Origin of the sequence: Nocardia wallacei, assembly GCF_029868745.1 — a bacterium.
GTDB lineage: Bacteria > Actinomycetota > Actinomycetes > Mycobacteriales > Mycobacteriaceae > Nocardia > Nocardia wallacei_B.
In genome coordinates this window covers 1-56,619 of the sequence record NZ_JARWOP010000390.1, presented here as the reverse complement: position 1 = coordinate 56,619, position 56,619 = coordinate 1, and the positions used below count along the sequence as shown (strand labels likewise).

Here is a 56,619-nt window from a genome sequence, read left to right as displayed (position 1 = left end):
CATCGCGTTGAAATTCGCGCATCCGCTCGGCAATATCTTCGACCTGCTGGACACCGCGCCGATGCTGGACCGGGAGACCATCGGGCAGCTCGCTACCGGCGACGCCTTCGTCGGCACCGGGCCGTTCCGGTTCGTCGATCGAATCCCCAACAGCCGGTTGGTGTTCGAGCGTAACGAGCATTACTGGGTGCCGGAGCGGCCATATCTGGACCGGGTGCAATTGTCGATCATCCCGGACAGTCAGGCGCAGCTCAACGCGCTGCGATCGGGCCAGGTCGGGCTCGCGCACGGGCTGAATCCGCGCGACATCGAAAACCTCGCCGCGCGACCGGGTTTCAAGTCGATCACCTACGATGGCGCCGAGCTGCAGATGTATGTCGGTGTGAACGTGCGTAATCCGGCGCTGGCCGACGTCCGGCTGCGGCAGGCTATCGCCTACGCCCTCGACCGCGAGCGCATCATCGAGGAGGTGTTCCGCGGTGCCGGATATCCGCTGAACGTGCCGTGGCCGCGGAACTCGCCCGCCTACGACGAGGCGCGCAACACCAGATACGCCCGCGACCTGGGCAAGGCCCGCGAACTCGTCGCGCAGGTGGGCAAGCCGCCGCAGATCCCGCTGTCCTACAACACCAGTACGCCGTCGCACGGGGCGACCGCGCAGATCGTGCAGGCGAATCTCGCGGACGCGGGGATCGACGTGACCCTCGACCCCAACGACGACGGCACCGCGGTGAAGAAGCTGATCGGCGGCCAGTATCCGGGCCTGTGGGTCACCGATCACTCGTGGGCCCAGTTCGTGCCGTCGACACTCACGGTCAGCGCCTACCCGTTCAACGCCCACAAGAACGCCTCCCACTACGAATCCGCCGCCTACGTCGCGGCCGCCGACGCGGCGTGGCGGCGCAGCGGCGGCACGGACGGCGCGGCGGTCTCGGCATATCGGGCCGTCAGCGACCAACTGCTGGATGGCCTGTTCCTCATCGAGATCGGGGTGCGGTTCAACCAGGCGGCGGCGTCCAAGCGGCTGCACGGGGTGTCGTGGACCAAACGCCGCGAGACCGTTCTGACGGAGGCGTTCCTGTCGTGACCCGATATCTGTTGCGGCGCTTGCCTTCCGCACTACTAGTGCTGTTTCTGTCCTCGGTGCTCATCTTCATGCTGATGCGCCTGGTTCCGGGTGATCCCGCCAGCACCTTGGCCGGACCGGACGCGACCCCGCAGAGCGTGGACGCGATCCGGCACCAGCTGGGGCTGGACCGATCCATTCCGGCGCAGTATCTGAGCTGGCTCGGCGGCCTGGTCACCCTCGACCTCGGCCGGTCCTATGTCCTCGGCGGGCAGATCTCCGAACTGGTCGGCCAGGGCCTGACCAACACGCTGGTGCTGACCGCGGCCGCGTTGCTGCTCGCGGTCGTGGTGAGCCTCGCGCTGGGGGTGGCGTCGGTGGTCCGGCCGAACCGGTGGCTGCACGCGGTGATCGCGGCGGCGAATACGGTGGCCGTCGCGTTGCCCACCTTCGTGACCGGCGTGCTGCTGACCCTGCTGTTCGCGGTCGCGCTTCCGGTGTTGCCCGCGGGCGGCGTGCCGCCCGACGGGTTCATCGCGCGACCGGACATCGCCGTGCAGTATCTGCTGCTGCCGGCGGTATGTCTGGCATTGCCGGTCGGTGCGGCGCTGACCCGGTTCCTCACCGAATCGCTGCGCACCGAACTCGGCAGGCCCTATGTGCTGACCGCGCGGTCGCAGGGAATCTCGCAGTGGCAGATAGTGACTCGCGGCGCGCTGCGCAACGCGCTGCCCGCGATGCTGACCGCGCTGGGCATCCAGACCGGCCATCTGCTCGGCGGTGCGGTGCTGGTGGAGGCGATCTTCGCCTGGCCGGGGATCGGGCAGCTCATCGAACAGGGCATCAACCGGCGCGACTACCCGGTGGTGCAGGTGCTGTTGCTGCTGTCGGTGACCGTTTTCGTGGCGTTGCAGCTGGTCACCGATGTCGTGCACGCGTGGCTGGATCCGCGGATCCGAATCGGGGGGCGGTCATGACCGAGGTCGTGACGGCCGCGGAAACAGATTCGGCGGCAACGGAATCCGAGCGGTTCGCGCTGCGGCGCGGTCAGGGACTGGCCGGGCTGATCCTGGTCGGGATGATCGTGCTGGCGGGGCTGTTCGCGGGGGCGCTGAGCCGCCAGGATCCCGTCACACAGATCACGGGGGCGAATCTGCTGGGACCCACCGCGGAGCACTGGCTGGGCACCGACGAACTCAATCGGGACGTGCTCGCGCGGGTATTGCACGGCCTGCGGATCGATCTGCTGATCGTGTTCGTCGCGGTGCCGCTGGCGGCGGTGCTGGGGTCGGCGATCGGGCTGCTCGCGGGTCTGCATCCGGTCGTGGACACCGTGGCGCAGCGCGTCTTCGACGTGGTCCTCGCCTTCCCGGCGCTGATTCTCGCCATCGCGCTGGCGGCCATCACCGGGCCGGGCGCGCACGCGGTGATCATCGTGATCGTCGCCGCCGAGGTGCCGATTTTCGGCCGTCAGATCCGCACCGCGATCCTGCGGGTGCGCGAGCAGGCGTTCGTCGAGGCCGCCGAGGTGATCGGCGCGGGGACCTGGTGGACGCTGCGCAAGCATGTGCTGCCCCATGTCCTCGAACCGCTGGGAGTCCAACTCGCGCTGTCGATGTCGATCGCCGTGGCGGTGGACGGGGCGATGAGTTTCATCGGGCTGGGCGTGCGGCCGCCGCAACCGTCACTGGGATCGGTGGTGGCCGAATCGGTCTCGAATATGGACGCGAATCCGGCGATGGCCGTGGGTCCCCTGGTAGTGGTCGCGGGGCTCACGCTCGGGTTCCTGCTGATCGCCCAGGGGCTGGGCCGGGCGAGGAGGATCGGATGAGTGACGAAGTGGTGCTGGGCATCTCGGACCTGGCGGTGCGGTTCGGGGCACGGACCGTCGTGGACCGGGTCGGCTTCGACGTGCGGCGCGGCGAGGTGGTCGCGCTGGTCGGGGAGTCCGGTTCCGGGAAGTCGCTGACCGCCCGCTCGGTGCTCGGCCTGCTGCCCGAAGGAGCCTCGGTGACCGGCTCGATCCTGTTGAGCGGCACCGAGATCGTCGGGGCGAGCGAAGCCGGGCTGCGTGGGGTGCGGGGCACGCGGGCCGCGATGGTGTTCCAGGAGCCGCAGACCGCGCTGAATCCGGTACAGAAGATCGGCACCCAGATCGCACAGGCGCTGCGCGCGCACGGGCCGATCTCGCGGAGCGACGCGCGCGCCCGGGCGGTGGAACTGCTGGGGCTGGTGGACATCCCGGAACCGGAGCGGCGCGTCGACTGGTACCCGCATCAGCTTTCGGGCGGCCAGAAACAGCGTGTGGTCATCGCGCTCGCACTCTCCGGCGAACCGGATCTGCTCATCGCCGACGAACCCACCACGGCCCTGGACGTGACGGTGCAGGCCGAGATCCTGGACCTTCTCCGAGACCTGCAGCGGCGCAAGGGAACCGCGGTCCTGTTCATCACCCACAATCTCGGGGTGGTCGCGGAGATCGCGGATCGGGTGGTGGTCATGCGCGGCGGGCGAGTGGTGGAGCAGCAACCGGTGCGGGAACTGTTCGCCGCGCCGCGCGAGAACTACACTCGCGCACTGCTCGCGGCCGTGCCGAAGCTGCCGGACACAGCCGCAGAGGCGGATCTGGGGCTGGCGGTGCCCGCGGAGCCGGAGCGTCCCGCGCCGGTGGTGACACTGAGTGATCTCACCGTTGTCTACCGGTCTCGCGGCAAGCGGTTCCGGGCGCTGGACGGCGTGTCGCTGTCGGTCGCGCCGCGCGAGGTCGTCGGCTTGGTCGGTGAATCCGGTTCGGGGAAGAGCACTCTCGGTCGGGTCGCCTTGGGCTTGGCGCCTGTCGATTCGGGTGAGGTTGTGCTGCAAGGGGTGTCGTTGCGCGGACTGAGCGCCCGGGAGCTGCGCGGACTGCGCAAGCATGTGGCGCTGGTGCATCAGGACGTCACCGCCTCGCTGGATCCGCGGCGCACGATCGAGGATTCGATCGGTGAGCCGCTGCGGGTACACCGGGTGGCGAGCGGGTCGCTGCTGCGGGAGAAGGTGGGTCGGCTGCTCGAATCCGTGCGGCTGCCGGGCGATTACGCCGCCCGCCGCCCCGGCGAACTCTCCGGCGGGCAGCGGCAGCGAGTGGCGCTCGCCCGTGCCCTCGCATTGGCGCCGCGGCTGGTCGTGGCCGACGAGCCCACCAGCGCCCTGGATGTCTCGGTGCAGGCGCAGGTGCTCGACCTGTTCGCCGACCTCCGTGACGAGTACGGGTTCGCCTGCCTGTTCATCAGTCACGACCTGGCCGTGGTGCATCGGGTCGCCGACCGGGTGGTGGTGTTGCGGGCCGGAACGGTCGTCGAGACCGGCACGCCCGATGAGGTTTTCGGTCGTCCGCGCGCGGAGTACACGCGGCGGCTGCTGTCCGCGGTGCCCGTCCCGGATCCGGCGCGCAGGTATCGCGAGCCGTTGGCGCTCGGCGCGTGAGGGTCAGCGCCGGAAGACCACCCAGCGCATGGCGCAGTACATGTAGACCGCCTCGCACGCTCCGGCGGTGATCCGGGCGACGTGGTATTCGACTCCCAGCGCGCTCAGCACGCTGGACACGCCGAGGATGAACGCCAGGTAGTTGATCACCACGACCACCACGTACACCGTGAACTGCGGTCCCACCGCGGCGTGCGAACGGAAATTCAGCGTCCGATTCGCCAGGTAGCTCAATCCGAACGCGCAGACGTAGGCCACGGTCACGGCGATCGGCAGGCCGACACCCCACCAACTGTGCAGGACCGTGAGCAGAACCAGATCGATTGCGAACGTACACCCGTTGATCAAGGCGAAGCCCAGGAACGTCGCGGGAACGACAGCGGCCAGCCCCCACGGCAGCCGGCCCACCGCCACCTCACACCAGCGATGGAACCACTCGGCCCGTCCCGCCTCCTCCGCACTCGTATCGACCCGCACGCCGCCACCGTGCCATCACCAGGTGTCGGGAAGGTGATCAGCAGGTGAGCGGGATTACGCCCGATGTCCGGTGGGTCAGGTGGGCAGGGGAAGGAACTCGACCAGGGCGCCGTCCGGGGCGTTCGGGGGCACGATCACGAGGCCGTCGCGGTCCAGCAGCCCGGCGAGGTGGGCGGTGCGGATGTGGGAGTCGCCGAGCCAGCCGCCTTCGGGGGCGTTGCGGGCGGGCACAATGCGCGGGGCGGGGCCGGAGATCTCCGCGGCGTTGAGTAGCGGGCCGGTGATCTTGCGGGCGGAGGTGCGGCCGAGGCGGCCCTCCACCACGGACGGGGCCAGGGCCAGCAGGGTGGCGACCGCCGCGAACGGATTGCCGGGCAGGCCCAGAATCGTGGTGCCGCTGTCGGTTTCGGCAACCACCGTGGAGCCGCCGGGCCGCATTCGTAAGCGGTGCACCAGGATTCGGGCGCGGAGACGGTCGAGGGCGTCGCGCAGCTGATCGGCGGCGCCGCCGCCGGTGGCGCCGACCACCACCAGCAGCTCGCAGTCCGTGGCGGCCGCCAGGACCTCGTCGAAGCCGTTCGCCGTGTCGCGCAGGTGGACTCGGTCCAGGGCACGAATCCCGCACCACGCCAACAGGTCCGGGAGCACCGGGCCGATGGAGTCGCGCGTCTGGCCGGTGTGCAGCGGGCCCTCGCTGCGAATCTCGTCACCGGTCATCACGACGCGGGCGCGCACCGGGCCCCGGACCGCGGCGGCGCCGACCTCGGCGGAGGAGGCGACCGACAGGAGCGCGGCGGATACCGGGGTGCCCGCGGGCGCCACGATGTCGCCGGGCTGCCAGTCCTCGCCGCGCCGGCGCACATCGTCGCGGATCGGGGTGTCGGGCAGCCGCCGCAGCAGGCCGTCCGGTCCGGTGTGCACGAATTCGTCCCGCACCACCGTCGTGGTGCCCTCCGGGACGTGCGCGCCGGTGGCGATGCGCACGGCCTCCCCGGTCAGCAGGCCGACCGGGCGCTCCCCGCCCGCGAAACCGACATCGTGGCGCAACTGCCACGGACCGTCGCCGGACACCGCGTACCCGTCCATCGCCGACACGTCGAACCGGGGCAGCGCCTCGGCGGCGGCCAGCGGTTCCGCGAGCGCCGCACCGGGCACCGAACGCAGCGTCGCCTGACGGGTCGGCAAGCGGGAAAGCTTGCCGCGCAATACGCTTCGCGCCTCATCGAGCGACAGGGGCGTCGCGTGCGCCCGCGCCCGGCGCACGTCATCGGCCGTGTCGCAATCGGCCACGCCCGGCAGCGGCACCATCACCGTGTCGACCGGAACCAGGGCCTTCATGGGCTGGTTCATCAGCGAATCCAGCCGTGCCAATCCGGTCAGCAGCGCCGTGCGCCGCCATACCCCGACCAGATACTGCGGGCGCCCGGACTCGTCGGCCGCGAACACCGCGTCCGTGCCGGACTCGTCGGCGTGCCGACGCAGGTCGTCGACCGCGGCGGCGGTGAGGAACGGCATATCCGCGGCGAGGACAACCACCAGCTCGGCCGGGAAATCGCACTCGTCCAGCGACCTGAGCCCCGCGGCGATCGCGGCGACCGGACCCGACCCGGCAGGCACCTCCTGCGCCTGCCGCACCTCCGGCCCCAGCTCCGGCCGATGCGGCCCGACGACAACCGTCCGCGCACAACCGACAACCGCACCCAGCGCGGCATCCAGCATCGAACGCCCGCCGACGACGATCGCGGGCTTGTCCACCCCACCCATCCGGCTGGCCCGCCCCCCGGCCAGCACGATCGCATCGGCGTCGGTCACGAGCCCACCCCCGCTACCTTCGTCATGCGCCGATCGTAGTTCGTCTCCCCGCCCGGCCGCCCGAACGGGCACGGCCGCCGCGAGCGAGCGCTATAGGACAGGCTGGTGCAGGCGGAATTCGGTGGTTTCCGGGTCGGCCAGCATTGTCGGCGGATCCTGGCGAGAAGCGCTGGGGCGCAGGTGGAGTGCGCCCGCGGCAGTGAGGCGGGCTACCTCCGCGGCGGGATCGTCGCCGGGAAAGGTGATGACGTCCAGGTGTAGTCGGCCGGGTTCGCGTGCGGCGTCGGGGGAGTGGAGGAATTCCAGCCAGGGGCCCTGCTGTGTCGCCGAGCGGAGACCGGCGAAATGGGTTTCGCTGTGGGTCAGCGGCCAGCCCGCGGCGGTCGACCAGAACCGCGCCGACCGGGCCGGGTCCTGGGTGTCGACCACGATGGCGGCTACCGCGCCGGTGTCGACGTACTGCGCTCGCGGTTCCAGGACACAGAATTCGTTGCCCTCCGGATCGGCCAGTACCGACCACGGCACCGCACCCTGGCCGATGTCGATGGGGCGGGCGCCCAGTGTGAGCGCCCGATCCACTTGGGCGCGTTGGTGTTCCAGGGACCGGGCGGACAGGTCGAGATGAATGCGATTCTTGCCGGACTTCGGCTCGCGGGTGGGCAGGAAGGTCAGGGCCACGTCGGGAGCGTCGGGGTCGGGCGCGGCGACCTCGGCCCGGTCGGGGCGGTCGACGGTCACTTCCCAGCCGAGCAACTCGGCCCAGAACCGGGCGACCGCGCGCGGCTGTTCCGCGTCGAACGCCACGCACGCCAGACGGGTGGGCATGCCCCCACGGTAACCGCCGAACCGGTCCGTGGGGAGCAGTCGGTCAGATTGTGCCGCCGGAGGATTCGAATCGGTGCCGGGCCGCCGCGAGGTCGACCCGGTCGCCGCGGATCGGGCAGCCCTCGGCGGCCAGTTGTCGCAGTTGCCGATGGGCCAGGTGCGGCGCGGGGGTGCCGTTCGCGCGCAGCACCCGGTGCCAGGGCAGATCCGCGGCGTCGGTGCGCATGATCCAGCCGACCGTGCGTGGCGTCGACAGGCCCGCCGCCGCGGCGATATCGCCGTACGTCGCGACCCGCCCCGGCGGAATCGCCGCGACGAGTTCGCGGACCCGTTCGATCTCGGCGTCGGTGGTGGCCATCTCAGAGCGCCGCGCGCACCACGGCGGCGGTCTCGGCGGGCCGCGCCTGGGCCACCATGTGGTCGCAGTCGAATTCGTGCACGGTGAGGTCGCCGCCCAGGCGTTCGGCCAGCGCCGCCCGCAACCGCGGCGTGACGAACGGCGACTTCAGCGCGTGCACCAGCACCGTCGGCAGTCCGGCGGGCGGCAGCACCTGTTCGCGGGCGAGCTGACCCCAATACGACACCACCGCAGGCAGATTCATCCGCCATGCCACCCGGCCGGTCGGCGTGGGCACCAGATGTTCGGCGAGTTCGGCCGCGAGCAACGCCGGCGCGACATCGGCCCACGCGGTCTCCAATTTGTCCAGGCGGGCGGCCTCGACATCGGGATAGTCCGGCGCCGACAGCGTGCTCTCGGCGATCTCCAGCAGCAGGGCCGGGTCGAGTGCGATCGCGGGATCCAGCAGCACCAGCCGGCGCACCAGCTCGGGGCGCCGGTGCGCCAGGTGCAGCGCGGCGGCGCCACCGAACGAATGGCCCACCACCACGGCCGGTGTGTCGTCCAGCAGCGGGATCACATCGTCGACGACCGCCTCGAAGGTCCAGGGTGGCAGTGCGGGCGAGCGGCCGTGCCCGCGCAGATCGGGCGCGACGAGGCGAACCTCGGGCAGGTCGGTGGCCAGCGCCTCCCACCGTCTGCCGTGGCCGGTCAACCCGTGCAGGGCGAGCACCAAGGGGCCGTCGGCGGGGCCGTAGCGATGGACGTGCAGATCGGACACGCGACCATTGTGCCGGTCGGCTACGACGGCCGCGCCTCGGGAGCGGCCGGAAGACTTCGGATGAGCCGGGCGATTTCCGCGGCGTGCGTGAACACCAGCCCGTGATCGGCCTCCAGCCAGGTCACGGCGATGTGCGGCCGCTCGCGACGCAACCGCTCGATTCCTGCTCGCCAGTTCCGATTACGCGGCGGCGCAAGCCCTTCGGCGCTGTCACCGGCCATCGAGGTCGACATGATCATGCTGATCGGCAGTTCGATCCGGCGGTACCGGTCGAGGATCTCGGCGCGCACCGCGTCCACCTCGATGTTCAGGTCGAGAATCTCCCGCCCGGTGAGCAGCACCTGGCGCGCGGTGCCCCGGTTCGCCTCTTGCTCGGCGGCCAGGTCCTCCCACATCGCGCGGAATTCCGGCAGGTCCGACTCGGTGAGGAACGGTTCCGGCACCGGGTTCGCGCCATCGATGAGCACGAGTTCGGCGACGCTACCGGGATGCTCGGCGGCATAGTGCACGACCAGATCCGCGCCCAGCGAGTAGCCCGCGAGCACGGGCGGCGCGGGCAGATCGAGGCGTTCCACCTCCGTCATCACGGCGGTGAGGTCGCCGAGAAAGGCGTCGAAGGTGTAGCGGTCGGCGGCCGAGGCGAGGCCGTGGCCCCGCAGGTCGAAGGTGATCACGTCGTGGTCGCGCCGCAGCAGGCCGATCAACTCGTGCAGGTCCGCCTGTGTCGAACTCAGTCCTGGGCACAGCACCAGCGGCCGTCCGCGCCCACCGCGCGACACCGCGAGGGTGACTCCGTCGTGCTGAACGATGAACTCCCGCATAGCTTTCCACGTTCCTTTCACCGGGTGGTCCTCGATGCGGGCCGGTCTTGTCCGGTCCGGCGGCGCTCGGCGCGGCGGGCGAGGGCGTGCAGGACGCGCTGCCAGGCCGGGCTCTCCTCGGCGATGCGGGAGAAGGTCAGCTCCGTGCTGCCCGGGCGCTCGGCTCCTTCGTGCGCGATCTCCCAGGCGTCCAGATCGTCGATGAGCCGGTCCAGGCGCGGGTCGTCCGCGTCCCAATCGGCCGCCCGGTCGCAGGCCAGGTACAGGCGCGCCGTCTCGGGATCGTCGAGGGCGGCGTTCTTCTCCCGGACCCGCTGCGGCACGGCGCGTGGATCCACGGCCCGCATCAGGATCCACGCGTCGCGTTCGAGCCGCACCCGGCGTTCGCTGACGCCGAGACCGCGCATCCGGTCGAGGAGGGCGACCACCTCGGGCGGCAGGACGAGCCGCTCGCCGCTGTCCAGGTCGCCGATCCGGCGGCGGTAGTCGGCGAGTTGGTCTATCCGGCGCCGCAATTCGGCGTCGATATCGGCGATGGCCGCGGCGAACTCGGTCGGCTGCGCGTGCAGCAGCGCGTCGATGCGCGACAGTGGCACCCCGGCGTCGGCGAGGGTTCTGATCCGGATGAGGTCCACCGCCGCCTGCGCGCGGTAGCGGCGATAACCGGAGGCGTCGCGCTCGGGCTCGGGCAGCAGGCCGATGTGGTGGTAGTGCCGGACGGTGCGCACGGTCACGCCGGCGGTCGCCGCGAGCTGGCCGATCGTGAGCACCGTCCTCCTTCGTCTGTGCCGAGTCTAAGGGCGAGCCGAACGGTCGACGACGTCGCGGATCGCCCGGACCACCGCGTCGGGGCGGTCGAAGCAGAGCCGGTGGTGGAAGGTGTCGGTGAGGATGCGCTGCTCGCCCCGCGAAACCGCGCTCACCAAGGCGGCATCCAGTGTCCGCTTGCCGTCGTGCACCTGCCGCGATGCCTGCTCGGGCATCGCTGCGGACTCGTCGCCGAGCACGGTGAGCGCGACCACCGGCACGTCGGGTAGGCCCGGGCCGGTGCGCAACTCGGCGGCGAGCGGGGTCAGCGTGGCTCGCTCGGCGAGGCCCGCGCGAATCCAATCGTCGCTCGCCTTGGCATCGATCAGGGACCGCCGTATCCGCTCCGGATAGGCGGCCAGCAGTTCGGTATTCATCTCGTGCAGGGCCGGGCGCAGTGCGTCCAGCCGGTCCGGGTCGGGCGCGGTTCGCTCCATCGCGGCCAGCCCGGCGTCGGGCGGCATGTGCTCGTCCCAGTCGCGGTGCAGCGCGTCCAGCCAGACCAGGCCCGCCACGTCCCGCGGATACAACTGCGCGAACCGGAAGGCGTAGAAGCCGCCCAGCGAATGCGGCGCGAGGACGTACGGGGCGGCGATGTCCTGGGCCCGCAGCAGGTCGCGCAGTTCCGTGGCGACCGCGGCGGCGGTGCGCGGCAGCGGCAGGGGATCGCTGTACCCCGTGCCGCCGCGGTCGTACACGACGGCGGTGGTGAATCGCGAAACCTCTTGCTGCACACCGAAATAATCCAAACCGACCGCGCCCGCGCCCGCCAGGAACACGACGGCCGGTCCGTCGCTGCCGCAACGGTGCACGTAGATCCGGCGCCCATCGATCTCCTCGAACCCGCCGACCGGCGGCGCGAGCCGTGTCGGGGGAATGCTGTCGTTCGTCATGCGACCAGCCTCCGACCCTGACGCTGCGTCAAGGTCAACCGGCGGTCCGGGGGAGCAACGAACTCAGGCGTAGGGATCGGTGATCTCGCGCAGGCTGGTCAGTGCCTCGCGCAGGTCCCGCATCCGGCGCGCGCCCAGGTGCGCGGCCCATTCGGCCTGCACGGTCGCGGCGATCTTGTCGGCGTGGTCGGCCATCGTGTGGCCGCGCGGCGACAGGCGCACGAGGCGGGCGCGGCCATCGGACGGGTCCGGAGCCCGATCGACATAACCGGCGCGTTCGAGTTGATCGACCAGGAAACCGGCGGTCTGCTTGGTGACCTGCGCCTGCTCGGCCAACTCGGTGATGCGCGAGCCCTCCGGCGCCAGCCGCCCCGCCAACCGGCCCTGCGCCACGGTGATATCGCCGTAGCCGGCGTCGGCGAGGCCGGCGAAGATTCGTTCCTCCATGGACCGGTACGCGATGAACATCAGCAGACCGACATTTAACTCGTCGTCAGACATCCCACTCCTTGACTCGGTAAGCGACACTGACCATAATAGTCAGTGAATCTTACTAACCCTGACGTGAGGGGCTGCTATGGATCGCGAAACTTCCTGGCAGCACATCGAACAGCAGCGTCGCGCGATAGCCGATCTGCTCGCCGACCTCACGCCCGAGGAGTGGGAGGCCGAGTCGCTGTGCGCGGGCTGGCGCATCCGAGAGGTGGCCGCCCACATCGCACTGACTCCGGAGCCGCCCTCCCCGCTGGTGCTGCTGCGCACCGGCCTGCATGTACGAGGCGACTACAACCGGCTCATCGACGAACTCACCCGAGCGTATGCCGTCCGTCCCCCATGGGAACTGGTGACCAGGCTCCGGGTGAACGCGGCCTCGCGTCGCTTGCCGAAGCTGACCAACCACTCCAACATCCTGTTCGACACCATCGTTCACGGGCAGGACATCGCCCTGCCGCTCGGCCGCGCCCTCGCCGTCCCGCCCGCGGCGGCGGCCGCGGGAGCCACGCGCGCCGCGAAGGTCGGCCGGCCGGTCTGGAACCGGCACCGCCTCGCCGGAATCCGGTTGTGCGCCATAGACATCGATTGGGCCTACGGCACGGGCCGCGAGATCTACGGGCCGATCCTGGCGCTGCTGCTGCTCATCACCGGCCGCACCGCTCTGCTGGATCAGGTCACCGGGCCCGGGGTCGTTCGGCTCACGCGCCAACTGGCCTGACCATCCCTGCGGCCCGCTCCCGGTTCCGGTGTGTCGGCAAACCTTCAGCGTCCGTGCCCTGGATACTGTGCGCATGACGTCGGGTCGGCTGTCGCGTAGATCGCTGCTCGCCTTGGCGGCGGTGCTTCCGTGGAGCGGGATGGCAGCGGGATACGCGGGGGCTAGGGTGTCGTCGATGCGATACACGATGACGGCGTTCACCAATCGCAGCCAGACCGACATGTGGGTCTTCGAATCCACCGATGCGACGAACTTCTCGCTGGTCGCCGCGGCCGCCTACCGACCGCCCCAGGCCGATCCCGCCGCCACGCCCGCGGCGGCGGTCACCGATATGAAGGGTTTGTGCCGCGACCCCAACATCTTCCGGCACGTCGACGGCGCCTACTACCTGACCTACACCACGGCCTGGGACGGCGATGCCATCGGTTTCGCCCGCAGCGTCGATCGCGTCGACTGGACGTTCCTGTACGAGTACACGTTTCCCGGGGCCGAGCACGCCTGGGCGCCGGAATGGTTCGTCGACGCCGAGGGCGCGGTGCACGTGGTGGTCAGCATTCACGACGGCGCCGTGTTCCGGCCCCACCTGCTGACCGCGACCGACCCGTCGCTGAGCGAGCGGCAGTGGACCGCGCCGACGCCGCTGCTGGGTTTCACCCCGGAAGCCGACACCCTCGGCTATATCGACACCACGATCGTCTTCGCGCGGGGCCGCTACCACGCCTTCGTCAAGAACGAGTCGACCAAGAACATCGAGGTCGCGGTGTCCGACGACCCGGTGGGCCCGTACCGGTTCGAGCGGACCGGCAACTGGGCGCAATGGGGCGGGACGGGTGCGGGCGAGCCGCGCGAAGGACAATGCGTGGTCCCCCTGCCCGACGGCCGGTGGCGAATCTATCTGGACGCCTACAACCTCGACGACCCCGAGCACGGCCGCTATCTCTACAGCGACACCGTCACCGACGACCTGCTCGGCGAATGGACGACACCGCGAGACCTCCCCGGCCTGTCGGGACTCGTCCGCCATCTCACCGTGCTGCCCGAACCCGCGCCGCTGTAACCCTTCCCGGCATTCAGCGCTTGAATCGGCCGGCGAAACCGCGCAACGGCAGATCGGCGCTGGTGATGATGCCCGGCCGGGCCGCCACAACGGATTTGATCGCGTTGAGGGCGGGCAGTCCCGTGACGGTCATGCCGATGGAGGCGAAGTTCTCCGGGTTGGACAGGTCGAACCCCTTGCGGGGGAAAATCATGTGTTTGCTGTAGATATTCGGGTCGCCGGTGATCTGAGTGATGTAGCAGCCCTTGATATTCCATGCGGGATCGGTGTGCGGCGTCATCTGCCATTCGAGATGGGATTCCACGCGCGGCACGCCGTCGACCAGACCCTGATATTTGATGTAGCTGGCGCCCAGCGAATCCTTGGGGAGCTGGTACCAGCCGAGGTCGACATCCTTGGTGCAGGCGCCGAGTTCATAGCTGAAACGCACCTCGTCCAACGCCAAGTCGAACGCGTCGGCCATCAGATGCACCGAGTCGGCGAATACGGCGGTGTACTTGTACAGCGAGTCCGGGATGGTCGGGTCGTCGATCGGGCGGCCGTAGCCGACGGCTTTCCAGGTGTCGACGGAATGGTGGCAGGAGACGTCCACCGATTCGGTGACGGTGACATTCTCGATCTCGGAAACGTCCGCGCTGTGGACGATCCCGAGGATCTGGCACAGGCCGGGGTTCATGCCGGTGCCGTAGAACGTCGAATTCCCGCGCTCGCACGCGGCCTGGATGATCTCGCTGACCTTGCGGCCGGAGGGGTGCGGGTGATTGGTGTCGCGGTGATATCCGGTGATCCAGTCCGCCGTGGTCACCACGTCGATACCCGCCTCGAGAACCCGCGCGTAGAGGTCTTCGTCGGGAAACACCCCGTGGAAGGTGAGTACATCGGGCGCGGCGGCGAGGATCGCCTCGACCGTCCCCGTCGCGGTGACACCGATCGGGCCGAGGCCGACGATCTCGCCCGCGTCGCGGCCGATCTTGTCGGGGGTGTAGCAGTGCAGCCCGACGAGTTCGAGATCGGGATGGTTGCGGATGCGCCCGATCATCTCGGTACCGAGATTTCCGGTGGCGACCTGGAATACCCGGATGGTGGCAGGGGTGGTCATCGCGTGGCCCTTTCTGGCTGTGATTCGGCGGGATAGAACTGCTGGGCCCAGTGCCGCAGCGCCTTGAAACCCGCGAATTCCTTGTGCGACAGGGCAGGCGGGTCCGAGTAGCGCTGATGCGACCAGATATGGACGTCTGCCTCGAACTGCTCGATGACGAAATCGGCCATCGTCTTGCCGTAGCGGGTCAGCTCCGGGGCGTCGTCGCCGGGCTTGCGGCCGATCCACACGGTGAAGCGGACGTCGCAGGTGTGGTCGTCGACCGGTGTCACCGCGGGCATGGTGCGGTTGTCGATCATGCCCCAGCTCTTGGTGATCGAACAGCCCAGTCCGGCGTTGATCGATTCCACGCCGCTGTCGATCTGGTCCGCGGCCGCGTCCGCGTCGAAGGCGACGGTGAAATCGACGTAGGAGACCGGTCCGGAGAAGTCGTGCCGGGTGAATTCCGGGATGAACGGTGTCTTGTGCACGAACTTGAAATGGGCGAAATCGACGCCGTTCTCCATGACGTACTGCGGGTGCAGCTCCAGCCCCGTGCGGAACAGGGTCGCGCCGGGCACGGGCGGGTAGTAGTCGGCGGCGGTCTTGCCGTCACCGAAGGCCGCGAACATGTCGGGCACCTCGAAATACGGTGCGCGGCCGCGGATGTCGTACCAGATCCACACCGCTTCGTTGCGTTCGACCACGGGGTAGCTGCGGATGCGGCGGCCCTTGTTCGGATGCGTCTCGTAGGGGATGCAGACGTTGCGGCCCTCGCGATTCCACTCCCAGCCGTGGAACGGGCACACCAGATTCTCGCCGTCGACGTGGCCGCCGTAGCCGAGATGCGCGCCGAGATGCTCGCAGTACGCGTCGAACACCGCGATCTCCCCGGCCGTGGACCGCCACGCGACCATCTCCCGCCCGAAGTACTTCATCCGGTGCACCGCGCCGACGGGGATCTCGGTACTCCAGGCGACCTGGAACCAGCCCGTCGGCTCCATCGACAGGGGTGGTCTGGCCATCTGGAACCTCCACGCTCGCGCACCAGGGAACGACCTTGATCGTAGAACCCTCTGCGAAACAATACAAGAGGTCTCTGTGAAACTGGTTGCGCCTGGTCAGCGCTGCTAAACTCGGCGGCGTGACGGAAACGGAGATCGGTGAGCGGCGCGCGAACAAGCGCGGGATCCGGTCCAGGGAGTCCATGTTGGAGGCGGCGATCGCGTCACTGGCGACCGGCGATCCCGCCGCGGTGTCCGGCAATCGGATCGCCCGCGATATCGGCGCGACCTGGGGCGTGATCAAGTACCAGTTCGGCGATATCGACGGTCTGTGGGCGGCGGTCCTGCGCTACACCGCCGACAAACGCGGCGACCTGCCCGCCGGAATCATCTCCGACGGCACCCTGAGCGAACGGGTGCGCGCGATGATCACGGCCATGGCGACCGGATTGCGCCGGCCCGAATCGCTCGCCATCGAGACGCTGCGCGCCGCACTGCCCCGCGACCACGCCGAACTCGAGCGCGACTACCCGCTCACCGCCGCCGAACTGGCGTCGTGGAAACCCCACTGGGACAGGGCTTGTCAGAAAGCCTTCGCGGATCTGGATCTCGACCCGGACCGGGTGCGGCAGGTCGCCGCCCTCATTCCCGCCGCCATGCGCGGCATCACCTCCGAACGCACCCTGGGCACCTACGGCGACCTCGACGACGCCATGCAGGCATTGATCGGCGGAATCGTCGCCTACCTCGAGCGCTGAGCCGAGGCGAGCCGGACGCGGTCCGCCCCGATGGCGACGCCGACGATCGTGCACGGCTCGGCGCCGTGGTTGCGCCAGGCGTGCCGGGTGCCGTTCTGGACGACGATATCGCCCGCCCGCAACGCTTTTCGCTCGCCGCCGTCGAGTTCCAGCGTGACCTCGCCCGAGACCACCAGGACGTAATCGATGCTGTCGGTGGTGTGCATTCCCGGGGCGTCGGACTCCTGGACGGCCATCGCGCCCGGCATCCGCCGCTCCAGTTCGGCCAGGGCAGCCGCCGTATCGAGGTCGGGGTGCGGGGTCGGCTCGCCCGGCGGGATCACGTTGATCATGAAACGCGAGCCGTCCCGGGGCGGATACCACGTCTCGGCGTGGGGCGGCGAGCCGTCGTCCGGGAACGTCGGCCGCTCGTCCAGGCCCCACAGCCGGTAGGCGGCGAAGCCCGGCAGCAGTTCGGTGGTGATGGGTTCGATGTCGCGGTCGTCGGCCACTCGGCTCCTGCCCTGGGCATCGTGCCCGGTGACCAGTCGCCGAATCTTCCTGTGCGCCATGCGATCGCCGACGGCGGGCTGGCCGCCGTCGCGGTGGAACCGCTGGCGCGGACCTTGGGCGTGACCAAGGGCAGCTTCTACGCGCACTACCGCAACCGGGACGAGCTGATCGAGGCGGCACTCGCGGAGTGGGTGCGAAGTCACGGCGAAGCGGCGCTCACGGACTTCGCGGCGATCACCGATCCGGAACGGCGACTGCGCGAACTGCTCACCGCTGTCGTGCGGTCCGTCCAGCCGCTGGCGCCGTCGGTGCACCTGAGTCTGCTCGGCGACCGCAACGACCCGCGTGTCAAGAAGGCGGTCGGGCGCGTCGACCGAGCCCGGCTGGAATTGCTGACCGACACCTACCGCGAACTCGGCCTGTCGCCGGGACGTGCGGCGCATCGGGCGCGGATCGCCTACGCGGCCATTCTCGGCCTGCTGCATCTGGCGCAGACCGACGCGGATTTCCCGCACTCCGCGGCGCTGTCCGACGAGGCCACCGCCATCTTTCTGCCGTCATGACCGGTCTCGGCCGAGCAAACCCTCGATGATCAGGTCGGCGAGTCGGCGGGCGGTGTGTTCCTGGCTTTCCCGGGTGACCGGCGCCGGGCGGCCGAGCCGGTGTGCGAGGGGGAGTTGTACCAGGGCGGCCACCGGGCTGATCACGGCGAAGAAGAGGACGTCCACCGGCACGGTGGGTATGCGTTGCGCCGCCATGAGCCGTTCGAGCGAGGGGAGCAGTGGGTTCAGCGTCGGCGCCACGTAGTTCTCGTACAGGTAGTCCAGGCGCTCGGACTCGTGGGCGAACTCGTCGGCGAGTAGGCGGCCGAACAGCGGCGTTTTCACGGCGGCCCGGTAGAAGTGGGTGATCACGGCCCGCACTCGCTCGACATCGTCCAGATCGGCCTCGAGAATTCGCCGGCGTTCGTGCTGATCGTCCTCCAGCGCCGAATCCACCACGGCCCGCCAGAAATTGGCCTTGGACCCGTAGCGGTCGTTGATGAAGTTGTGGCTGACGCCGAGCCGGCGCGCGAGTTCCCGCGCGGAGGTGCGGTCGTAGCCGAGTTCGGCGAAGGCCTCCATGCCGCGCCGGAGGATTTCGGCCTCGGCCGGTACCGGGCGCGTGGCCGTTCCGGGCCGTCCCGCTCCGCGCATCGCGCCGGTTCTCGACTTCTCCACCGCCATGCGTTCATTCTCCCGAGTGACCCTCGCCGCCTTGCTTGACAGCTGTCAGAATACGCCTAATCTGACAGGTGTCAGCCCGGCTATCGAATCGGAGACCCTCGCATGGCACGCACCACACCCGACATTTCCGTTCCCGATCTCGCGGGCAAGCTCGCGGTGGTCACCGGCGCGAGCGACGGCGTCGGACTGGGGCTGGCGACCCGGCTCGCCGCGGCGGGTGCGGAGGTCGTCATGCCGGTCCGCAATCCGGCGAAGGGCGAGGCCGCGATCGCGAAGATCCGGGAGCGGTACCCGAATGCGGCACTCTCCCTGCGTGATCTGGACCTGTCCTCGCTGACCTCCGTCGCCGCCCTGACCGACCGGCTCGCCGAGGAGGGGCGGCCGATCCACCTCCTCGTGAACAACGCCGGCGTGATGACGCCGCCCGAGCGGCAGACCACGAAGGACGGTTTCGAGTTGCAGTTCGGCACCAACCACCTCGGGCATTTCGCCCTGGTGGCGCGGCTGCTGCCGCTGCTGCGCGCGGGCCAGGCGCGGGTCACCTCGCAGATCAGCATCGCCGCCGACCAGCGCGGCATCAACTGGGACGACTTGCAGTGGGAGCGGAAGTACAACGGCAACGGGGCCTACAGTCAGTCGAAAATCGCGTTCGGGCTGTTCGGTCTCGAACTCGATCGGCGCAGCCGCGCCGGAGGTTGGGGCATCACGAGCAATCTCTCCCATCCCGGGGTGACGCCCACGAATCTGCTCGCCGCGCGCCCGGAGGTCGGCCGCGAGCGGGACACGCCGCTGGTGCGGCTGATCCGCGCATTGTCCAAGCGCGGCATCCTGTTCGGCAAGGTCGAGTCGGCACTGCTGCCCGCGCTCTACGCGGCGACATCGCCCGCCGCCGAAGGCGGGCATCTCTACGGCCCCAACGGTTTCCGCCACCTGTCCGGCCCACCCGCCGAGCAGAAGCTGTACTCCCGCCTGCGTAGCGCGGACGACGCCCGCCGAATCTGGGCGATCTCCGAGGAACTGGTCGGCTACCGGTTCCCGGCGGTGGACATCCGAGCATCGGCCTGAGGGAGAACGTTCAGAATTTCTCGGTGGCGGTGTCGAGAACGCACGGGTGGCTCCGTCCCAGGGGTACGAGAGCCGAACGGGCTCGACGACTCCGACGAAGGGGAACATCATGAACGACACCGATCAGCGAGACACCCGGCCCGCTCGCGGGACAGTCCAGCGGCTGGACAATATCGCCATCGTCGTCGACGATCTCGCGGCCGCCAAGGCGTTCTTCGCCGCGCTCGGGCTGGAGCTGGAGGGCGAGGCGACGGTCGAGGGCAGCGCGGTGGACCGCCTTATCGGGCTCGAGGGAGTCCGCTCGGACATCGCGATGATGCGCACCCCCGACGGCCACAGCCGACTGGAGCTGACCAAGTACCAGTCGCCGCAGGTCCGAGACGTCGACCCGCACGCCCCGGCGAACACACTGGGCATGCACCGCATCATGTTCGCGGTCGAGAACATCGACGACATCCTCGACCGCCTGCGTCCCCACGGCGCCGAACTCCTCGGCGAGCCGGTGCAATACGAGAACAGCTACCGCCTCTGCTACCTCCGCGGCCCCGCGGGAATCCTCATCGCGCTGGCCGAGCAACTTCGGTGACGGACAGGTTCGTCTGAAACACGGTGACATCCCTCTCGTCTTGACTGGCAGCCAAGAAGCTTTTAGCGTTGCGTCACGCTTTCTTGATTGATGATCAAGAAGAGGACGATGGGAGGATCACCGATGGGTGCAGCCGAACCGGCTCCGGCCACGGGAACCGCGCGTGCGGGAGTTGTCCGACGTGACGTGCGTTTCGTCTCCGGCGGGCAGGAGTGCGCGGCATGGCTGTACACCCCGGACGCGGCGGGTTCGCGGCCGTTGGTGGTGATGGGCCACGGGCTTGGTGCCGTCCGGCACATGCGCCTGGATGCCTACGCCCAGCGGTTCGCCGCGGCGGGCTGGTCGGTGCTGGTGTTCGATTACCGGTATCTCGGCGCCAGCGGCGGTCGGCCGCGCCAGCTGATCGACATCGGCCACCAGCTCGCCGATTGGCACGCGGCATTGGCATTCGCCCGCACGCTACCCGAGGTAGATACCGATCGAATCGCGTTGTGGGGCAGCTCCTTCGGTGGTGGGCACGTGCTGCAGGTCGCCGCCGACGACGGGCGCGTGGCCGCCGTGGTGGCGCAATGCCCGTTCACCGACGGTCCGGCATCGATACTGGCTCGGACGCGCACCGGAACGTTGAGCATGGTCGTCCTGGGCGCCGCCGCGTTGCTCGACGTCGCCGGGTCCTGGTTCGGGGCGCGACCGGTGCTCATGCCGATGGCCGGCCCCTGGTGGCTGCCGGCCTTCCTGGTTTCGGCCGACACCGTGTCCACCGCCTCGAAGCTCGTCCCGCCCGGCACGCGCCTGTCGGCGCGCACCAGTGCCGCGCTGGGACGGCTGCCGCGCCTGCGGGCGCAGCTGTCGCGGCACCTCGAGCTGACCGGCGACAGCGCACCGGCGCCGGCGGGGATCGGCCGCGACACTATCTGGGGTGTACTCACCGGCCCCGGCGAAAGCTTCACCGCCGCGAACGCGCTGTCGGCGCGGCTGGCGTTGCGACTGCCGTTCTACCGGCCCGGTCGTGCCATGGCCCGCATCAACGCGCCGACTCTGGTCTGCGTGTGTGAGCACGACGCGGTCGCCCCGGCCGCCGCGACCATCGCACACGCCGCCGGCCTGTCCAACGTCCGCGTCCGGACCTACCCGTGCGCGCATTTCGACATCTATGCCGGTGCCGACTTCGAGCACGCCGTGCGCGACCAAATCGATTTCCTGGCAACCCATTTCGACGACACCGCCGCCGAGCCGCACTGACCCACCATGGCCCTCGGGTCAGGCGGTGCCCACGGCAAGGCCGCGGATGCTGCGGACCAGCGCCGACACCACCGCGCGCTGCTCGGTGCGGGCGGCCGAGTGCATCAGCAGGCCTTCGATGACGAACACTCCCATGCTGATCACCGCGTCCAAGTCCGCCTCGGCGAGGCCGAGTTCGGTCAGCTCGAGCCGGAACAGGCCCTCCGTCAGTGCGTGGAAACGGTCGTGCCAGTCCCGCACCACCGCCGATTCCTCGGCGCGGGCATGGACCGTGGTGACCAATCCGCTCAGCTGCGCGAGTTCATCCACCACCCACACCAGCCGTTCGGCCAGATCCGCCCCCGCGATCGCCTCGAACCGCTGCATCGACTCGGCCAGCACCACGTCCAGCACCGAGATCAGCACCGCGTCCTTGTCCGGGAAGTACCAGTAGACCGTATTGGACACCACCCCGGCCGCCCGCGCGATGCTCGCCACCGACACCGCGTCGTACCCCCGCTCGGTGAACAGCGTCCGCGCCGCGGCGACGATCTCGGCGCGCTTCTCCTCACGATCCTGCGGACGTCTGTTACGAGGCATCACCAATCCCGATCACTCACCGGACAACCGAACCTCCGATGCTATCTTGGCCTTCGGCCAAGAATCGTCCGCGTTCGCGCGCCGGACGGGTGTCAACCGGCGAATCGATTCGAATATACGTTCGAATTCTGTTCGGGTGTGAAAATCGAGGGGGCTATAACGGTGCGGCCCGATGTCTATCACAGGGCGGATACGTCGCGTGGTTTGCTGCGGTGGCCGCATTTCTGTCGGACGGGTCTGTTGAAATAGCGGTCGTGATGCGATCGGATAGCTCGGTGCGATTGGTGCGTCGCGGCGAGACGGCCCCCCGGGTGCGGGAATGGGGGGCCGAGGTCCGTGCGCTGTTCGACGGTGCTGTCGCGGAGGCGGGCTGGCGGCCTTGGCAGGTGCTCGGCGGCCCGGGTTCGGGGAAGACCGCGCTGCTCACCGATATCGCGTCCGACCGGATCGCCGGTGGCGCGGACCCGGATTCGATTCTGGTGCTGACGCATTCCAAGCATGCGGCGCTGCGGGTGCGCAACGCGGTTACCCGGCAACTGGCCGCCGCGTTCGGCGGGGTGCCCGGCGCGACCCGGGAGCCGCTGGTGCGCACGGTGCACTCCTACGCCTTCGCGATCGTGCGCCGCCACGCCGCCGCGCACGGCAATCCGCCGCCGCGGCTGCTCACCGGCGCCGAACAGGATGTGGTGCTGCGCGAGATGCTGCGCGGCGAGTTGGCGGATATCCAGGAGGGTTACGGCGGCGACACCGACCGCTGGCCGCAACGGTTGCAACCGGCGCTGGGCACGATCGGATTCGCCGAGCAATTGCGGGATCTGATGCTTCGCACCACCGAGCGCGGGCTCGGGCCGGAGGATCTGGTCGAATTGGGCAGCCGGTACGACCGCCCGGAATGGGAGGCGGCGGGCCGGTTCGCCGAACGCTACGAGCAGGCCATGCTGCTGCGCTGGTCGGTCGGCGTCGAGGCGCCGGAGGCGAGCGCGCCCGCGCTGGATGCCGCGGAACTCGTCGGCGCCGCTTTGGATGTGCTTGCGCTCGATCCGGATCTGCTGGCGTCCGAACGGGAGCGGGTTCGCTGTCTGCTCGTCGACGACGCCCAGCATCTGGATCCGCTTGCGGCGCAACTGATTCGCTCTGTCGGTTCGGGGGCGGCGACGACGGTGGTGGCCGGTGACCCTGACCAGTCCGTGTTCACCTTCCGTGGCGCGGACGCCCGTTTCGTCGCCGATCTGGATGTTCCCGCGGAACGGCGAATCATCTTGCGCGACAACCATCGTTGCGCCCGTGCCGTGCACGAGGCCGTGGTCAGGGTGTCGGCGCGGCTGCCGGGCAGCGCGCCGCAGCGGTTCGGTGGGCGCGAGAACGGTATGGCCGCAAGGGAATCGGCGATGGGCGACGGTGAGGTCCAGGTGCGGGTGCTGACGACCCCGGCGAAGGAAGCCGCCCTGATCGCCGACCACCTGCGCCGCGCACACCTGACCGACGGCGTGCCCTGGTCGCGCATGGCGGTGATCGTCCGCTCGGTGCCGCTGTCCCTCGCGCCGCTGCGCCGCGCCCTGCTGGCGGCCGGAGTCCCTGTCCTGCAACCGAAGCCGGACGTCCCCCTGGCCCGCCGCCGCGGCGCGGCCTGGATGCTGCTGGCCCTGCGCGCCCTACTCTTCGGCGACCGCGCCCGCCCCGACCTGTTCACCGCAGACGACACCCTCGACCTCTTGTCCGGCCCCCTGGGCGGCGCCGACCAAATCGCCCTCCGCCGCCTCCGCCGAGGCATCCGCCGCACCCTCCTGGAGCGCGCAAACACCCGCGCCGCAGACGATCCGTGGGATACCGGACACGAGAGCACCGACGTCCCTCATGCTCCCGGGGAACCTGAGAGTGCCGGGGAAGCGGCGGGCGCGCCCAACGCCGCGGAGGAGGCGAGGGGTAGGGGCAGGGGTGGCGCTGTGGATGACGACTTTGCTTGGGAGGCGGTGGATTCCGCGTATTCTCCGGACTTGGATCGGTCGTCGGCGGAGGTGTTGCGGGAGCTGATCGCGGGGGTGGGCGATTTCACGGTTGTGGATCGGCTTACCGAGGTGGAGGCGGCGCCGCTGCGGCGGGTGTTGAAGGCGGTCGGGCGGGCGCGGAAGGCGGCGCAGCGCGGTGCGGGGCCCGAGGATGTGCTGTGGGCGTTGTGGACGGCGTCCAATCTGGAGCGGCGCTGGGTCGGGCAGTCCGAGCGCGGCGGTGCGGTCGGCATGCAGGCCGACCGCGATCTGGATGCGGCGGTGGGGCTGTTCGACGCCGCGGCCGCCTTCGTCGATCGGCTGCCGCGCGCCACCATCGAGGGCTTCGTCGAATACCTGGAGCTACAGGAGATCCCGCAGGACTCCGCGCCGCTCACCGATCCGGGCGATGCGGTCGCCATCGTCAGCGCGCACGCCGCCGCGGGCCGGGAATGGGATGTCGTCGCGATAGCCGGTGTGCAGGAGGGGATTTGGCCCAATCTGCGTCCGCGCGGGACGCTGCTGGGCATCGAGGATCTGGTGGATCTCGTTGCGGGCGTGGTCGATTCCGGCGACCGGGTGAGCCGCGCGGCGCCGATTCTCGCCGAGGAGCGGCGCCTGCTGCTGCTGGCGTGCAGCCGCGCGCGGCACTCGCTGCTGGTCACTGCGGTCGAATCGGTCAGCGGCGACCGGGATCTGGTGCCCTCCCGGTTCCTCGGCGAACTCGACGAGACGGCCGATCCCAGAGAACCGGGCCGCATCCCCGCACCGGTCGACCCCGGCCGCGCCCTGGTGATGCAGGCGCTGATCGCCGAATTGCGAGGCACCGCATGCGATCCGGAGGAGAATCCGCGACGCCGGCAGCGCGCGGCGCGGGAACTGGCCCGGCTGGCTCGCGCGGGCGTGCGCGGCGCGCACCCCGACGACTGGTACGGCACCGCCGAACTCAGTTCGCAGCTGCCGCTGTGGGGGGACGACCAGGGCCCGGTCGCGCTGTCCCCGTCCACGGTCGAGCTGCTGCAGACCTGCCCGCTGCGCTGGGCGCTGGAACGGCACGGCGGCAGCGACGGCGACAATCCGTACGCGGTCAAGGGCAACCTGGTGCACACGCTGGTGCAGGCGCTGGCCGGACAGGTGTCGGAGGCGCAGGTCAAGGCCGCGCTGGTGCGAGCCTGGAAGGCCGTCGACCCCGCCGCGTCCGACGACGGCCCGCACAGTTGGCATTCCCGGCAGGAGCTGCGCCGCACCGAATCCATGCTGGACACCTTCCTGGTCTGGCTGCACAACACCCGCACCGAACTCACTCAGATGGGGGTGGAGGTGCCGGTCGACTGCGTGCTCCCGGCCCGCGCGCCGGGGGAATACGCCGTGCGGATCCGCGGCCGCGTCGACCGGGTCGAACGAGATGCGTTCGGGCGCTTCGTGATCGTGGACGTCAAGACCGGCAAGACGCCGATCTCCAAGCAGGCCGCGCAGGACCACGCGCAGCTGGCGACCTACCAGGTCGCCGCCGCCGCGGGCGCCCTCGACGACGGCTCGCCCGATGCCGAGCCCGGCGGCGCCCGGCTGGTCTACGTCGCCAAGCCGAGCACCAAGGAGGGCGCGGCCCAGCGGTTGCAGACCGCGCTGGACGCGGACGGCGTCGAACAGTGGCGCGACGCCATCCATCAGGCCGCCGCCGCCACCCGCGGCCCCAGCTATCTCGCGATGCGCAACGACGGCTGCCGGCACTGCTCGGTCTCGGGCAGCTGCCCCGTGCAGGACACCGGGCGGCAGGTGACGGATACGTGAGCGGGCAGGGCGGCAGGATCACACCCGAGCGGCTGGCCGAAGCGCTCGGTATGCCGCCGCCCACCGCCGAGCAGGCCGCGGTGATCGCGGCCCCGCCCGGCCCGACACTGGTGGTGGCGGGAGCGGGCGCCGGCAAGACCGAGACCATGGCCGCGCGCGTGGTGTGGATGGTCGCCAACGGTCTGGTCGCGCCCGACGCGGTGCTGGGCCTGACCTTCACCCGAAAAGCCGCGCAGCAGTTGACGACTCGCATCCGCACCCGGCTGGCGCGGCTGGCCGGGTCACCGCTGCTGCGCGAGATCGATCCGAGTGGCCGGCTGCGTGCGCGGGTGTCCGGCTCCGAACCGGAGATCAGCACCTACCATTCCTATGCCGGTCGGCTGCTCGGCGAACACGGGCTGCTGCTACCGGTGGAGCCGAACGCCACTCTGCTCACCGAGACCCAGCTGTGGCAGCTGGCCCACCGGGTGGTCACCGGCTGGGACGGTGACCTGGACACCGATCGCACCCCGGTGTCGGTCACCGAGGCCGTGCTGGCGCTGTCCGGTCAACTGGCCGAGCACCTGGTCGAACCCGAGCAACTGGCCGAGGCGCACACCGAACTCGAGAAACTGATCCTGACCCTCCCGCGGGGCCCGCGCCAGCGCGGCGGCCCCAGCCAGGAACTGCTGGGAATCCTCAACGTCCAGCACGAACGAGTGGCCCTACTGCCCTTGGTGCAACGCTTGGGCGAGGAGTTACGCCGCCGCGGCGCACTGGATTTCGGCTCCCAGATGTCACTGGCCGCCCGCCTGGCCGCCGAACACCCGGAGGTGGGCGCCGCCGAACGAGCCCGCTTCCGCCTCGTCCTCCTGGACGAGTACCAGGACACCGGCCACGCCCAACGCATCCTCCTCGCCGCCCTGTTCGGCAACTTGGACAACGCCCAGGGCGTCGACGCCGGTCGCGGACGGGTGCATTCACCGGCGCAGGACCATTCACCGAGTGATACGCCGCGGCCCCCTGAACCGACGTCTCAGTCACAACCGGCGAAACATGCTGAGCGCCAATCACCTTCCGGCGATACCGCGCCCACTCTCGACGAGTTCGACGTTCCATCGGTGGGGGAGGCCGGGGTGGATGACGAGACGTGGGTGGTGGGGGAGCGCGCGGCGGGTTCGGCTGGTGCCGAAGATGTTTCGGGGGTCGGGGAGGGGGGGACGGCCGATGTTGCCGGGCAGCGGCTGGCGGTGACGGCTGTGGGTGACCCAATGCAGTCCATTTACGGCTGGCGTGGGGCGTCGGCGGCGAATCTGCCGCGGTTCGCTACCGATTTCCCTGTGGCGCCGGGGGTTCCGGCGCCGATCCTGCCGTTGCTGACCAGCTGGCGTAATCCGCCGGAGGCGCTGGAGCTGGCGAACTCGATCGCCGAACCGCTGCGGCAGGCTCCAGGCGGAGTCGCCGTCGACGCGTTGCGGCCCCGGCCGGACGCCGCTTCCGGGACGGTGGCGCTGGCGCTCGCCGAAACCGTTGCGCACGAACGGGAATGGGTGGCCGAGCGGATCGCGGCGGAATGGGAGGCGCATGCCGACGCCGGTGCGCCGCCGCCGACCTCCGCGGTGCTGGTGCGCCGCAACGCCGATGCCGCGCCGCTGGCGGAGGCGCTGCGCGAACGCGGATTGCCGGTGGAGATCGTCGGACTCGGCGGCCTGCTGGCTACCCCGGAGGTGTCCGATGTGGTCGCCACGCTGCGCCTGATCGCCGACCCCGGCGCGGGCAGCGCGGCGGTGCGCATCCTCACCGGCGCCCGCTGGCGTCTCGGCGTGACCGATCTGGCCGCGCTGGCCCGCCGGGCGCGCGATCTGTCCATCACCCGGCCGCCGGACCAGGCGCCCGCGATCACCGACCCGGCCGCGCTGGCCCAAGCCTTGCGCTCGGTGGCCCCGGAACCGGCGGAACAGGCCGGGCTCGCCGACGCCATCGCCGATCCCGGTCCGGCGGAACAGTATTCGGAATCCGGCTACCAGCGCATCGTCGGTCTGGGCCGGGAGTTGGCGGCCCTGCGGGAACGCAGCGGTCAGTCGCTGCCGGAGCTGGTCGCCGACGTGGAGCGCACCATCGGCGTGGGCGTCGAGACCCAGGCGCGGCGCGCCTCGGCGGGCGGCGGCGCGGGCCGTGAGCATCTCGACGCCTTCGCCGAGGTGGTCTCCGACTATGCGAGCGACCACCGCGCGTCGCTGCCGGGGCTCCTGACCTTCCTGGCCGCGGCCGAGGAGGTCGAAAACGGTTTGGAGCCAGGCGAAATCGAGGTGGCCCGCGACCGTGTCCAGGTCTTGACCGTGCACGCCGCCAAGGGCTTGGAATGGGAGGTGGTGGCGGTACCGCACGTGTCGCGCGGAGTGTTCCCCTCCGGGGCCGCCTCGGGCAGCTGGCTGGGCGCCCTCGCCGAACTCCCCACCTCGTTACGGGGCGATCGCCAGCGCGATATGGACGGTCGCGCTGCGGCGAGCAATGTGGCTGGGGCCGCGGGCGTTACCGAGGACGCTGGTGGGCGGTTTGCGGGCCGGGATATGGCCGCAGGCGATGGTGTGCCCGTGCTGGATCTCTCGGACCTGTACGACCGTAGTGATCTGGACCGCGCCATCAAGCAGCACAAGGACGCCCTGAATCGGCGGCGGCTCGACGAGGAGCGCCGCCTGTTCTACGTGGCGCTGACCAGAACCGAACGCGCACTGTTCGTTTCGGCGCACCACTGGGCCGAGACGGGGTCGACGCCCAAGGGCCCGTCGGACTTCCTGCTGGACCTGAAGCGCGTCGTCGAAGACCCGGACGCCACCCCCGCCGCGACGGTACGCGTCGACGTCTGGGCCGATCCCCCCGCCACCGACGCCGCCAACCCCTTCACCGACGACCCCGCCTCCGCCGAATGGCCCCGCGACCCACTGGGCAAGCGCCGCACCGCAATACAGGAAGGCGCCGCCCTCGTCCGCGCGGCCCTCACCACCCTCCCACCCGAACAGGACCTCCGCCGCCCACCCCGCCCCGGCGAGACCCCCCCGACGACGCCCGCCTCCCATACGTCGCCACCGACTCACACATCGCACGCGACGAGCACGCCTTCCGCGGCGAAAACGCCGCCCGCCCCGGACGTGCCGCCTGCCTCGGACGTGCCGCCTGCTCCGGACGTGCCGCCTGCTCCGGACGTGCCGCCTGCTCCGGACGTGCCGCCTGCTCCGGACGTGCCGCCTGCCTCGGACGTGCCGCCCGCTCCGGACGTGCCTTCCGGCCCGGCCGGTCAGTTGTCCCTGTTCGATGACCCGGACGAATCCCCCGGCGGCTCATCCGGTCTCGAAAGCACCGGCGACCCGTCCACCTCGCTCGGCGCGGAAGACCCCGGCCTCGACCCCGACGACCCCGAGGGCTGGGCGGCGGATGTCGATGCGCTGCTCGCGGAATTCTTCGCCGCGGAGGAGGGGACGCGGGAGGTGGAGTTGCCGGGGCAGTTGCCCGCTACCGCGCTGGTGGAGTTGCGGGCCGATCCGGCGAAGCTGGCGGCGCGGCTGCGGCGGCCGCTGCCGTATCCGCCGAGCCCGTTCGCGCGGCGCGGCACGGCTTTTCACGCCTGGTTGCAGCAGTGGTTCGGCGCGACGCGGCTACTCGACCTGGACGAACTGCCGGGAGCGGCCGACAGCGGCGGCGCCGACGCCGACCTGATCCGGTTGCAGGAGGCGTTCCTGTCCTCGCCGTGGGCCGATCGCAACCCGGTGGAGGTCGAGGTGGCGTTCGAAACGTCGTTGGCGGGCACGCTGTTTCGCGGTCGCATGGACGCGGTCTTCGCCGAGCCGGGCGGGCGCTGGCTGGTGGTGGACTGGAAGACCGGCGCCGAACCCACCCGCGCCGAGGAACCGGCGGTGGCGATGCAGCTGGCCGTCTATCGCCTGGCCTGGGCCCGCCTGCTGGCCACCCGCACGGGCGCCGATGAGCATGAGATGCTCGAAAAGATCGGGGCCGCATTCCATTACGTGCGCACCGGTCGCACCATCGCCCCGCCCGACCTGCCCGGCCCGGAGGAGCTGGCGGAGTTCCTCACGACCACCGTGCCCGCCTGGTCGGCGCCCCCCGACGAGGACACCGAGTGAGCCGTCAGGCCGCTTCCCGGCGCACCTTCCACGCCTGCCGCACCATGGGCACCTGCAGCGGCAGCCTCAGCAGCGAGATCGCCTTGAGTGCCAAGGGCGCCTTGGGATTACGGACGCTGTCCACCGCCATCTGCACATTCGCCGGGTACACGGCGATGAACAGCAGCATCGCCAGCAGCCCGCCGAGCCGCCGGGTCCGCGGCACGGCCAGCGCCGTCGCCACCCCGATCTCCGCCACGCCGGACCAGTAGGTGTAGGTGCGCGCCTTGCCGGGCAGCGCGGGCGGCACGATCGAGTCGAACGGCCGCGGAACGACGAAATGCAGGGTGCCCATGCCGAACAACGCGGCGGCCATCAATTGCGCGCGCCGCGGCCGCGCGGGAGAGTCGGTGGTCATGCCTGAACGATGCCATCCGCGTGCCGCGGTGTCGAGCTGTTCCCGGCCCGGTACGCTGCGGTTCCGTGGTGCAGGACAGAATCGGTGATACCCCGTGATCGATGAGCCGTCGCGCGGCCTCCGCCGCCTGACCGACCGCCCCGACTACGCCCTGGTCGGAATTCTGCGAATTCCCGAAATACAAACCAGCCCATGGGTTTCACTGGCCCGTCGCGTGGTGTTCGCGGTCGCTTTGCTGGTGGGCGCGACGCTGGTGGTGTATTTCGGGCGTCACGGATATCACGACAATCAAGGCGACGAACTGTCGCTGCTGGACGCGGCGTACTACTCGACGGTGTCACTGTCGACGACCGGCTACGGCGACATCACGCCCAGCACCCCGCAGGCCCGGTTGATCAATATCATCGTCATCACACCGCTGCGGGTGCTTTTCCTGATCGTCCTGGTCGGCACCACCTTGCAGGTCCTGACCGAACGGTCCCGGCAGGTGTTCAAGATTCAGCGATGGAGGCACAAGGTGCGTAATCACACCGTGGTGGTCGGCTACGGGACGAAGGGCCGCACCGCCGTCGACGCGATGCTGGGCGACGGTGTGCAGCCGGGGGACATCGTCGTGGTGGACACCGACCCGGTGGCCCTGGAACGTGCCGCCACCGCGGGCCTGGTGACCGTGCACGGTTCGGCCGCGCAATCGGATGTGCTGCGGCTGGCCGGGTTGCAGCACGCGTCGTCGGTGGTGGTGGCCGCCAACCGCGACGACACCGCGGTGCTGGTCACTCTCACCGCCCGCGAGCTGAATTCGAAGGCCAAGATCGTCGCCTCGATCCGGGAGGCGGAGAACGTGCACCTGCTGCGGCAGTCCGGCGCGGATTCGGTGGTGGTCTCCTCGGAGACGGCGGGGCGGCTGCTCGGCATCGCTACCACCACGCCGAAGGTCGTCGACATGGTCGAGGACCTGCTCACCCCGGAAGCGGGCTTCGCGATCGCCGAACGCGACGTGGAACCGGACGAGGTGGGCGGCTCGCCGCGGCACCTGCGCAACATCGTGCTCGGCGTCGTCCGCGGCGGCGCGCTGATCCGCGTCGACGAGCCCGAGGTGGACGCGCTCGAATCCGGCGACCGGCTGCTCTACATTCGCCGCGTGCAGAAGTAGTGCCCGGCGAGCACCCACCACCGCCGCCACCCGTGTCGCCGCCGCGGGATACGCTCGGAGCGTGCCTGGTTTTCAGCTGAAAGACGTTCCCCTGCTGTCGCGTTCCGTGCTCGACCGCGCCGAGGAGCTGCGCTCGGACGAGCAGGCGTTGAAGGAGGGCTGGCCCGGCGCTCGGTTGCTGCGAATGAACCGGCGCGGCCAGGTTCGTGTCGACGGCGAATCGATCCTGCTGGAACCGGCGACGACGCTGGCCGCCGAACCTGTCCCCGAGGCGGTCTTCCTCGGCATCGACCGCGGCAGCCACCTGTGGGCGGTGCGCGACGAGGAGATCGACGGCAAGCTGATGGACCTGCGGGTCGTCAGCACCCTGCTGCACCTCGACGATGTCACCCTCGGCATCCTGGCGGCCGCGCTGGCGCTGCTGAACTGGCACGATCGCGCGCGGTTCAGCGCCGTCGACGGCACGCCCACCGCGCCCGCCAACGCGGGCTGGACGCGGGTCAGCGAGGCCGGGCACGAGGAGTTCCCGCGCATCGACCCGGCGGTCATCTGCCTCGTGCACGACGGCGCCGACCGGGTGCTGCTGGCACGTCAGCAGGTCTGGCCCGAGAAGATGTTCTCGCTGCTGGCCGGATTCGTGGAGGCGGGCGAGTCGCTCGAGCGGTGCGTGGAACGCGAGATCCTCGAAGAGGTCGGCGTAGCCGTGCGGGAGGTGCGTTACCTGGGCAGCCAGCCGTGGCCGCTGCCGCGGTCGCTCATGCTCGGCTTCGCCGCCGTCGCGGACCCGGAGCAGCCGCTGACCTTCACCGACGGCGAGATCGTCGAGGCGCACTGGTTCACCCGCGACGAGGTACGTCAAGCGTTGGAGGCCGGCGCGTGGGGCGCGCCGATCGGCGACTCCGACGCCGTCGCCGAGCAGCGTCTGTTCCTGCCGGGATCGATCTCGATCGCCCGCAGCATCATCGAATCCTGGGCGGCCGAGGACTGATTCGCCGCTCGGGCCACCGTCAGGCGATGGCGGCCAGAGCCTGTTTCACCTGCACCAGAGAGGGATTGGTCGCGGTGGAGCCGTCGGCGTAGCGCACGGTCGGCACCACGTGGTTGCCGCCGTTGACACTGCCGACGAATTCGGCGGCCGCGGGATCCTGCTCGATATCGACCTCGGTGTAGGTGATGCCGGACTCGTCGAGCTGCTTCTTGAGCCGCCGGCAGTAGCCGCACCAGGTCGTCGAATACATGGTCAGGTCGGTAGCTGTCACGCCAGCATTCAACATCGGCCGCGCCGAACCTGTTCCCGTGGGTTGCCGAAGCAACGATGAGCGCGGCGATCTCGCGGGCTATGGTCGGCGCGTGAGGCATCGACTGCGCTCCGGATTCCAGCACGCCGACGAGAGCCCCGGGCTGCTGCTGTGGCAGGTGACCAACCGCTGGCAGGCCGCCCAGCGCGCAGCACTCGCGCCGTTCGGCCTCACACATGTGCAGTTCGTCCTGCTGGCCGCGCTGGTCTGGCTCGCCGACGCGAACGGTGAGCCGGTGATGCAGCGCGACATCGCCGCCCACGCCGCCACCGACCCGATGATGACTTCCCAGGTATTGCGGGCCCTCGAACAGAAGGGCCTGGTGGAACGCCGCGACCACCCGCACGACCGTCGCGCCAGATCCCTGATCCCGACGGAATCCGGTGTCGCGCTCGCGGACCGGGCGACCATCGCGGTGGAGGCCTGCGACAGCGAGTTCTTCGGTCCCCTGGGCGATCGGGTCCCGAATTTCGCCGGTGCGCTGCGCCGTTTGCGCGACCGCTGAGCCCTGGCGCGCGGTCGATCCGCACCGGTCCGTCGATATCTGTCGGACCGCACTGACATGATGGAGGCCGTGCCCGCCCCGACCACCCCGCCCGCGCTGCGGCTCGACGGACTCGATCCCGAGCAGGCCGCCGCCGTCACGGCGCCCCGCGGGCCGGTGTGTGTGCTGGCGGGCGCGGGCACGGGGAAGACCCGCACCATCACGCACCGCATCGCGTATCTGGTGTCGGCGGGGCATGTGCGGGCCGACCAGGTCCTGGCGGTCACCTTCACCGCCCGCGCCGCGGGCGAGCTGCGCAGTCGCCTGCGGGGTCTGGGGCTCGGCGGCGAGGCGAAAACGGTGCAGGCGCGCACTTTTCACGCGGCGGCGCTGCGGCAGCTGCGCTATTTCTGGCCGCAGATCATCGGCGACGTGCCGTGGAAACTGATCGACAGCAAGTTCCCGATCGTCGCGCAGGCCGCGCAGCGGGTCGGCTTGTCGACGGCCACCGAGAGCGTGCGCGATCTGGCCGGCGAGATCGAGTGGGCCAAGGCGTCGCTGATCGCCCCGGAGGACTACGCCACCGCCACCGCCCGCCTGCGGCGCGAGATCCCTTACGAGGCAGGCAAGGTCGCCGCCGTCTACTCGGGGTACGAGCAGCTGAAGAACACCGCGGACGGCCTGCTGCTCGACTTCGACGACCTTTTGCTGCACACCGCGGCCGCGCTGGAGGACTACGCCTCGGTCGCCGAGGAGTTCCGCGGTCGCTACCGCTGCTTCGTCGTCGACGAATACCAGGACGTCACCCCGCTGCAGCAGCGCGTGCTCGACGCCTGGCTCGGCGACCGCGACGATCTGACCGTCGTCGGCGACGCCAACCAGACCATCTACTCGTTCACCGGCGCCAGCCCGAGCCACCTGCTCGATTTCTCCCGCCGCTTCCCCGACGCGACGGTGGTCCGGCTGGAACGCGACTACCGCTCCACCCCGCAGGTGGTGTCGCTGGCCAACCGGGTGATCGGCGCCGCCCGCGGCCGTATCGCGGGCACCCGGCTGCAATTGATCGGTCAGCGGTCCGAGGGCCCGGAGCCGTCGTTCGCCGAATACGACGACGAGCCCGCCGAGGCGCTGTCGGTCGCCAAGGCGATCGCCCGTCTCATCGGCAAGGGCGTGCCCGCCGCCGAGATCGCCGTGCTGTACCGGATCAACGCGCAGTCCGAGGCCTACGAGCAGGCGCTCACCGAGGCCGGCATCCCGTACCAGGTGCGCGGTGGCGAGGGTTTCTTCCAACGTCCCGAGGTGCGCCAGGCGGTGCAGGCGTTGCGGCAGACGGCCGCCCGCGACGATCTCCCGGATGCGCGCGGCCCCGACCTCGTCAGTCTGGTCCGGGCGGCGCTGGGCCGGTTGGGTCTCACGGCCGCCGAGCCCAGCGGCGCCCAGGCCCGGGAGCGGTGGACGTCGCTGGTCGCCCTGGTGCAACTCGCCGAGGAACTGTCCGAACACGATCCGGAGCTGGATCTCGGCGGCCTGCTGCGCGAATTCGCCACCCGCGCCCAGGCCCGGCACCCACCGACCGTCCAGGGCGTGACGCTGGCCTCGCTACACGCGGCCAAGGGTCTGGAGTGGGACGCTGTATTCCTGGTCGGGCTGGCCGATGGCACCCTGCCCATCGCGCACGTGCTCGGCGACGGCGGTGTCGTGGCCGACGAGGCCGCGCTCGAGGAGGAGCGGCGGCTGCTCTACGTCGGTGTCACGCGCGCACGTGAGCATCTGCGGCTGTCGTGGGCGCTGTCGCGCAGCGCGGGCGGTCGTAAGACGCGGCGGCGCAGCCGTTTTCTCACCGGATTGGTGCCCGAGGATTCGCCGGCTTCCCGCATCGCCGCGCCCCTCGCCGACACGCGGAAGCGTAAGCATCCGGCCTGCCGCGTCTGCGGTCGTCCGCTGCTGGGCACGAAGTCCACCATGCTGGGCCGCTGCTCGCGCTGTCCGGGCGAGATCGACCCCGTGCTGCTGGAGGCGCTGCAGGAGTGGCGGCGGGAGAAGGCCGACGAGTTGTCGGTGCCGAATTTCGTGGTGTTCAGCGACACCACCTTGACCGCGATCGCCGAACAGCTGCCCGCGGACGACCGCGCGCTGGTCGCGATCCCGGGTATCGGGGCCAAGAAACTCGGGCAGTTCGGCGCCGACGTACTAGCGATAGTGCGGTCGCGCGCTCGTGCGCAAGACCATAAAACTGCAGGTGAAAAATAGGTTGTGCGGTTGTGTAGGGCCGCCGTAGTGTGAGGAACACGCACCGGGAGGTCATTCCGGCGCGCACAGTAGCCATTCGGACAACGAGAACGAAGGGAGGCAGACCAGTGAACGAAATCGTGTACATCGCTTCGACCGCCGTTGCGGCGACGGCGATTCCGTCGGTGCCCGCCTCCCGTGGGGTCCTCACCTTGCAGGGGACCGGTCTGTCCGGCGTCGGCATTCTCGGGGTAAGCGCCAAAGCCCCGAAGCATGCCATCGATACGGACAAGCCCGAGCGGGGCTGGCACCTGGCTTTTGCCGGCGCATTCGCCAATGCCTACGCAGCCGACCACCAGACGGACGGTATGCCGGCAGCCCGCCTCCGCCGCATCCACCCAGCGACCGTGATCAGGTCTCGACATCGAAGTCGACTCAGATAGGGAATTACTCCCCTGAGCCTCCTGGCCACGGATCGCCCGAAGCGAGACCGTGGCCATAGTTTTATCGGCCCCAGCCACCGGCACCGGTTTCGCGGAAGACAACGAAACGACCGCTGCACGAGCTGAAGGAGACCGACGTGTCCACCGCGACCGTTTCTCGCGTGACATGCTGCACGACCGTGGCCCCGACCTCCCGCACCCGGGGAGTCACCCTCAACCTGCCCTGCCGGGTCGGCGACCCCGACCTGTGGTTCGCCGAGAGCCCCGCGCAGTTGGAGGAGGCGAAGGCCCTGTGCGCCACCTGCCCGATCCGCAAGGGCTGCCTCGCCGCCGCCCTGGACCGTGCTGAGCCCTGGGGTGTGTGGGGCGGTGAGATCTTCGACCAGGGTGTCGTGATCGCCCGCAAGCGCCCCCGTGGCCGGCCGCGCAAGGTTGCCGTGGCGTGATGGTTACGCACGACTCGAATACCGACCGAGCCCCGCATCTCTGTCCGAGATGCGGGGCTCGCCCTTTGTATCGGGTCGCGCGCGAGAATTCAGCCGGCGTCGCGGTATTCGGCGTAGCTGGGCACCCAGTCGTGCATCAGTTTCATGAACGGCACCTCGGCGTCGAGCTGCGCGTAGATGCCGATCGAGCCCATCAGCACCCGGAAGATCATCACGTCTTCGGGCGGAAGTTGCAGGGACATACCGGTTTTCATCTCGGGGCGGCTCACGTCGGTGGCCTTGCCCGCGACCCGCTGCATCCACTTGCGGGTGAAGTGGAACGACTCGGTGCGGATGGGATCGGTGAACGGGCGCAGGTAATCGGCGATCTCGCGGTGGCTGACGGTGCGGCCGGGGATGACGAAACCGTTGGTGTACATCAGCTCGGTCAGCTCGTCGAAGCGATCCTCGACCGCCAGCGCCACCATCTGCCCGAGGATGGGCGGGAAGCCGTTGGGCAGCGGGGCGCAGGCTCCGTAGTCGATGACGGCCAGGCGGTCGTCGGCCAGCACCATGAAGTTGCCGGGATGCGGATCGGCGTGCAGTTTGCCGACGATCGCGGGGGAGGAGAAGTGGAACTCACCCATCAGCTCGGCGACGCGATTGCGTAGCGCGACCGTGCCTGCCGGGTCCTCGTTGCCGCGCTTGATGATCGCGGAAACCGGTGTGCCGTCCAGCCATTCGGTGACGATCACCTTCGGGGCGCTGGCGACCACCTTCGGCACCACGAAGCGTGGATGCCCGTCGAAGCCCTTGGCGAACGCGCGCTGATTGGCGGCCTCGGTGCGGTAGTCGAGTTCCTCCTCGGTGCGCTCGGTGATCTCGGCGAGGATCGGTTTCACGTCGGCGCCGGGGACGACGGCGCCGATCATGCCGGCCATCCGGTTCAGCGTCTTCAGGTCGGCGCGCAGGGCCTCGTCGGCGCCCGGGTACTGCACCTTCACCGCGACGGTGCGCCCGTCGGACCACTGCGCCTTGTGTACCTGACCGATGCTGGCCGAGGCGGCCGGCTCGTCGTCGAAGTCGGCGAAACGCTGCCGCCAGGCCGTACCCAGCTGCTGGTCCAGCACTCGGTGCACGGCGGGGGCGGGCAGCGGCGGCGCCGCGGCCTGCAGTTTGGTCAGCGCCTCGCGGTAGGGCTCGCCGAATTCCTCCGGAACGGCCGCCTCCAGCACCGACAGCGCCTGCCCGAACTTCATCGCGCCGCCCTTGAGCTCGCCGAGCACGGCGAACAGCTGCTCGGCGGTCCGCTGGTTCAGCTCGGCGTTGATCTCGGTCCGATCGCCCCCCGCCAGCCTGCGGCCGAATCCCATCGCCGCCCGTCCAGCGATCCCCAGCGGAATCTTGGCCAGCTTGGCATTGCGGGACGAAGGTCGACGCACAATCTCAGACACCTCACCATCATGGCGGACGTACCGCGCGCTGTGCCATGTGAATCGAGTGAACTTATCCCTCTCTCACGATGGTGTCTTCGGTCACAATCGCCACTTCCAGGCCATGATTTCCGAAGCGCACCGGGTCCCCACGGCCCGGCCGCCGCGGCCAGTGTCCGACGCGCCGGGGACTGCCCGATGCGTCAGGTGATACATCTCACCGCCGGGTCGGATCGCTCTGTCCGTTCAGCCGCTGACTCTCGATCAGCTGGACTTCTCGGCGGGCAGCGTGGGTGCGGCACTGTGTCGGGTGGGCGCGCTCAGCGCGGCGGGGCGGTGACAATGGCGCGGCAGCCGCAGGCGGGATGGGGTGGCCAGGTGCGGTGATGGATGTGGTGGGTGTCCGGGTCGAGTTCCAGTGTGGTGTCGAGGGTTCGGGGCGGGGTTTCGGCGACGCCGCCGAGGATGATCTCCAGATCGCGCAGGGCCAGGGCGGCGGTGGCGGCGATCATGGCGGGCGAGCCGTAACCGATGCGGTCGAGGAGCTGGGCGGCCAGGTGCGGCCATTCCGCGTCCATGTCCCGGCGGGTGAGGTCGGCGCAGCGCAGGCAGCTGGTGCCGCCGGGCAGTACCAGCGGGCCGACCACCCCGCGGCCGTCGCGGATGCGCACCTGCAGGTGCGGAACCCGCCGCAGCACAAGGTCGTTGACCAGGTGCGGCTCGGGCACCAGCGCATCGGCGAGCACCACCACGTCGGCGTCGCGGCCCACACCCGCGCCCGGGGCCAGATCGCGGGACCGGCTGGGCCGCAACCCCAATCGGCGCACGCCCGCGGCGACGGCCTCCGACAGCGGGCCGCGCCCGTGCACGTGTACCGCCCGCACCGCGCTCGCCGGCGTCCGCGGGCGCAGCAGCAATCCGGCGCGGTCGATCTCGCCGAGCAGCCGCAGCGCGTCGCTCGACGCGATCCCGAAACGACTTGCCTGCCAGATGATCTGCGGATGGCTGCGCAGACCGTCCAGTAGCTTCAGGAATTCGGCGATCAGCTCGGCGCCGACCCCCGGTAGCCGCACCACCACGGCCCGCTCCGGATCCCACCCCAGCTGCACCGCCCCGGAAGGGCGCCGCAACACCGCCACTCGCGGATGCAACATCGGCCCGCGCGCCCGAAACATGGTCATGCCGACAGTATTCGCGCGCACCGCATCGGGCGAACGCCCGAAAGCCCTGGTTATCCACAGAATTCGGCTGTCATCCACAGGATATTCGGCCAGGACACCCACGTGTCCGCGCCCCGCTCGGCGGTCGCTTTCCCGCCGTTGTCCACCGAAACCATCCCCAGCTCGCCGTAATTCCGGCGAACCCGTCGATCCGGCTTGTGGAAACCACTTCGGTCGGAATGGCCGGAGCATCAACGTTTTCCGTCGTTCGCGACAATCCGGACGGTACGACCGCGGGCGTGGGGTTCACAATCCGATCGCCCGAACACGGTGATATCTCCAGACCATGGCCCCTCCCGGGTGAAATCCGGCCGGTCCGGGAAAACAATGGTTGTCCCCTCGGGGACGCACCAGCCGGTCGCCCGGCTCGGATTCGCTGCAAAGGAGCACCATGGGAAGCGCATCCGTCGACGTCCCGCATGTGGCATCGGACGAACGACTCCGGTCCCGCAACACCTTCACCGTGACGGCCGAACACATCCGCGACTACGCGCGCGCGGTCGGAAACTCGGACCGCATCCATCTGGACGCGGACGCGGCAGTCGCCCGCGGCTTCGGCGCGCTGGTCGCACCGCCGACGTTCGCCACCATGGTGTGGATGCGGGCGGAGGAGGAGACCCTGGCCGCGATGGTGCCCGGCTTCCACATCGGCCGCATCCTGCACGCCGATCGCGCCCTCGACATCGTGCGCCCGCTGCTGGCCGGGGATCGGGTGAGCTGCGATGTGCACTTCGAATCGTTCCGGCACTACCGCGATTACGACATCGTCTCCATGGCGACCACCCTGCGCGATCACCTCGGGCAGGTCACCGTGATCGGCTCGTCGACACTGCTCGTGCACACGCAGCGGCTCTCCGGCCGCCATCCCGGCGTGCCCGGCTGCGATCGCGGCCTCGAACTCGTGCCCGCCCGGCCGCGCGCCCGCGTGCCGGGTCTGGGCGAACGCCTGCCGGTGCGGCAGCACGGGGCGACGGTCACGCGGCCGCCGCAGCCGGTCGTCGACTACGCGGAGTTGCGGGTCGGCTACGAGTTGCCGCTCCGGCGTCACGCGCTCGCGCCTTCGGACGTGATGGATCATGCGAGTGTGGTGGGCGCCCCGAGCCGTGCGGATTCCGACGGGCGTACGCCGGGAACACCGTCGGGCGGTGCGACACCGGGCATGCTCAGTCTCGGCCTGGCCGCCGGGTATCTGTCGTCGTGGCTGGGTGATCCGACCGCGGTCGCCAAGTACCGGGTGCAGTACGCGCCCAAGAGGCACTACCTGCCAGTCGGCGCCGGCGACTCCACCTCGATCGAGTTCCGCGGCCGCGTCACCTGGCTGAACCCGGCCCGCCGCACCGCGACCGTGGTCGTCGACGCGACGGCGCAGGGGCGCAAGCTGTTCGGATACGCGACGGTGGAGGCGCGCTTCGCCTGAGGCGGCCGGTCAGCCGAGCAGGCCGTCGAGCACCCGCGTGCTGGCGGGCTTGCGGAGCTTGGCCATGCTCTTGGTCTCGATCTGCCGGATGCGTTCGCGCGAGACGCCCAGGATGCGCCCGACCTGCTCCAGGGTGCGCGGCTCGGTGCCGTCGAGCCCGTAGCGCAGCACGAGGACCTGCGCCTCGCGCTCGGCGAGGGTGGACAGCACATCGGCGAGGCGGCCGCGGATGAGAGAGTCGGCGACCGTCTGCGCCGGGTCGGGCGAGTCGTCGGCGATCAGGGCGCCGAGTTCGGTGTCGTCGTCGCCGACCTGCAGGTGGAGCGAGATCGGCTCGCGGGCGTGGCGCAGCACCTCGCGCACCTTCTCGGCGGACAGGTCCAGCTCGGCGGCCAGTTCGTCGGCCGTGGCCTGCCGCCCGAGCTGCTGGTCCAGGGTGCGCTGGGCGCGGGTGATCCGGTGCAGGATCTCGGCCACGTGGGCGGGCAGGCGAATGGCGCGGCTCTTGTCGTCGATGGCGCGGCCGACCGCCTGCTTGATCCACCAGGTGGCATAGGTGGAGAACTTCAGCCCGCGGTGGTGATCGAACTTCTCCACCGCGCGGATGAGGCCGAGCGTGCCCTCCTGGACCAGATCCAGCAGCGACATGCCGGCGGGCGCGGGATAGCGCTTGGCGATCGAGACGACCAGCCGCAGATTGGCCTCGATCATGTGATCCTTGGCGCTGCGGCCGGAGCGGGCCGCGCGGGTCAGCTCGCGCTGCTCGGACTTGGTGAGTTCGGTTCCGTCCGTGGCGCTTTCGGCCAGCCGCCGCTCGGCCTCCAGCCCGACGGCCATCCGCTCGCCGAGTTCGAATTCCTGCTCTGCGGTGAGCAGGGCGGTACGACCGATGCGGTGCAGGTAGTCGCGGATGGGATCCGTGCTGACAGCCGCCGAGCGGTCGGTGGTGGGGCGAAAAGTCACGAAGGCCTCCGAATGCGAGTGCGGCTGTGGGCTGTGCGGTGTAGGCGGCCGGGGGGCGGGACTGTGCAGCGCGGGTTGCGGCGCTAACGTGACGCCCATCCTACCGGCGGGAATTGCCCCGCACCGGCGGTCGTCCGAGCTCCCGCGAAATGAGGGCACCCTCCCATATCGCCACCCGGCCGATCGTTGTTCCTCCCTCGCTATTCTGGGGGTCATGGCGGAAACTGTGGCCGCACCCGATCCTGATCTGGTGCGTGCGTTGCGGGCGCTGGCGAATCCGCTGCGGCTACAGCTGCTGGCCTGGCTGCGCGATCCGGAACAGCACTTTCCGGTGGAACGCGCGATCGCCGACATGAACGAGGTCGGCGTGTGTGTGAGTCACATCCAGGAGAAGGTCGGGCTGGCGCAGTCCACGGTCTCGGCGTATCTGGCCGAACTCGAACGCGCCGGGCTGGTGCGGTCCACCCGGGTGGGCAAGTGGACCCACTACAAGCGGGACGAGCAGCGCATCGCCCGACTCGTCGCGGAACTCGGGCACACCCTCTAACCGATCTCGAGCGGGAACATATCGCACTTCTCCGATGATTCTAGGTATCGTATTTCTACGATATGACGATGCGTCTCGGCGCGCGAATCGGAAAGAGGAGATCTGCATGGGCACCATCGACGGCCTGGACCTGGGGACGTACGGCATCTACACCTTCGACTTCGAGCATCTGTCCGCCGCCGGGATGCGTGAGGCGATCCGCGAACTGGAGGACCAGGGCTGGCGGGCCTTCTGGTTCCCCGAGGTCGGTGGCCACGAGGCGCTGACCCAGGCCGGGAATCTGCTCACCGCCACCGACCGCATGCACATCGTCAACGCCATCGCGCAGATCGGGCCGCGGTCACCGGGCGCGACCCACGGTGGCGCCGCGCTGCTGGCCCAGGCCTACCCGGATCGGCACCTGCTCGGGCTCGGCGTCGGCGCGATCGCGCGTAAACCGCTGGCGGCCATGGCCGAATACCTCGACGAACTGGACGCGCTGGCGGGCGACGGCCGACCGCCGATCCGCCGCATCCTGGCCGCCTACGGTCCCCGGATGCTGGAGCTGGCACGCGACCGCGCGGCCGGTGCGCACACCTACCACGTCACCGTGTCACATACCGAGCAGGCGCGAGAAATCCTGGGCCCCAACAGCTTTCTGGGCGTCGAGCACGCGGTGCTGTTCGAGACCGATCCCGATCGGGCGCGCGAGATCGCCCGCGAACACCTGGTGCCCTACCTGAGCACGCCGTACAACCTCGCCAAGTTCCACCGCCTGGGCTACACCGAGGCCGACACGTCGGGCGGCGGCAGCGACCGCATCATCGACGACCTGGTGTTCTGGGGCGAGCCGGACAGCATCGCCGACCGCCTGCGCGCCCACATCGAGGCCGGAGCCGACCATGTCGCGGTTCAGGTGATCGGCGTCGAACCCGGCCAGTCGGCTGTCGCGCAATGGCGCACGCTGGCGGAAACCCTTCTCCCGCAGCCCATCAGCGCCTGAATCCGGTTATCCCGCAATGACGGAGGCACATGCCGAGCCCGGCGATCAGGAGTCGGTGCTGCCGGAGTCCTTGCCCTGATCCGGGTTCTCGCCCTTCTCCTTCGCCTCGCGCTGGGCGCGTTCGCGGGCCTCGGTCTCGGCCAGCTGGGCCAGCGGGTCGTCGAAAGCGTCGGTGCCGCCGCCGATCACGCCGTCGATGAAACCGGCCGGGTTGTCCAGGTCCTCGGAGCTGGGCAGCAGGTCGGGATGGGCCCAGACGGCATCGCGGGACTCGGTGCCGGCGTCGGTGGTCAGGCGTCGCCACAGGGTGGCGGCCTCACGCAGCTTGCGCGGCCGCAGCTCCAGACCGACCAGCGTGGCGAAGGTCTGCTCGGCGGGACCGCCGGTGGCGCGGCGGCGGCGCAGGGTCTCCGCCAGCGCGCCCGCGCCGGGCAGCCGATCGCCCACGGCATCGGTCACCACGACCTGCACCCAGCCCTCGATCAGCGCGAGCAGAGTCTCCAGCCGCTCCAGCGCGGCCTGCTGCTCCGGCGTGGTCTGCGGTTCGAAGGTGCCCTGCGACAGCAGCTCCTCCAACTTCGAGGGGTCGGTCAGCGTCATCGGATCGATGTTCTGGGCCGCCTCCTCGATGGCGGAGAAGTCCATCCGGATGCCGCGCGCGTAGTCCTCCACCGCGCCCAGCACCTGCTGACGCAGCCAGGGCACGTGCGCGAACAACCGCTGATGCGCGGCCTCGCGGGCGGCCAGATAGACCAGGATCTCGCTCTCCGGCCGCTCCAAGCCCTTGCTGAATTCGGTGACGGCCGCGGGCAGCAGCGCCGCGGTGCCGGTCGGGCCCAGCGGCAGGCCGATGTCGGTGGAGGTCAGTACCTCCTTGGCCAGCTGACCCAGGGCCTGTCCGAGTTGCGAGCCGAACGCCAGGCCACCCATCTGGCCCAGCATGCCGATCATCGGCGCGGCGAACTCCTTCGCCTCCTCCGGCAAGGTGGCCGTCCACATCCCCGACACCTGCTGGGCGACCGGGTCGCACAGCCGCCGCCAGGTCGGCAGGGTCTCCTCGATCCAGTCGTTGGGTGTCCACGCCACCGTTTTCGAGGCGCCGGCCGGCAGCGTCGTGACCGGGTCCAGCCACAGCTCCGCCAGGTGGGCCGCGTCGGCCACGGCCCGCTGCGTGCCCGCGGACACCGGCTCGACGTTCGAGCCGAGCTGCTGGCGGGCCAGCCGCTTGGCGATGTCGTAGTTCACCGGACCACCGGACTGCGCGCCCGGCTGGCCGATATTGGAGAACATCTGCCCCAGTGAGGTCAGCATCTGCCCGAGCTGCGACGGATCGAACCCGCCCGCACCCGGACCTCCGATCCCGAACGGATTGTTCGCGCCGGAACCGGACTGATCGTCCCGCCGGTCGCGGTCGGGATCGTCATCGCGGTTCGAGAATCCGAATGGCACGTCGCTCATAACCCTCAGGCTACGCGGACGCCTGCGGGGGAGCCGCTACTGTGTTGCGGGTGAATCGTCGGATCCTCACGCTGCTGGCTGCCCTGATTCCCGTCCTCGTGCTCGGTGTCGTCGGCAGCGCCGTCACGGTGCCGTTCGTCGCGCTAGGGCCCGGTCCCACCTTCAACACGCTGGGCGATATCGAGGGCAAACAGGTCGTCGACGTGCAGGGCGCGGCGGTCGATCCGACGGCCGGCAACCTCAACATGACCACGGTGTCCGTTCGCGACGGGCTGAATATTTTCGAGGCGTTCGTGCTGTGGGCCGACGGTCGATACGGCCTGGTGCCGCGTTCGGAGGTGTACCCGCCGGGCGTGCCGCGTGATCAGATCGACAAATCCAACGAGCAGGACTTCAAGGACTCCGAGGACAACGCGGAGCTGGCGGCGCTGCACTATCTGAAGTACCCGACCACGGTCCGGCTGCGCACGGTCGCCGAGGACGGCCCGGCCAACGGCGTGCTGCGCAAGGGCGATGTGCTGGTGAGCGTCGGCGGCAAGCCGGTCGCCACCTCCACGGACGTGGTGGAGGCGGTGAAGGCGACCAAGCCCGACACCGTCGTGCCGATGGTGGTCCGCCGCGACGGCGCCGAACAGACTCTCGACGTGAAAGTCGGTGCGCGCCCGGACGACAACGCCAAGGGCTACCTCGGCGTCACACCGGAAGAGGTGCCGCAGGGCCCGCTGGACGTCACCTTCAACCTGGCCGATATCGGCGGCCCGTCCGCGGGCCTGATGTTCAGCCTGGCCATGATCGACAAGCTGAGCCCCGGACAGCTCAACGGTGGCAAGTTCATCGCCGGCACCGGCACCATCGACCCGACCGGCAAGGTCGGCCCGATCGGCGGCATCCAGTACAAGATGATCGCCGCCCGCGAGGCCGGGGCCGAGACCTTCCTCGTTCCCGCCGACAACTGCAACGAGGCCCGCCAGCGCATCCCCGACGGCCTGAAACTGGTGAAGGTCGAAACCCTCACCGGCGCAGTGCAATCCCTCGGCGATATCAACGCGGGGCGGGACACGGTCAGCTGCGGCTGAGCCCCGGCTCTAGTCCTCCGGCTCGTTCTCCAAGGTGTGGCGCAGCGCCTCGACCAGATTGGGCGCGAGGTTGGGGGCGGTGCGCAGGTCGAGATCGCCGAAGGGATCGTCCTCGTCCTCGTCGGGGCGGATCTGCAGCAGGCTCAGTGAGACGCCGTCGCGGAGGGTGCCGACGAACAGGCGGGCGTCGCGCCGGCCCGGGTGCGTGACCGCGGCCTTGCGGGCGGCCCGGTCGGCGGCGTCGCGGTCGGCCAGCAGCGGGGCGATGGCGTCGTCGAGGGTCTGCTCGGCGTCCGGCGGCAGCACCACGATCTGCTGCATCAGCACGCAGCCCGCCACCGCCGGCGGCCAGCTGGTGGTCGCCAGGAATTCGTCCAGCGCCATCGAGTCCCCGCGCAGGTCGTCCGGAAGCGGTTCCTGCGCAATGGGAGTCAGTTCCGCACCGTCGGCGAGCTGATCCTCCAGCGTCGGCTCGGCCGCGACCAGATCGGCGGTCGGCACCAGCGCGAACAGCTGCGGCGGCCGGTCCCATCCTTCGCCGTCGGCGTACTCGGCCACTTCGCGGATGCAGCGGTACAGAGCGGTGGAGGGGTTCACGATGGTCACGGCCGACACCTTAGGGCCTGCCCGGATGCGTCGGGACAGACACCTGGCGATCGTGGCGGGCACGCGTCGCCGAGCCGCGCGCGACGCACTCGGGTAGGGAGTGTGATCCAAACCGACCCGTTTTACGTAGAGTGGGGCGCGAGAGACGGTCCGCAGGGACCGCCGCAACATCGGACTGCGGTGCGCCGGCCGGGAAGTCGCGCACCGCCGGACCTGGGAGAGTGGCTCGTGGGCATGCGCCCCCCGACAGGCTTACCTTCGCTGTCCCGTCGTAGCCGCGTGCTGCTGCTGACAGCCCTCGTCATCGCGGCGCTGCTGCTGGTCGGGCCACGGCTGGTCGACGCCTATACCAACTGGTTGTGGTTCGGCGAGCTGGGTTTCCGGCGCGTGTACGCGACGGTGCTGGTGACCCGCATTCTGCTGTTCCTGGTGGTGGCGGTCGTGGTCGGCCTGCTCATCTGGCTGGCGCTGCTGGCGGCCTACCGGACCCGCCCGGTGTTCGTCCCGGTCGCCGGTCCCAACGACCCGATCGCGCGCTATCGCACGACGGTCATGGGACGGCTGCGGCTGTTCGGCATCGGCATTCCGGCGCTGGTCGGTCTGCTGTCCGGGCTGGTGGCCCAGTCGAGCTGGGTGACGGTGCAGATGTTCCTGCACGGCGGCTCGTTCAATATGAAGGATCCGCAGTTCGGCCTGGACGTCGGCTTCTACGCCTTCGATCTGCCGTTCTACAAGATGCTGCTGAACTGGCTGTTCGTCGCGACGGTGATCGCGTTCTTCGCGAATCTGGTGACGCACTATGTGTTCGGCGGCCTGCGGCTGTCCGGGCGCGAGGGCACCCTGACCCGCCCGGCCCGCATTCAGCTCGCGATCATCGCCGGAACCTTCGTGCTGCTCAAGGCGATCGCGTACTGGTTCGACCGGTATTCGATGCTGTCGAGCACGCGCAAGGAGCCCACCTTCACCGGTGGTTCCTACACCGATATCAACGCCGTGTTGCCGGCCAAGCTGATCCTGATGTCGATCGCCGTCATCTGTGCGATCGCCTTCTTCACCGGAATCGTGTTGAAGGACTTGCGGGTTCCGGCGATGGCGGCGGCGCTGCTGGTGCTGTCGTCCATTCTGATCGGCGCGGTGTGGCCGCTGATCGTGGAGCAGTTCGAGGTGCGTCCGAACGCGGCGACCAAGGAGTCGGCCTACATCGAGCGCAATATCGCCGCCACCCGGCAGGCGTACGGGCTCACCGACGACAAGGTCCAGTACCAGGACTACAAGGGCACCCAGACCAAGGACCCGACGTCCATCACCGCCGACCAGCAGACCATCAAGAACATCCGGCTGCTGGACCCGAACCTGTTGGCGCAGACCTTCATCCAGCGCCAGCAGTTGCAGAACTTCTACGGCTTCCCCGAGCCGCTGGACATCGACCGCTACACGGTCAACGGCGATGTGCAGGACTACATCGTGGGCGCGCGGGAGCTGGTGCCGCAGAACCTGTCCGGCAACCAGACCGACTGGATCAACAAGCACACCGTCTACACCCACGGCAACGGTTTCGTCGCCGCGCCGGCCAACCGCGTCAACGTCGCGCCGCCGAAGGAGACGCAGCAGGCCGCGACCGGTTCGGCCGGGTCGAACACGGGCGGTTACGGCTACCCGGTGTTCAACATCGGCGATCAGTCCACGGTCAGCGACCTGTTCACGCCGAAGGACAAGCAGGCGATCAAGGTCGACCAGCCGCGCATCTACTACGGCGAGATGATCGCCAAGTCCGATGCGGACTACGCGATCGTCGGCGGCAACGACCAGCCGCCGCGCGAATACGACACCGGCACTTCGCAGTACACCTACACCGGGTCGGGCGGCGTGCCGATCAGCAACTGGTTCAACCGCCTGGCCTTCGCCGCCAAGTACGCCGAGCGCAACATCCTGTTCTCGGGCGCGATCGGGTCGGATTCGAAGATCATCTACAACCGGAATCCGCGCGATCGGGTGCAGCAGGTGGCGCCGTGGCTGACCGCCGACGGCGATGTCTACCCGGCGGTCGTCAACGGCCGCATCCAGTGGATCGTCGACACTTACACCACCCTCGATAACTTCCCCTACGCCCAGCGCACCTCGCTGGAGGGCATCGAGGATTCGATCGATCAGAACACCGGACGGATGCTGCCGCGCAAGGAGGTCAGCTACATCCGCAACTCGGTGAAGGCCACCGTGGACGCCTACGACGGCACGGTGAACCTCTACGAGGTGGACTCCAACGATCCGGTGCTGAAGGCGTGGGAGGGCGTGTTCCCGAACGCGGTGCAGCCCAAGAGCGCCATCACGCCGGAGTTGCAGGCCCACTTCCGTTACCCGGAGGACCTGTTCAAGGTGCAGCGGGACATCCTGTCGCGCTACCACGTGAACGATCCGCGAGAGTTCTTCACCACCAACGCGTTCTGGTCGGTGCCCAGCGACCCGACCTCGGATACCCCGACCAACGCGCATCAGCCGCCGTACTACGTGCTGCTGGGCGATCCGCAGACGGGTAAGCCGCAGTTCAACCTGACCAGCGCGATGGTGGGATACAAGCGGCAGTTCCTGGCCGCCTATATCCAGGTGAATTCGGACCCGGAGAACTACGGCAAGTTCACCGTGCGCAAGCTGCCCACGGATTCGCAGACACCCGGCCCGCAACAGGTGCAGACGTCGATGACGACCGATGCCCGGGTGTCCAGTGATCGGACGGTGCTGACCGGTGGCAATACCAACAAGATCAAATACGGGAATCTGCTGACACTGCCGGTCGGCGACGGCGGCGTGCTCTATGTGGAGCCGTGGTATCTGGAGCGCAATGCCGGACCCAACGCGGCATCGTTCCCGCAGCTGGTGAAGGTCCTCGCCAGCTCCGGGGACAAGGTCGGCTACCAGGCCACGCTGGGCGACGCGCTCAACGACGTTCAGGAGGGTCTGGGTTCGACGGCGACCCAGCAACCCGGCCAGCAGGCGATCAACCCGCCGCCCAGCGGGAGCGGCACCGCGCCGCCCGCCAACCAGGGCACCCAGCCGCCGGTCACCCCGCCCTCGACCGGGTCGGCCGGTAAGGATGCCGCGGTCAAGGAGATCAACGACGCGCTGAAGGGCGTGGAGGACGCGCAGAAGTCGGGCGATCTCGGTCGCCTGGGCCAGGCGCTGGAGACCTTGCAGAAGGCCGTCGACGATTACAACAAGGCCGGCGGATAGCCGGCCGACACGCGACACGGCGCCGCCATCGTCATTGATGGCGGCGCCGTGTCGTTTCTCCCGGTATGGAGAGCTTTCGCGTCAGCGGCCGAGCGACTCGATGAGCCCGCTGTTCTGCTGCAGGATCTGCTGGTACTGGTCGGTGACGCCGAACTGGGTGGCGAGCTGGTCGCCGGTGCTCTTGGCCTGGTCGAGCAGGGCCTGGCGGTCGGACGGGGAAGGGGCGGGCGCAGCGGGCTCCTCCGGCTGCGGCTCGGGCTGCGCGACGCTGTCGTCGCCGGCGCCCCAGCGCAGGTACTGGCCGCACACCGGCCAAGCGCCCACGCCCTGCGTGGCGAGGACGTTCTCGGCGACCCGGATCTGCTCCTCCTTGGAGGCGTGGGCCGGGCTGCCGGAGCCACCGTTGGCGTTCCAGGTGCTCTGCGTGAACTGCAGTCCCCCGTAGTAGCCGTTGCCGGTGTTGATGTTCCAGTTGCCGCCACTCTCGCACTGGGCGACACCGTCCCAGTCGTGTGCAGCGGCGGAAGCCGTGCTGGACATGGCGAACGGGACGGCAACAAGGGCGCCGGTGACGGCGGCGAGGCCGAGGGCGCGACTGCTGATCTTCCGGTTCTTGTTCATTGGCTGTTTCCCTCCCTGCGCCCACCAGCACGACGGCGAACCGTCGGTCCCTGCCCCCAGGAGGTCGGGGATCCCTCGAACCGCGGGGCAGGATCACCGGCGTGCAGCGGTTCGGGTCGGTTGCCCGTCACGAGGATCGATCCGGGCCGAGCACGACGATAACGAACAGATTTCGACAGATCACGTCTTGATAACGTCTGGAATGCATGAAGCGCATAACCGAATTGAGGGCGTTGATGCAGGATAGCTATGCTCCATTTGGAAATTCCGGTCGGTCTGTTATCGGTTCGTTATGTGTTATAGATCACCCTGTGATTGTGGTCCGGCTCACGTTTCTCCGCTCTTGCGTGGGGGACGCGCGTGTGCGTAGAAGTGATCCGACGGATACTTTCGGGCCCGATGTCCGGATCGCCCGCTCATGATCATCTCCGCGCACCCGGAAACCCGCCCTGACCACCCGATTTGTATGTCCTCACCACCTGTGTGTAATGTTGTGTTCACCGACGCGGGGTGGAGCAGCTCGGTAGCTCGCTGGGCTCATAACCCAGAGGTCGCAGGTTCAAATCCTGTCCCCGCTACTAGACGGAACGGCCCCGGAACCACTGGTTCCGGGGCCGTTTTCGTGGTGGATGGCATCATTAGCGGAACCAAGTGTCATCTGTGTTGTGGCGTCCCGCTCGGTATGGACGTGACTACGCGGCCCTCGTTGGTGCCGTCGACGATCAGCTCGCGGATGAACTAGGGCCTGTGTCGAAGTGGGTGGAGGCGGGCTTGTGGCCTGCCTTCACTGGTGTCGGAGCCATTGGTTGATGGCGGCGATGTGGATGGTGGCGAGGTAGCGGACGGCGAGTTTGTCGTACCGGGTCGCCACAGCGCGGTGTTGTTTGAGCTGGTTGATGCCTCGTTCGACGGTGTTGCGGTCGCGGTAGACGATCGAGTCGAACGCTGACGGGCGGCCACCGGCACGGCCGCGATTGCGGCGGTGGGCGGCTTGGCCGGCCGGGACCGGGATCGTCGCTTTGATCCCGCGCCGACGTAGCCAGTCCCGGTTGTGACGGCTGGAGTACGCCTTGTCGGCAAGGACCCGATCCGGTCGTTTCCGCGGCCGCCCGCCGACCGGCTTGCCGACCTCGATCGCGTCGAGCACGGTCGTGAATCGAGGGCTGTCGGCGGCCTGACCGGCAGTGATCAACAGTGCCAGCACTCGGCAACCTCGCTCACACGCCAGATGCAGCTTGCTCGTCCACCCGCCCCGCGACCGGCCCAACCCGTGATCGGCAGGCTCGGGCGCACCACGACCACCCGGCGGTTCGGCCTGCCCGCCGCCCTCGCGGCGGGCACCGGCAGCGTGGGGATGGGCGCGGGTGATCGTGGAGTCCACACTTACCTGCCATCCGATCAGCCCGGCCGCATCAGCGAAGACCTGCAACAACTTCCAGATCACCAGCCACACCCCGCCGCGCTGCCAGCGGCGGAACAACCCGTACACCGCCGACCACGACCCGTACTGCGGCGGCACGTCACGCCACGGGCAACCCACCCGCGCCCGCCACCGGATCCCGTCGATGAGCTGCCGTTTCGTCCATGTCGGCGGGCGTCCCGCCTTCTTCCCACGAGGCAGCAACGGCTCCCACCGCGCCCACTGGGCATCGGTGAGATCCGCCCGCCCCGCCACCGCTACGCTGGGCACGAGGTCTCCGGTATTCGTTCTGGCTTGGTCGCTGAACTACTTACCGGAGACCTCGCCCATTCGCCAACGCAGACAACAACTTTCAGAAGCAGACAAGGGTGGTACCACGCAGCGGTGCCACCCTCACTTCACTTCGACACAGGCCCTAGCGCTCCGGAGCCTCGCGACTGCAGCGGCCGGAACCGGTCGATCTGCAGTCGGTCGAGCACTACCGGCGCATGATCGTCTACAGGGAGCTGCGCCGCGGGCAGCGGTTGCCCACGGTTCGTGACCTCGCCCAGCAGTGGAGCATCGCACACACCACCGCGGCGAAAGCGTTGCGTGAGTTGGCTTCCGAGGGTCTGGTCAACACGAGCAACCACGGCGATGTCGTCACGTACGGCACGAGTGTCGACCGCAGCGACCCCCGTCACCCGGACCACCGTGTTGGCCTGGAACTCGGCTACCTCGAGCTGCTCAGCCGCAGCGAGTGGCGCCGCGGGGCTGAGACTTCGACACGTGCGAACGGCTGAGGTCCGCGTGGATCGTATTGGCACCGGCGCCCCCGAGGACGGAGCAACGAGGCGGGTTATGCCCAGTGCGGCAACATAATTCAGTTGCCAGCGTGGTCCATCGATGCGAAACTGTTTGTGCGCGAAGGCGCATCGAACTTGGGGGAATACTTTTATGAAACTGCGATCGATCGCGTCCGTCTGCGCTGCTGCTCTGATCGGCGCTATCGCCACCATCCTTACGCCCACCCCGCCAGCACATGCGGAAAATCTGTGTGGCTTCGCGTTTGTCAGGGGGCAGCCCTACGTCGAACACGGCGCGGTGATCGCCGGCGGATACGCCGACTGCACGACGCCACCTGACGAATTCTCCATCTCGCTGACCCTGGTCTTCTCGCCGCGCCGAGGCGGAGGCGAATTCACTACGCGCGCTGCCGAAGACAGCCGCCACAAGATTCCGAATCCGCGGTTGAACATCGCGACGTGGGCGCAGTGCGAGCCCGGATTGTGGCGAGGTATCGCGGCCATATGGGAGACGTCGAGTGCCGGGTACTATACATACTCTGTCCACACCCCAGTCACGATCATCAGCTGCTAGGACGCGACATGAGATTGGTTCCCGGCCGTTCGGCACGTAACCCGTGGATCTGGGCGCGACACAACGTCGTCTATCCCTTGATGGCTCGCATGCAGCGACCGCCGAAAGGCGCACATCTGGGCTGGCGCCCATATCGTGAGTTCGGTTTCTGGGTAGTCCGCCCACGCCAGGGCTGGCGTCGCTTCCGGTGGATCACTCCGGGCCTCTACTACACACGCAGCATCCCGGCCTCCGACGAGTACGCCGCTTTCGACTGGGCGATGGAGCGGCTAGGGATCGGAGAGTCGGCCCGCCCGGCGTGACCGCCTGGCCACTGTAAGAGTTCCAGCTGACCCCGGTCCCGAGCCCCACCTGTACCCCTTGCAGGCGGGGCTCGCTGCGTTCCGGCGACTTCGCGTCGACTGGGGTAGGGCCGGTGATCGGCTCACCGGACGGCTTGACGGGGCTACGGTGAGCGGCGCGGACGTAACGCTGATGGCCGAGCACGGGGTACCGAGCGCGGGTCGCGGAGTTGGAGTACAAGGGTGAATCCACTCTACGACTGCGTTCGAGCCGGACGAGGCTGTCTGCGCGGGTTCACACGGTCGTCGTAACACTCTCGATTTGAGAGGTTGCGGCGACTGTGTCGTTTTCGGAGGATGTGGCTCGGTTCGGGGATCGTCTGGTTGGGTTGGTCGATTCTGGTGTCGCGGTGAAGGAAGCGGCTGTGGTGTTGGGGATTACGCGGCAGCGGTGTTATGCGATCTTGCGGGTTAGGGGCGCCGGGGTTGGTAGGGCCAGGAGTGTGCCGCGGCCGGTGGATGCGGAGTTGATCAAGTCGGTGTTCGCCGCGACAGGGTCGGTGAATCGTGCGGCCAAGACTGCCGGGGTGGCGTTTTCGGTGGCTCGGCGAATTCTGGTGGCTGATGGTGTGGTCGGCGCCGCGCGGCGGAGGCGGGGCAAGCCTGAGGCACGGCGGCGGTATCGTGCCGATCAGGCCGCGGCCGCGGCTCGCGCCCGGACCAAGCGGTCCAAGCTGGTGGACAACCAGCCCTTGCGGGATACGGTGGCCGAGGGGCTGTCGCGGCGGTTGTCGCCGGAGCAGATCTCGCATCGTCTGCGCAAGGACTTCCCCGACGACGAGAGTATGCGGGTGAGCCACGAAACGATCTGGTTCCGGGGCCGGTTCATTTCCAGGCTTACCGACCGCGGCCGGGGCCGAGGGTGAGCCGAATCAGGCCGGCTCGACGCTGAATACGGCAATCCGGTCCGCTGCCGCGGCGACTCCTTCCGGCGTCGGGAGGTCGGCCAGGCCCGTGGTGACGAATCGCTGTCCGACGCTCGCTGGACTGGTCTCGACCAACTCGCGCAGGAGCGGCCCGCGATCGGGCACCGGCACCTCGACCAGGCGGGCCGTCGACGTCTTCCGTCCGCGCGCCAGCGTGACCGTATCGGCTGCGCGCACGTTCGCCACCCAGGCGGCCTTCGGGAACGCCTGGACGATGTATCTGCCGCCGCCGAGCTCGTTCACCGCGATGGGGAAGGTGAGCAGCTTGCCCGTGCGCCGACCTCGCACCGTGAGCAGTTGCATCGGGCCGAAGGCGATCCCGGCTCGTTGCAGGCCAGAGATGATCTTGTTGACGGTGTTGACTCGGCGGCGGTAACTATCTGCGTTCATGAGACCAGTGTAAGCCGTAATATCCGAGATGGATATAGTATCGTTTACATACTTTCTCTCGCGTTGGTGAGGTGCCGTGGTCGGCTGTCTCCGACGGTGTCCCTCGCTGCTGTGGAAGTGTCCGAGCGTGCCGTACGATATGGAATCCGTATGAGGCAGTAAAGCCGAGGTGGGGTGACGATGGGAACCGAGCGCGCGGCGTCTCGACGGCAGCGGAAGCTGGCCGTCGAGGTCAGAGACGCGTTGCGCGAGTTGAACATTCAGCTTTCGCTGCTCAATCGGCGGTTCGGCGGGCGAGTCGAGTTGCGGGACGTCGACTGGACCTGCCTCGATCTGATCAACAGGCACGGTCCGATGTCACCCTCCACGCTGTCCCGCCGGGCCGGCCTGCACCCGGCCACGTTGACCGGCATCCTCGACCGGTTGCAGAAGGGCGGCTGGATCGTGCGCGAACGCGACCCCGAGGCGGCCGATCGCCGGGCCGTCACTCTACGGGTCGTGCGCGACCGCAATCCCGAACTCTACGAACTATTTTCGGGTATGAACAGCCGGATGGACGCACTGTGCCGGCACTACTCCGAGGCCGAACTCGAGACCATCGCCGACTTCCTGCGCCGCACCAGCGCCGCCGGCCAGGAAGCCGCCGACGAACTCGCCGACGGTTGAGTTAGCGGAGCGTCGGCCGGCCGGCACAACCGTTCGCCCGCAAGCACCCCGATTCGGCCCCGGTCCTGCGGTTTTGGGGTGCGGACCGAGGTCGTGTAGGGTCATAACTACCCGACGCGGGGTGGAGCAGCTCGGTAGCTCGCTGGGCTCATAACCCAGAGGTCGCAGGTTCAAATCCTGTCCCCGCTACTAGAGGAAACGGCCTGGAACCTACTGGTTCCGGGCCGTTTCCGCGTTGAATTGGCATCATTAGCCGAACTAAGTGTCACCTGTGCCGTGGTGTCCGTGACGTCCCGCCCCACCATGCGCGTGACAGCGTGGACAGCGGAACCTTCATCCGGGGCTGCTCCACCAGTATCGGACGGTTATCGTGCGATCTTGGCCGTTGCCACCCCAAACATGTTGGCGCGTAATTAGAGTGGACGACGCAAGAGCCTCGTGACTCTGGTATGGGGGAGACAAGCCGTTGGCCGCTGATGACATCGACGTATTCATCTCCTACAGCCACACCACCGACAGCGCTCTACCACCCGGGTTGCAGCGGGCCCTCGAGCGTCTGGGTCGGCCATGGTACCGAGCGCGAGCTCTGCGCGTCTTTCGCGATCAGACCGACCTGCCCGCCGCCGACGCCCTTGGTCGCGAAATCCGCATCGCGCTCGATCGGTCCCGGTATTTCCTCCTGCTCGCCTCGCCGGAGGCCGCCCAATCGACGTGGGTCGGCGCCGAGATCGACCACTGGATCCGGCATCGCGAACGAGCCAACTTCCTGATCGCCATCACCGACGGCGCAGCGGTGTGGGACGACGAGTCGGGTGACTTCGATTGGCCGGCGACGAGCGCGTTGCCCGCGCGGCTGACCGGCTACTTCGACGAGGAACCACTGTGGGTCGATCTGCGGCCAGGTCGATACGGTAGGCCGAGCCTGCGGGACGAGTCCTTCAAGGATGCGGTCGCGACGCTGGCCGCACCGATCCATGGCACGGACAAGCGCACGCTCATGAAATATGACACCCGCCAGCACCGGTATGTCTTCGCTGCGCTCGCGGTGTTCCTCATCGCTGCCTTGGTCGCGAGCCTGGGCTTCGTCTTCCAGCGCGACGCCGCTCGCGACGAGCGCGATTTGGCGACATCGCGCAAGCTGATCGCGCAGTCACGCCAGCTGGCAGGGTCGGATCCGGACCTGGCGCGGCTATTCGCGGTCGCGGCCGTGAATCTCGGCGTCGCGTCGGAGCGGGCGAACGCCGAAGCCGCGCTGCGTGCGGCAGTGGTGAACCGCGCTCGCCGCGTCATCCCCGCGCATAAGGCGGCCGTGACGGCGATCGCGTACAGCCCGGACGGTGCCACCATCGCGACGGGCAGCGCGGACAAGACAGTTCGGCTCTGGGACGCGGTGACCGGGCGCCCGCGGGGCGAACCACTCACCGGTCACCCTGACTATGTCGCCGCGCTCGCCTTCAGCCCCGATAGCGCGACACTCGCGACAGTGAGCAAGGACGGGATGGTACGAGGCTGGGAAGTATCAAGCGGGAGAAGCCGTTTCGAGCTATCGACGAGTCATGTGTCCATCGTGTCGGTCGCCTTCAGCAAGGACGGCGCGCTGCTCGCCACAGGCGACGGATCCGACGGGTCAGTTCGCCTGTGGGAGACCGCGACCCGCACGCAACATGGCGATGTGATAGCGGCGCACCGGAATTCGGTCAAGGCCGTTCGCTTCAGCGAGGACGGCTCGACCTTGGTCACCGCGGGCTTCGACGACACCGTCAAGTCGTGGGACGTCGCCACCGGGCAGGCGCGGGGTTTGCCGGTGACCGGCACGATCGGTACGGCGTGGTCGGTGGATTTCAGTCGGGACGGCGCGACGGTAGCCACCGGCCACGGTGCCGGGCTCGTCCTGCTGGCCGATGCGACCAGTGGGCGTACGCTGCGTGAGATCTCCACCGGCGGAACGGGATTGCTCGCGTCGGCGGCATTCGCCCCGCAGGCGACTACCGTCGCCCCCGGCGGTGGCGGCGACGGGGGCGGCCCACTGTGGGGTTACAGGACCCGCGCGCGCCATTGGGGA

Annotated in this window: 53 protein-coding genes, 2 tRNA genes and 1 pseudogene (1 of these 56 only partly in view); 32 read left to right on the top strand and 24 right to left on the bottom strand. The window is 69.2% G+C overall.

Annotated elements, in window-relative coordinates; genetic code table 11:
• The 4 genes in view from QH470_RS37950 to QH470_RS37935 are tightly spaced (each overlapping or abutting the next) and all read left to right on the top strand, a layout consistent with a single transcriptional unit that may run on beyond the window.
• Positions 1-1,087, top strand: partial view of an ABC transporter substrate-binding protein gene (locus QH470_RS37950; protein WP_280277229.1) — the 3' portion only. Its footprint begins 497 nt before the window's first position; the window shows 1,087 of its 1,584 coding nt (coding positions 498-1,584); the start codon falls outside the window, past its left edge; it ends in the stop codon at positions 1,085-1,087.
• Positions 1,084-2,043, top strand: coding sequence for an ABC transporter permease (locus QH470_RS37945; RefSeq protein WP_280277228.1), 960 nt, complete (start codon positions 1,084-1,086; stop codon positions 2,041-2,043). Before QH470_RS37950 ends, QH470_RS37945 begins: the two co-directional genes overlap by 4 nt.
• Positions 2,040-2,897, top strand: coding sequence for an ABC transporter permease (locus tag QH470_RS37940; protein ID WP_280277227.1), 858 nt, complete (start codon positions 2,040-2,042; stop codon positions 2,895-2,897). Before QH470_RS37945 ends, QH470_RS37940 begins: the two co-directional genes overlap by 4 nt.
• Positions 2,894-4,531 carry a dipeptide ABC transporter ATP-binding protein gene (locus QH470_RS37935; RefSeq protein ID WP_280277226.1) on the top strand — a complete coding sequence of 546 codons (1,638 nt, stop codon included), beginning with the start codon at positions 2,894-2,896 and terminating at the stop codon, positions 4,529-4,531. Before QH470_RS37940 ends, QH470_RS37935 begins: the two co-directional genes overlap by 4 nt.
• 3 nt (positions 4,532-4,534) lie before the next feature.
• On the opposite strand, the gene QH470_RS37930 is transcribed toward QH470_RS37935, so the two are convergent.
• The 9 genes from QH470_RS37930 to QH470_RS37890 form a co-directional block, all read right to left on the bottom strand.
• Complete coding sequence (locus QH470_RS37930) at positions 4,535-5,008, bottom strand: GtrA family protein (RefSeq protein WP_280277225.1); 474 nt, start codon at positions 5,006-5,008, stop codon at positions 4,535-4,537.
• Positions 5,009-5,083: 75 nt separating this feature from the next.
• Entirely contained in the window at positions 5,084-6,820 is a 1,737-nt protein-coding gene (locus QH470_RS37925; protein WP_280277224.1) for an NTP transferase domain-containing protein, read from the bottom strand.
• Between the two features lie 90 nt (positions 6,821-6,910).
• On the bottom strand, positions 6,911-7,645 hold the full coding sequence (locus QH470_RS37920) for a VOC family protein (RefSeq protein WP_280277223.1): 735 nt from the start codon (positions 7,643-7,645) through the stop codon (positions 6,911-6,913).
• A gap of 43 nt (positions 7,646-7,688) precedes the next feature.
• Positions 7,689-8,003, bottom strand: a complete 315-nt coding sequence (locus QH470_RS37915) for an MGMT family protein (RefSeq protein WP_280277222.1) — start codon at positions 8,001-8,003, stop codon at positions 7,689-7,691.
• A gap of 1 nt (position 8,004) precedes the next feature.
• The gene (locus QH470_RS37910; RefSeq protein WP_280277221.1) at positions 8,005-8,763 is read right to left on the bottom strand and encodes an alpha/beta fold hydrolase; all 759 of its coding nucleotides are present in this window, start codon (positions 8,761-8,763) and stop codon (positions 8,005-8,007) included.
• Positions 8,764-8,783: 20 nt separating this feature from the next.
• A complete protein-coding gene (locus tag QH470_RS37905; protein ID WP_280277220.1) occupies positions 8,784-9,584 on the bottom strand; it encodes an alpha/beta fold hydrolase in 801 nt (266 codons plus the stop codon).
• Positions 9,585-9,601: 17 nt separating this feature from the next.
• Entirely contained in the window at positions 9,602-10,354 is a 753-nt protein-coding gene (locus tag QH470_RS37900; protein WP_280277219.1) for a MerR family transcriptional regulator, read from the bottom strand.
• A gap of 24 nt (positions 10,355-10,378) precedes the next feature.
• The gene (locus QH470_RS37895; protein WP_280277218.1) at positions 10,379-11,284 is read right to left on the bottom strand and encodes an alpha/beta hydrolase; all 906 of its coding nucleotides are present in this window, start codon (positions 11,282-11,284) and stop codon (positions 10,379-10,381) included.
• Positions 11,285-11,347: 63 nt separating this feature from the next.
• The gene (locus tag QH470_RS37890; protein WP_280277217.1) at positions 11,348-11,785 is read right to left on the bottom strand and encodes a MarR family winged helix-turn-helix transcriptional regulator; all 438 of its coding nucleotides are present in this window, start codon (positions 11,783-11,785) and stop codon (positions 11,348-11,350) included.
• Between the two features lie 76 nt (positions 11,786-11,861).
• Between QH470_RS37890 and QH470_RS37885 the strand changes: the two genes are divergently transcribed.
• Together QH470_RS37885 and QH470_RS37880 are read left to right on the top strand one after the other, a co-directional pair.
• Complete coding sequence (locus tag QH470_RS37885; protein ID WP_280277216.1) at positions 11,862-12,497, top strand: maleylpyruvate isomerase family mycothiol-dependent enzyme; 636 nt, start codon at positions 11,862-11,864, stop codon at positions 12,495-12,497.
• Positions 12,498-12,672: 175 nt separating this feature from the next.
• Positions 12,673-13,554, top strand: coding sequence for a glycoside hydrolase family protein (locus QH470_RS37880; protein ID WP_425302859.1), 882 nt, complete (start codon positions 12,673-12,675; stop codon positions 13,552-13,554).
• 13 nt (positions 13,555-13,567) lie between these two features.
• On the opposite strand, the gene QH470_RS37875 is transcribed toward QH470_RS37880, so the two are convergent.
• Together QH470_RS37875 and QH470_RS37870 are read right to left on the bottom strand one after the other, a co-directional pair.
• Positions 13,568-14,653: an NAD(P)H-dependent amine dehydrogenase family protein gene (locus QH470_RS37875; RefSeq protein ID WP_280277214.1), complete on the bottom strand. Its 1,086-nt coding sequence runs from the start codon at positions 14,651-14,653 to the stop codon at positions 13,568-13,570.
• Positions 14,650-15,657, bottom strand: a complete 1,008-nt coding sequence (locus QH470_RS37870; protein WP_280277213.1) for a Rieske 2Fe-2S domain-containing protein — start codon at positions 15,655-15,657, stop codon at positions 14,650-14,652. The genes QH470_RS37875 and QH470_RS37870 overlap by 4 nt, the downstream gene beginning before the upstream one ends.
• Positions 15,658-15,839: 182 nt before the next feature.
• Here QH470_RS37870 and QH470_RS37865 point away from each other — a divergent pair, with 182 nt between their 5' ends.
• Complete coding sequence (locus QH470_RS37865) at positions 15,840-16,394, top strand: TetR/AcrR family transcriptional regulator (protein ID WP_280277244.1); 555 nt, start codon at positions 15,840-15,842, stop codon at positions 16,392-16,394.
• Here the strand turns inward: QH470_RS37865 and QH470_RS37860 are convergent.
• On the bottom strand, positions 16,379-16,885 hold the full coding sequence (locus QH470_RS37860) for a cupin domain-containing protein (protein WP_280277212.1): 507 nt from the start codon (positions 16,883-16,885) through the stop codon (positions 16,379-16,381). The two genes, QH470_RS37865 and QH470_RS37860, sit on opposite strands and share 16 nt — an antisense overlap.
• A 21-nt stretch (positions 16,886-16,906) precedes the next feature.
• Here QH470_RS37860 and QH470_RS37855 point away from each other — a divergent pair, with 21 nt between their 5' ends.
• Positions 16,907-17,449 carry a TetR/AcrR family transcriptional regulator gene (locus tag QH470_RS37855; RefSeq protein ID WP_280277211.1) on the top strand — a complete coding sequence of 181 codons (543 nt, stop codon included), beginning with the start codon at positions 16,907-16,909 and terminating at the stop codon, positions 17,447-17,449.
• Here the strand turns inward: QH470_RS37855 and QH470_RS37850 are convergent.
• The gene (locus tag QH470_RS37850; protein ID WP_280277210.1) at positions 17,444-18,112 is read right to left on the bottom strand and encodes a TetR/AcrR family transcriptional regulator; all 669 of its coding nucleotides are present in this window, start codon (positions 18,110-18,112) and stop codon (positions 17,444-17,446) included. The two genes, QH470_RS37855 and QH470_RS37850, sit on opposite strands and share 6 nt — an antisense overlap.
• A gap of 102 nt (positions 18,113-18,214) precedes the next feature.
• Between QH470_RS37850 and QH470_RS37845 the strand changes: the two genes are divergently transcribed.
• The 3 genes from QH470_RS37845 to QH470_RS37835 all read left to right on the top strand — a co-directional run bounded on the left by QH470_RS37845 (position 18,215) and on the right by QH470_RS37835 (position 21,005).
• Positions 18,215-19,177: an SDR family oxidoreductase gene (locus tag QH470_RS37845; protein WP_280277209.1), complete on the top strand. Its 963-nt coding sequence runs from the start codon at positions 18,215-18,217 to the stop codon at positions 19,175-19,177.
• 109 nt (positions 19,178-19,286) lie between these two features.
• Positions 19,287-19,763: a VOC family protein gene (locus QH470_RS37840; RefSeq protein ID WP_280277208.1), complete on the top strand. Its 477-nt coding sequence runs from the start codon at positions 19,287-19,289 to the stop codon at positions 19,761-19,763.
• A 123-nt stretch (positions 19,764-19,886) separates the two neighbouring features.
• A complete protein-coding gene (locus QH470_RS37835) occupies positions 19,887-21,005 on the top strand; it encodes an alpha/beta hydrolase (protein ID WP_280277207.1) in 1,119 nt (372 codons plus the stop codon).
• An 18-nt stretch (positions 21,006-21,023) separates the two neighbouring features.
• Here the strand turns inward: QH470_RS37835 and QH470_RS37830 are convergent, their stop codons facing one another.
• On the bottom strand, positions 21,024-21,584 hold the full coding sequence (locus QH470_RS37830; RefSeq protein ID WP_280277206.1) for a TetR/AcrR family transcriptional regulator: 561 nt from the start codon (positions 21,582-21,584) through the stop codon (positions 21,024-21,026).
• 257 nt (positions 21,585-21,841) lie between these two features.
• Here QH470_RS37830 and QH470_RS37825 point away from each other — a divergent pair, with 257 nt between their 5' ends.
• A complete protein-coding gene (locus QH470_RS37825) occupies positions 21,842-25,360 on the top strand; it encodes an ATP-dependent helicase (protein WP_280277243.1) in 3,519 nt (1,172 codons plus the stop codon).
• Positions 25,361-25,410: 50 nt separating this feature from the next.
• Positions 25,411-29,478, top strand: a complete 4,068-nt coding sequence (locus QH470_RS37820) for a UvrD-helicase domain-containing protein (RefSeq protein WP_280277242.1) — start codon at positions 25,411-25,413, stop codon at positions 29,476-29,478.
• 4 nt (positions 29,479-29,482) lie between these two features.
• Here the strand turns inward: QH470_RS37820 and QH470_RS37815 are convergent, their stop codons facing one another.
• A complete protein-coding gene (locus tag QH470_RS37815) occupies positions 29,483-29,875 on the bottom strand; it encodes a DoxX family protein (protein ID WP_280277205.1) in 393 nt (130 codons plus the stop codon).
• 97 nt (positions 29,876-29,972) lie between these two features.
• Between QH470_RS37815 and QH470_RS37810 the strand changes: the two genes are divergently transcribed.
• Both QH470_RS37810 and nudC read left to right on the top strand, forming a co-directional pair.
• Positions 29,973-31,028 (top strand): potassium channel family protein, encoded by a 1,056-nt coding sequence (locus QH470_RS37810; protein WP_400182857.1) that lies wholly within the window; start codon positions 29,973-29,975, stop codon positions 31,026-31,028.
• 61 nt (positions 31,029-31,089) lie between these two features.
• Positions 31,090-32,016 (top strand): NAD(+) diphosphatase, encoded by a 927-nt coding sequence (gene nudC / locus QH470_RS37805; protein WP_280277203.1) that lies wholly within the window; start codon positions 31,090-31,092, stop codon positions 32,014-32,016.
• Between the two features lie 19 nt (positions 32,017-32,035).
• Here the strand turns inward: nudC and QH470_RS37800 are convergent, their stop codons facing one another.
• Positions 32,036-32,287: a mycoredoxin gene (locus tag QH470_RS37800; RefSeq protein ID WP_280277202.1), complete on the bottom strand. Its 252-nt coding sequence runs from the start codon at positions 32,285-32,287 to the stop codon at positions 32,036-32,038.
• Between the two features lie 91 nt (positions 32,288-32,378).
• On the opposite strand from QH470_RS37800, the gene QH470_RS37795 reads away from it, so the two are divergent.
• The 4 genes from QH470_RS37795 to QH470_RS37780 all read left to right on the top strand — a co-directional run bounded on the left by QH470_RS37795 (position 32,379) and on the right by QH470_RS37780 (position 35,928).
• The gene (locus QH470_RS37795) at positions 32,379-32,831 is read left to right on the top strand and encodes a MarR family winged helix-turn-helix transcriptional regulator (RefSeq protein ID WP_280277201.1); all 453 of its coding nucleotides are present in this window, start codon (positions 32,379-32,381) and stop codon (positions 32,829-32,831) included.
• 57 nt (positions 32,832-32,888) lie between these two features.
• Positions 32,889-35,060 (top strand): ATP-dependent DNA helicase UvrD2, encoded by a 2,172-nt coding sequence (locus QH470_RS37790; RefSeq protein ID WP_425302858.1) that lies wholly within the window; start codon positions 32,889-32,891, stop codon positions 35,058-35,060.
• 107 nt (positions 35,061-35,167) lie between these two features.
• Positions 35,168-35,482: a hypothetical protein gene (locus QH470_RS37785; protein ID WP_280277200.1), complete on the top strand. Its 315-nt coding sequence runs from the start codon at positions 35,168-35,170 to the stop codon at positions 35,480-35,482.
• Positions 35,483-35,643: 161 nt separating this feature from the next.
• Complete coding sequence (locus tag QH470_RS37780; RefSeq protein WP_342213872.1) at positions 35,644-35,928, top strand: WhiB family transcriptional regulator; 285 nt, start codon at positions 35,644-35,646, stop codon at positions 35,926-35,928.
• Between the two features lie 89 nt (positions 35,929-36,017).
• Here the strand turns inward: QH470_RS37780 and QH470_RS37775 are convergent, their stop codons facing one another.
• Both QH470_RS37775 and QH470_RS37770 read right to left on the bottom strand, forming a co-directional pair.
• Positions 36,018-37,361, bottom strand: a complete 1,344-nt coding sequence (locus QH470_RS37775; protein ID WP_280277199.1) for an ABC1 kinase family protein — start codon at positions 37,359-37,361, stop codon at positions 36,018-36,020.
• A gap of 299 nt (positions 37,362-37,660) precedes the next feature.
• The gene (locus tag QH470_RS37770; RefSeq protein WP_280277198.1) at positions 37,661-38,521 is read right to left on the bottom strand and encodes a TOMM precursor leader peptide-binding protein; all 861 of its coding nucleotides are present in this window, start codon (positions 38,519-38,521) and stop codon (positions 37,661-37,663) included.
• A 430-nt stretch (positions 38,522-38,951) separates the two neighbouring features.
• On the opposite strand from QH470_RS37770, the gene QH470_RS37765 reads away from it, so the two are divergent.
• The gene (locus tag QH470_RS37765; protein ID WP_280277197.1) at positions 38,952-39,977 is read left to right on the top strand and encodes an FAS1-like dehydratase domain-containing protein; all 1,026 of its coding nucleotides are present in this window, start codon (positions 38,952-38,954) and stop codon (positions 39,975-39,977) included.
• 9 nt (positions 39,978-39,986) lie between these two features.
• On the opposite strand, the gene QH470_RS37760 is transcribed toward QH470_RS37765, so the two are convergent.
• Positions 39,987-40,940 (bottom strand): sigma-70 family RNA polymerase sigma factor, encoded by a 954-nt coding sequence (locus QH470_RS37760; RefSeq protein WP_280277196.1) that lies wholly within the window; start codon positions 40,938-40,940, stop codon positions 39,987-39,989.
• Between the two features lie 214 nt (positions 40,941-41,154).
• On the opposite strand from QH470_RS37760, the gene QH470_RS37755 reads away from it, so the two are divergent.
• Both QH470_RS37755 and QH470_RS37750 read left to right on the top strand, forming a co-directional pair.
• Positions 41,155-41,487, top strand: a complete 333-nt coding sequence (locus QH470_RS37755; RefSeq protein ID WP_280277195.1) for an ArsR/SmtB family transcription factor — start codon at positions 41,155-41,157, stop codon at positions 41,485-41,487.
• Positions 41,488-41,593: 106 nt separating this feature from the next.
• Positions 41,594-42,469 (top strand): TIGR03620 family F420-dependent LLM class oxidoreductase, encoded by an 876-nt coding sequence (locus QH470_RS37750; RefSeq protein WP_280277194.1) that lies wholly within the window; start codon positions 41,594-41,596, stop codon positions 42,467-42,469.
• Positions 42,470-42,514: 45 nt separating this feature from the next.
• Here the strand turns inward: QH470_RS37750 and QH470_RS37745 are convergent, their stop codons facing one another.
• On the bottom strand, positions 42,515-43,927 hold the full coding sequence (locus tag QH470_RS37745; RefSeq protein ID WP_280277193.1) for a zinc-dependent metalloprotease: 1,413 nt from the start codon (positions 43,925-43,927) through the stop codon (positions 42,515-42,517).
• A gap of 50 nt (positions 43,928-43,977) precedes the next feature.
• Between QH470_RS37745 and QH470_RS37740 the strand changes: the two genes are divergently transcribed.
• Positions 43,978-45,003: a YlbL family protein gene (locus tag QH470_RS37740; protein ID WP_280277192.1), complete on the top strand. Its 1,026-nt coding sequence runs from the start codon at positions 43,978-43,980 to the stop codon at positions 45,001-45,003.
• 9 nt (positions 45,004-45,012) lie between these two features.
• On the opposite strand, the gene QH470_RS37735 is transcribed toward QH470_RS37740, so the two are convergent.
• The gene (locus QH470_RS37735) at positions 45,013-45,618 is read right to left on the bottom strand and encodes a PPA1309 family protein (protein ID WP_425302857.1); all 606 of its coding nucleotides are present in this window, start codon (positions 45,616-45,618) and stop codon (positions 45,013-45,015) included.
• 219 nt (positions 45,619-45,837) lie between these two features.
• Between QH470_RS37735 and QH470_RS37730 the strand changes: the two genes are divergently transcribed.
• Complete coding sequence (locus QH470_RS37730) at positions 45,838-48,834, top strand: UPF0182 family protein (RefSeq protein WP_280277190.1); 2,997 nt, start codon at positions 45,838-45,840, stop codon at positions 48,832-48,834.
• A gap of 81 nt (positions 48,835-48,915) precedes the next feature.
• Here QH470_RS37730 and QH470_RS37725 read toward each other — a convergent pair whose 3' ends face one another.
• Positions 48,916-49,455: a transglycosylase family protein gene (locus tag QH470_RS37725; protein WP_280277189.1), complete on the bottom strand. Its 540-nt coding sequence runs from the start codon at positions 49,453-49,455 to the stop codon at positions 48,916-48,918.
• Positions 49,456-49,959: 504 nt separating this feature from the next.
• Between QH470_RS37725 and QH470_RS37720 the strand changes: the two genes are divergently transcribed.
• Positions 49,960-50,033, top strand: a tRNA-Met gene (locus tag QH470_RS37720).
• 206 nt (positions 50,034-50,239) lie between these two features.
• Here QH470_RS37720 and QH470_RS37715 read toward each other — a convergent pair.
• Complete coding sequence (locus tag QH470_RS37715) at positions 50,240-51,145, bottom strand: IS5 family transposase (RefSeq protein WP_280277188.1); 906 nt, start codon at positions 51,143-51,145, stop codon at positions 50,240-50,242.
• Between the two features lie 218 nt (positions 51,146-51,363).
• On the opposite strand from QH470_RS37715, the gene QH470_RS37710 reads away from it, so the two are divergent.
• The 4 genes and pseudogenes from QH470_RS37710 to QH470_RS37695 all read left to right on the top strand — a co-directional run.
• A complete protein-coding gene (locus QH470_RS37710) occupies positions 51,364-51,657 on the top strand; it encodes a GntR family transcriptional regulator (protein ID WP_280277187.1) in 294 nt (97 codons plus the stop codon).
• 154 nt (positions 51,658-51,811) lie between these two features.
• Positions 51,812-52,234, top strand: a complete 423-nt coding sequence (locus QH470_RS37705) for a hypothetical protein (protein ID WP_280277186.1) — start codon at positions 51,812-51,814, stop codon at positions 52,232-52,234.
• Positions 52,235-52,242: 8 nt separating this feature from the next.
• Positions 52,243-52,536, top strand: coding sequence for a hypothetical protein (locus QH470_RS37700; RefSeq protein WP_280277185.1), 294 nt, complete (start codon positions 52,243-52,245; stop codon positions 52,534-52,536).
• A gap of 320 nt (positions 52,537-52,856) precedes the next feature.
• A pseudogene (locus QH470_RS37695) lies at positions 52,857-53,387 on the top strand (IS30 family transposase); the annotation flags it as partial.
• A gap of 60 nt (positions 53,388-53,447) precedes the next feature.
• On the opposite strand, the gene QH470_RS37690 reads toward QH470_RS37695, so the two are convergent.
• Positions 53,448-53,891, bottom strand: coding sequence for a nitroreductase/quinone reductase family protein (locus QH470_RS37690; RefSeq protein ID WP_280277183.1), 444 nt, complete (start codon positions 53,889-53,891; stop codon positions 53,448-53,450).
• 180 nt (positions 53,892-54,071) lie between these two features.
• Here QH470_RS37690 and QH470_RS37685 point away from each other — a divergent pair, with 180 nt between their 5' ends.
• The 3 genes from QH470_RS37685 to QH470_RS37675 form a co-directional block, all read left to right on the top strand.
• Positions 54,072-54,557, top strand: coding sequence for a MarR family winged helix-turn-helix transcriptional regulator (locus QH470_RS37685; RefSeq protein WP_280277182.1), 486 nt, complete (start codon positions 54,072-54,074; stop codon positions 54,555-54,557).
• 115 nt (positions 54,558-54,672) lie between these two features.
• Positions 54,673-54,746, top strand: a tRNA-Met gene (locus QH470_RS37680).
• Between the two features lie 277 nt (positions 54,747-55,023).
• Positions 55,024-56,619: toll/interleukin-1 receptor domain-containing protein (locus QH470_RS37675; protein ID WP_280277181.1), on the top strand; the 1,596-nt coding region annotated here is incomplete at its 3' end.

Excerpts from the sequence above, each read along its gene's own strand:
- QH470_RS37885 (WP_280277216.1), top strand. The coding sequence starts at position 11,862 with ATGGATCGCGAAACTTCCTGGCAGCACATCGAACAGCAGCGTCGCGCG.
- QH470_RS37815 (WP_280277205.1), bottom strand. The coding sequence starts at position 29,875 with ATGACCACCGACTCTCCCGCGCGGCCGCGGCGCGCGCAATTGATGGCC.
- QH470_RS37835 (WP_280277207.1), top strand. The coding sequence starts at position 19,887 with ATGGGTGCAGCCGAACCGGCTCCGGCCACGGGAACCGCGCGTGCGGGA.
- QH470_RS37790 (WP_425302858.1), top strand. The coding sequence starts at position 32,889 with ATGATGGAGGCCGTGCCCGCCCCGACCACCCCGCCCGCGCTGCGGCTC.
- QH470_RS37850 (WP_280277210.1), bottom strand. The coding sequence starts at position 18,112 with ATGGCGGTGGAGAAGTCGAGAACCGGCGCGATGCGCGGAGCGGGACGG.
- QH470_RS37905 (WP_280277220.1), bottom strand. The coding sequence starts at position 9,584 with ATGCGGGAGTTCATCGTTCAGCACGACGGAGTCACCCTCGCGGTGTCG.
- QH470_RS37700 (WP_280277185.1), top strand. The coding sequence starts at position 52,243 with ATGAGATTGGTTCCCGGCCGTTCGGCACGTAACCCGTGGATCTGGGCG.
- QH470_RS37685 (WP_280277182.1), top strand. The coding sequence starts at position 54,072 with ATGGGAACCGAGCGCGCGGCGTCTCGACGGCAGCGGAAGCTGGCCGTC.
- QH470_RS37915 (WP_280277222.1), bottom strand. The coding sequence starts at position 8,003 with ATGGCCACCACCGACGCCGAGATCGAACGGGTCCGCGAACTCGTCGCG.
- QH470_RS37705 (WP_280277186.1), top strand. The coding sequence starts at position 51,812 with ATGAAACTGCGATCGATCGCGTCCGTCTGCGCTGCTGCTCTGATCGGC.
- QH470_RS37865 (WP_280277244.1), top strand. The coding sequence starts at position 15,840 with ATGTTGGAGGCGGCGATCGCGTCACTGGCGACCGGCGATCCCGCCGCG.
- QH470_RS37745 (WP_280277193.1), bottom strand. The coding sequence starts at position 43,927 with ATGAGCGACGTGCCATTCGGATTCTCGAACCGCGATGACGATCCCGAC.
- QH470_RS37710 (WP_280277187.1), top strand. The coding sequence starts at position 51,364 with ATGATCGTCTACAGGGAGCTGCGCCGCGGGCAGCGGTTGCCCACGGTT.
- QH470_RS37890 (WP_280277217.1), bottom strand. The coding sequence starts at position 11,785 with ATGTCTGACGACGAGTTAAATGTCGGTCTGCTGATGTTCATCGCGTAC.
- QH470_RS37935 (WP_280277226.1), top strand. The coding sequence starts at position 2,894 with ATGAGTGACGAAGTGGTGCTGGGCATCTCGGACCTGGCGGTGCGGTTC.
- QH470_RS37875 (WP_280277214.1), bottom strand. The coding sequence starts at position 14,653 with ATGACCACCCCTGCCACCATCCGGGTATTCCAGGTCGCCACCGGAAAT.
- QH470_RS37755 (WP_280277195.1), top strand. The coding sequence starts at position 41,155 with ATGGCGGAAACTGTGGCCGCACCCGATCCTGATCTGGTGCGTGCGTTG.
- QH470_RS37870 (WP_280277213.1), bottom strand. The coding sequence starts at position 15,657 with ATGGCCAGACCACCCCTGTCGATGGAGCCGACGGGCTGGTTCCAGGTC.
- QH470_RS37690 (WP_280277183.1), bottom strand. The coding sequence starts at position 53,891 with ATGAACGCAGATAGTTACCGCCGCCGAGTCAACACCGTCAACAAGATC.
- QH470_RS37895 (WP_280277218.1), bottom strand. The coding sequence starts at position 11,284 with ATGACGAACGACAGCATTCCCCCGACACGGCTCGCGCCGCCGGTCGGC.
- QH470_RS37940 (WP_280277227.1), top strand. The coding sequence starts at position 2,040 with ATGACCGAGGTCGTGACGGCCGCGGAAACAGATTCGGCGGCAACGGAA.
- QH470_RS37770 (WP_280277198.1), bottom strand. The coding sequence starts at position 38,521 with ATGACCATGTTTCGGGCGCGCGGGCCGATGTTGCATCCGCGAGTGGCG.
- QH470_RS37820 (WP_280277242.1), top strand. The coding sequence starts at position 25,411 with ATGCCGCCGCCCACCGCCGAGCAGGCCGCGGTGATCGCGGCCCCGCCC.
- QH470_RS37920 (WP_280277223.1), bottom strand. The coding sequence starts at position 7,645 with ATGCCCACCCGTCTGGCGTGCGTGGCGTTCGACGCGGAACAGCCGCGC.
- QH470_RS37880 (WP_425302859.1), top strand. The coding sequence starts at position 12,673 with ATGCGATACACGATGACGGCGTTCACCAATCGCAGCCAGACCGACATG.
- QH470_RS37750 (WP_280277194.1), top strand. The coding sequence starts at position 41,594 with ATGGGCACCATCGACGGCCTGGACCTGGGGACGTACGGCATCTACACC.
- QH470_RS37830 (WP_280277206.1), bottom strand. The coding sequence starts at position 21,584 with ATGCCTCGTAACAGACGTCCGCAGGATCGTGAGGAGAAGCGCGCCGAG.
- QH470_RS37825 (WP_280277243.1), top strand. The coding sequence starts at position 21,842 with ATGCGATCGGATAGCTCGGTGCGATTGGTGCGTCGCGGCGAGACGGCC.
- QH470_RS37845 (WP_280277209.1), top strand. The coding sequence starts at position 18,215 with ATGGCACGCACCACACCCGACATTTCCGTTCCCGATCTCGCGGGCAAG.
- QH470_RS37725 (WP_280277189.1), bottom strand. The coding sequence starts at position 49,455 with ATGAACAAGAACCGGAAGATCAGCAGTCGCGCCCTCGGCCTCGCCGCC.
- QH470_RS37840 (WP_280277208.1), top strand. The coding sequence starts at position 19,287 with ATGAACGACACCGATCAGCGAGACACCCGGCCCGCTCGCGGGACAGTC.
- QH470_RS37765 (WP_280277197.1), top strand. The coding sequence starts at position 38,952 with ATGGGAAGCGCATCCGTCGACGTCCCGCATGTGGCATCGGACGAACGA.